47 protein-coding genes and 1 pseudogene (1 of these 48 cut by a window edge) are annotated in these 57,671 nt (G+C 52.9%); 16 read left to right on the top strand and 32 right to left on the bottom strand.

Annotation, left to right across the window (positions count from 1 at the left end):
* The 6 genes in view from AC23NW_RS21435 to rsmI are tightly spaced (at most 43 nt apart) and all read right to left on the bottom strand, a layout consistent with a single transcriptional unit that may run on beyond the window.
* Window positions 1–453, bottom strand: the 5' portion of a protein-coding gene (locus tag AC23NW_RS21435) for a DUF4403 family protein (RefSeq protein WP_487451903.1). Its footprint begins 945 nt before the window's first position; only the first 453 of its 1,398 coding nucleotides appear in the window; it begins with the start codon at window positions 451–453; its stop codon lies beyond the left edge, outside the window.
* A 43-nt stretch (window positions 454–496) separates the two neighbouring features.
* Entirely contained in the window at window positions 497–652 is a 156-nt protein-coding gene (locus tag AC23NW_RS21430) for a FeoB-associated Cys-rich membrane protein (RefSeq protein WP_487451902.1), read from the bottom strand.
* 21 nt (window positions 653–673) lie between these two features.
* A complete protein-coding gene (locus tag AC23NW_RS21425) occupies window positions 674–1,198 on the bottom strand; it encodes a YfiT family bacillithiol transferase (RefSeq protein ID WP_487451901.1) in 525 nt (174 codons plus the stop codon).
* Window positions 1,199–1,221: 23 nt separating this feature from the next.
* A complete protein-coding gene (locus tag AC23NW_RS21420) occupies window positions 1,222–2,040 on the bottom strand; it encodes an inositol monophosphatase family protein (RefSeq protein WP_487451900.1) in 819 nt (272 codons plus the stop codon).
* 17 nt (window positions 2,041–2,057) lie between these two features.
* Complete coding sequence (locus AC23NW_RS21415; RefSeq protein ID WP_487451898.1) at window positions 2,058–3,275, bottom strand: Lnb N-terminal periplasmic domain-containing protein; 1,218 nt, start codon at window positions 3,273–3,275, stop codon at window positions 2,058–2,060.
* Window positions 3,268–3,996 carry a 16S rRNA (cytidine(1402)-2'-O)-methyltransferase gene (rsmI, locus tag AC23NW_RS21410; RefSeq protein ID WP_487451897.1) on the bottom strand — a complete coding sequence of 243 codons (729 nt, stop codon included), beginning with the start codon at window positions 3,994–3,996 and terminating at the stop codon, window positions 3,268–3,270. The genes AC23NW_RS21415 and rsmI overlap by 8 nt, the downstream gene beginning before the upstream one ends.
* A gap of 315 nt (window positions 3,997–4,311) precedes the next feature.
* Between rsmI and AC23NW_RS21405 the strand changes: the two genes are divergently transcribed.
* A complete protein-coding gene (locus AC23NW_RS21405) occupies window positions 4,312–4,935 on the top strand; it encodes a hypothetical protein (RefSeq protein ID WP_487451895.1) in 624 nt (207 codons plus the stop codon).
* Between the two features lie 87 nt (window positions 4,936–5,022).
* On the opposite strand, the gene AC23NW_RS21400 is transcribed toward AC23NW_RS21405, so the two are convergent.
* The 7 genes from AC23NW_RS21400 to AC23NW_RS21370 all read right to left on the bottom strand — a co-directional run bounded on the left by AC23NW_RS21400 (window position 5,023) and on the right by AC23NW_RS21370 (window position 10,705).
* Window positions 5,023–5,259 (bottom strand): 4a-hydroxytetrahydrobiopterin dehydratase, encoded by a 237-nt coding sequence (locus AC23NW_RS21400; RefSeq protein WP_487451893.1) that lies wholly within the window; start codon window positions 5,257–5,259, stop codon window positions 5,023–5,025.
* A gap of 12 nt (window positions 5,260–5,271) precedes the next feature.
* Window positions 5,272–5,478, bottom strand: coding sequence for a DUF6965 family protein (locus AC23NW_RS21395; RefSeq protein WP_487451891.1), 207 nt, complete (start codon window positions 5,476–5,478; stop codon window positions 5,272–5,274).
* A gap of 162 nt (window positions 5,479–5,640) precedes the next feature.
* Window positions 5,641–6,930 carry a citrate synthase gene (locus tag AC23NW_RS21390; protein ID WP_293833098.1) on the bottom strand — a complete coding sequence of 430 codons (1,290 nt, stop codon included), beginning with the start codon at window positions 6,928–6,930 and terminating at the stop codon, window positions 5,641–5,643.
* 306 nt (window positions 6,931–7,236) lie between these two features.
* Window positions 7,237–8,328: a recombinase RecA gene (gene recA / locus AC23NW_RS21385; protein WP_487451889.1), complete on the bottom strand. Its 1,092-nt coding sequence runs from the start codon at window positions 8,326–8,328 to the stop codon at window positions 7,237–7,239.
* A gap of 149 nt (window positions 8,329–8,477) precedes the next feature.
* Window positions 8,478–8,933, bottom strand: a complete 456-nt coding sequence (locus tag AC23NW_RS21380; RefSeq protein ID WP_487451888.1) for a hypothetical protein — start codon at window positions 8,931–8,933, stop codon at window positions 8,478–8,480.
* Window positions 8,934–9,025: 92 nt separating this feature from the next.
* Complete coding sequence (locus tag AC23NW_RS21375; protein ID WP_487451887.1) at window positions 9,026–10,267, bottom strand: ABC transporter permease; 1,242 nt, start codon at window positions 10,265–10,267, stop codon at window positions 9,026–9,028.
* 120 nt (window positions 10,268–10,387) lie between these two features.
* Window positions 10,388–10,705 carry a heavy metal-binding domain-containing protein gene (locus tag AC23NW_RS21370; protein WP_293833091.1) on the bottom strand — a complete coding sequence of 106 codons (318 nt, stop codon included), beginning with the start codon at window positions 10,703–10,705 and terminating at the stop codon, window positions 10,388–10,390.
* 325 nt (window positions 10,706–11,030) lie between these two features.
* On the opposite strand from AC23NW_RS21370, the gene AC23NW_RS21365 reads away from it, so the two are divergent.
* Window positions 11,031–11,555, top strand: coding sequence for a lipocalin-like domain-containing protein (locus AC23NW_RS21365; protein ID WP_293833089.1), 525 nt, complete (start codon window positions 11,031–11,033; stop codon window positions 11,553–11,555).
* A gap of 60 nt (window positions 11,556–11,615) precedes the next feature.
* On the opposite strand, the gene AC23NW_RS21360 is transcribed toward AC23NW_RS21365, so the two are convergent.
* Together AC23NW_RS21360 and AC23NW_RS21355 are read right to left on the bottom strand one after the other, a co-directional pair.
* Window positions 11,616–12,419, bottom strand: a complete 804-nt coding sequence (locus tag AC23NW_RS21360) for a serine hydrolase (RefSeq protein WP_487451885.1) — start codon at window positions 12,417–12,419, stop codon at window positions 11,616–11,618.
* A gap of 104 nt (window positions 12,420–12,523) precedes the next feature.
* A complete protein-coding gene (locus AC23NW_RS21355; RefSeq protein ID WP_487451915.1) occupies window positions 12,524–13,483 on the bottom strand; it encodes a 2-hydroxyacid dehydrogenase in 960 nt (319 codons plus the stop codon).
* Between the two features lie 167 nt (window positions 13,484–13,650).
* Between AC23NW_RS21355 and pdxA the strand changes: the two genes are divergently transcribed.
* Genes pdxA through AC23NW_RS21340 form a run of 3 tightly spaced genes read left to right on the top strand, consistent with a single transcriptional unit; the run spans window position 13,651 to window position 17,055 of the window.
* Window positions 13,651–15,459, top strand: coding sequence for a 4-hydroxythreonine-4-phosphate dehydrogenase PdxA (gene pdxA / locus AC23NW_RS21350; protein WP_487451884.1), 1,809 nt, complete (start codon window positions 13,651–13,653; stop codon window positions 15,457–15,459).
* A 55-nt stretch (window positions 15,460–15,514) separates the two neighbouring features.
* Complete coding sequence (locus tag AC23NW_RS21345; protein ID WP_487451883.1) at window positions 15,515–16,405, top strand: YicC/YloC family endoribonuclease; 891 nt, start codon at window positions 15,515–15,517, stop codon at window positions 16,403–16,405.
* An 8-nt stretch (window positions 16,406–16,413) separates the two neighbouring features.
* A complete protein-coding gene (locus AC23NW_RS21340) occupies window positions 16,414–17,055 on the top strand; it encodes a DNA-3-methyladenine glycosylase (protein WP_487451881.1) in 642 nt (213 codons plus the stop codon).
* 33 nt (window positions 17,056–17,088) lie between these two features.
* Here AC23NW_RS21340 and AC23NW_RS21335 read toward each other — a convergent pair whose 3' ends face one another.
* The 5 genes from AC23NW_RS21335 to ispF all read right to left on the bottom strand — a co-directional run bounded on the left by AC23NW_RS21335 (window position 17,089) and on the right by ispF (window position 20,842).
* A complete protein-coding gene (locus AC23NW_RS21335; RefSeq protein WP_293833081.1) occupies window positions 17,089–17,646 on the bottom strand; it encodes a GNAT family N-acetyltransferase in 558 nt (185 codons plus the stop codon).
* A 108-nt stretch (window positions 17,647–17,754) separates the two neighbouring features.
* Complete coding sequence (locus AC23NW_RS21330) at window positions 17,755–18,855, bottom strand: mandelate racemase/muconate lactonizing enzyme family protein (protein ID WP_487451879.1); 1,101 nt, start codon at window positions 18,853–18,855, stop codon at window positions 17,755–17,757.
* Window positions 18,852–19,034 carry a hypothetical protein gene (locus AC23NW_RS21325; RefSeq protein WP_487451878.1) on the bottom strand — a complete coding sequence of 61 codons (183 nt, stop codon included), beginning with the start codon at window positions 19,032–19,034 and terminating at the stop codon, window positions 18,852–18,854. The genes AC23NW_RS21330 and AC23NW_RS21325 overlap by 4 nt, the downstream gene beginning before the upstream one ends.
* Before the next feature lie 11 nt (window positions 19,035–19,045).
* Window positions 19,046–20,164 carry an amidohydrolase family protein gene (locus AC23NW_RS21320; RefSeq protein WP_487451913.1) on the bottom strand — a complete coding sequence of 373 codons (1,119 nt, stop codon included), beginning with the start codon at window positions 20,162–20,164 and terminating at the stop codon, window positions 19,046–19,048.
* 198 nt (window positions 20,165–20,362) lie between these two features.
* Window positions 20,363–20,842, bottom strand: coding sequence for a 2-C-methyl-D-erythritol 2,4-cyclodiphosphate synthase (gene ispF / locus AC23NW_RS21315; protein WP_487451877.1), 480 nt, complete (start codon window positions 20,840–20,842; stop codon window positions 20,363–20,365).
* Window positions 20,843–20,956: 114 nt separating this feature from the next.
* Here ispF and AC23NW_RS21310 point away from each other — a divergent pair, with 114 nt between their 5' ends.
* Window positions 20,957–22,834: a DNA polymerase III subunit gamma/tau gene (locus AC23NW_RS21310; RefSeq protein ID WP_487451876.1), complete on the top strand. Its 1,878-nt coding sequence runs from the start codon at window positions 20,957–20,959 to the stop codon at window positions 22,832–22,834.
* Between the two features lie 94 nt (window positions 22,835–22,928).
* Here the strand turns inward: AC23NW_RS21310 and AC23NW_RS21305 are convergent, their stop codons facing one another.
* Window positions 22,929–23,978 carry a tetratricopeptide repeat protein gene (locus AC23NW_RS21305; protein WP_487451874.1) on the bottom strand — a complete coding sequence of 350 codons (1,050 nt, stop codon included), beginning with the start codon at window positions 23,976–23,978 and terminating at the stop codon, window positions 22,929–22,931.
* A gap of 130 nt (window positions 23,979–24,108) precedes the next feature.
* On the opposite strand from AC23NW_RS21305, the gene AC23NW_RS21300 reads away from it, so the two are divergent.
* From AC23NW_RS21300 to AC23NW_RS21265, 8 genes are all read left to right on the top strand, one after another.
* Entirely contained in the window at window positions 24,109–25,353 is a 1,245-nt protein-coding gene (locus AC23NW_RS21300; protein WP_293833074.1) for a M16 family metallopeptidase, read from the top strand.
* 84 nt (window positions 25,354–25,437) lie between these two features.
* Window positions 25,438–25,818 (top strand): RidA family protein, encoded by a 381-nt coding sequence (locus AC23NW_RS21295; RefSeq protein ID WP_293833072.1) that lies wholly within the window; start codon window positions 25,438–25,440, stop codon window positions 25,816–25,818.
* A 155-nt stretch (window positions 25,819–25,973) separates the two neighbouring features.
* On the top strand, window positions 25,974–28,430 hold the full coding sequence (gene thrA, locus AC23NW_RS21290) for a bifunctional aspartate kinase/homoserine dehydrogenase I (protein WP_293833070.1): 2,457 nt from the start codon (window positions 25,974–25,976) through the stop codon (window positions 28,428–28,430).
* Between the two features lie 123 nt (window positions 28,431–28,553).
* On the top strand, window positions 28,554–29,714 hold the full coding sequence (locus AC23NW_RS21285) for an alpha/beta hydrolase family protein (protein ID WP_487451872.1): 1,161 nt from the start codon (window positions 28,554–28,556) through the stop codon (window positions 29,712–29,714).
* Between the two features lie 713 nt (window positions 29,715–30,427).
* A complete protein-coding gene (locus AC23NW_RS21280; RefSeq protein ID WP_487451870.1) occupies window positions 30,428–31,855 on the top strand; it encodes a Gfo/Idh/MocA family oxidoreductase in 1,428 nt (475 codons plus the stop codon).
* A 15-nt stretch (window positions 31,856–31,870) separates the two neighbouring features.
* On the top strand, window positions 31,871–33,256 hold the full coding sequence (locus tag AC23NW_RS21275) for a putative oxidoreductase C-terminal domain-containing protein (RefSeq protein ID WP_487451869.1): 1,386 nt from the start codon (window positions 31,871–31,873) through the stop codon (window positions 33,254–33,256).
* Window positions 33,257–33,350: 94 nt separating this feature from the next.
* Window positions 33,351–34,511 (top strand): Gfo/Idh/MocA family protein, encoded by a 1,161-nt coding sequence (locus AC23NW_RS21270; RefSeq protein ID WP_293833064.1) that lies wholly within the window; start codon window positions 33,351–33,353, stop codon window positions 34,509–34,511.
* Between the two features lie 138 nt (window positions 34,512–34,649).
* The gene (locus AC23NW_RS21265) at window positions 34,650–35,465 is read left to right on the top strand and encodes a ThuA domain-containing protein (RefSeq protein ID WP_487451867.1); all 816 of its coding nucleotides are present in this window, start codon (window positions 34,650–34,652) and stop codon (window positions 35,463–35,465) included.
* A 70-nt stretch (window positions 35,466–35,535) separates the two neighbouring features.
* Here the strand turns inward: AC23NW_RS21265 and AC23NW_RS21260 are convergent, their stop codons facing one another.
* The 3 genes from AC23NW_RS21260 to AC23NW_RS21250 form a co-directional block, all read right to left on the bottom strand.
* Window positions 35,536–37,314, bottom strand: coding sequence for a RagB/SusD family nutrient uptake outer membrane protein (locus tag AC23NW_RS21260; protein ID WP_487451865.1), 1,779 nt, complete (start codon window positions 37,312–37,314; stop codon window positions 35,536–35,538).
* Between the two features lie 32 nt (window positions 37,315–37,346).
* Complete coding sequence (locus AC23NW_RS21255; protein WP_487451863.1) at window positions 37,347–40,604, bottom strand: SusC/RagA family TonB-linked outer membrane protein; 3,258 nt, start codon at window positions 40,602–40,604, stop codon at window positions 37,347–37,349.
* Between the two features lie 72 nt (window positions 40,605–40,676).
* On the bottom strand, window positions 40,677–41,351 hold the full coding sequence (locus AC23NW_RS21250) for a DUF3826 domain-containing protein (protein ID WP_487451862.1): 675 nt from the start codon (window positions 41,349–41,351) through the stop codon (window positions 40,677–40,679).
* A gap of 371 nt (window positions 41,352–41,722) precedes the next feature.
* On the opposite strand from AC23NW_RS21250, the gene AC23NW_RS21245 reads away from it, so the two are divergent.
* Window positions 41,723–42,601, top strand: coding sequence for an AraC family transcriptional regulator (locus AC23NW_RS21245; RefSeq protein WP_487451860.1), 879 nt, complete (start codon window positions 41,723–41,725; stop codon window positions 42,599–42,601).
* Here the strand turns inward: AC23NW_RS21245 and AC23NW_RS21240 are convergent.
* The 8 genes and pseudogenes from AC23NW_RS21240 to AC23NW_RS21205 form a co-directional block, all read right to left on the bottom strand.
* Complete coding sequence (locus tag AC23NW_RS21240; RefSeq protein ID WP_487451859.1) at window positions 42,594–43,523, bottom strand: dihydrodipicolinate synthase family protein; 930 nt, start codon at window positions 43,521–43,523, stop codon at window positions 42,594–42,596. The genes AC23NW_RS21245 and AC23NW_RS21240 overlap by 8 nt on opposite strands.
* Window positions 43,524–43,549: 26 nt before the next feature.
* Window positions 43,550–45,589, bottom strand: a complete 2,040-nt coding sequence (locus tag AC23NW_RS21235) for an aceric acid hydrolase (protein ID WP_487451857.1) — start codon at window positions 45,587–45,589, stop codon at window positions 43,550–43,552.
* Window positions 45,590–45,744: 155 nt separating this feature from the next.
* Window positions 45,745–46,821 carry a winged helix DNA-binding domain-containing protein gene (locus AC23NW_RS21230; protein WP_487451855.1) on the bottom strand — a complete coding sequence of 359 codons (1,077 nt, stop codon included), beginning with the start codon at window positions 46,819–46,821 and terminating at the stop codon, window positions 45,745–45,747.
* 58 nt (window positions 46,822–46,879) lie between these two features.
* The gene (locus AC23NW_RS21225; RefSeq protein ID WP_487451853.1) at window positions 46,880–48,910 is read right to left on the bottom strand and encodes a heavy metal translocating P-type ATPase; all 2,031 of its coding nucleotides are present in this window, start codon (window positions 48,908–48,910) and stop codon (window positions 46,880–46,882) included.
* Window positions 48,911–48,953: 43 nt separating this feature from the next.
* Entirely contained in the window at window positions 48,954–50,213 is a 1,260-nt protein-coding gene (locus AC23NW_RS21220) for an efflux RND transporter periplasmic adaptor subunit (protein ID WP_487451852.1), read from the bottom strand.
* A gap of 59 nt (window positions 50,214–50,272) precedes the next feature.
* Window positions 50,273–53,431 (bottom strand): annotated as a pseudogene (locus AC23NW_RS21215) (efflux RND transporter permease subunit); the annotation flags it as partial.
* Between the two features lie 93 nt (window positions 53,432–53,524).
* Window positions 53,525–53,857: a DUF6660 family protein gene (locus AC23NW_RS21210; protein ID WP_487451850.1), complete on the bottom strand. Its 333-nt coding sequence runs from the start codon at window positions 53,855–53,857 to the stop codon at window positions 53,525–53,527.
* Between the two features lie 60 nt (window positions 53,858–53,917).
* Complete coding sequence (locus tag AC23NW_RS21205; protein WP_487451848.1) at window positions 53,918–54,865, bottom strand: ADP-ribosylglycohydrolase family protein; 948 nt, start codon at window positions 54,863–54,865, stop codon at window positions 53,918–53,920.
* Between the two features lie 184 nt (window positions 54,866–55,049).
* On the opposite strand from AC23NW_RS21205, the gene AC23NW_RS21200 reads away from it, so the two are divergent.
* Complete coding sequence (locus tag AC23NW_RS21200) at window positions 55,050–57,119, top strand: glycoside hydrolase family 97 protein (protein WP_487451846.1); 2,070 nt, start codon at window positions 55,050–55,052, stop codon at window positions 57,117–57,119.
* Window positions 57,120–57,671 lie beyond the last annotated feature (552 nt).

The following is a 57,671-nucleotide window of genomic DNA, read 5'->3' as shown; positions in this document are numbered from 1 at the left end:
GGTCGATAACCGCCAGCCGGTATTTACCTCAACGGGGCTTTTGAAGCGGACAAACAGCACGCCAAGCGGCCGTTTGGCCTCTGCATTTTTCTTACGCAATGCCAGCGGATTACCTACCCAGATACGCAACGGCGCCGAGAAAAAGACCTGCTGACGCACGTACCGCAATTTTACCGGTCCGATACGTTCAACCTTAAGGTGAAACTTTTCACTTTTGGTGCCTTTCAGCTGGTCTTCATCAACCAGCACTACACCAAGTTTATCGTTTATTTTCTTTTCCAGATCGGCTAATTCAAATGTAACCCGGCCTACCAGATACGATCTGGGAGTAGGGATCGGCTGGTCAAATCCAACCGCAGCCGGGGGGTCAGGATTCACGCGGTTACAACTGGTAATCAGCAGTGTAATCAGTATACTATTGACCCATAAAAAAAAGGTTCGTTCAGCACTCATGGCTATACGAACCTGTCTCCCGGCAAAATGTTCTCAGGGGGTTTTATTTATTATCATGTGACGGCACTGCGGACTGATTAACAGCACAACCACACCCTTTGCCACAGCCTTGTTTCTGCGATAACGACCGGTATACCCGTTGTCCAAGATAACCCAAAGCACCCAAAAACAACAATAGAATAAGCAGTTCCTGTCCCATAGTATCAGGGTAACAGCAAATTCAAATCCACTGTTCCCGCTTTGCCAGCTGATAAATATGCTGGTAATGATGTTCGGAGTGCCAGGCATACAGCGCCATTACTTCACTAAGGGCAAAGCTCCGCTGATAACCGGGGTGATAGTACGTCCGGGCAACATCTTTTTCGGTCAAACTTTCCAGAACCGTTACCCAACGCAGATGTAGGTTACTGATAATGACCAGCGAAGGGGCAACCGTTAAGGTTGAATCGGGTAGCTTTGCCCATTCCGCTTCTTCATAGCCTTTGATGGTCGGGTTTTCTTCTGTCAGTGCCAGCTTCGTACGCACATAGGCATTCATGTGGCTGTCGGCAATGTGATGGATCAGTTGCCGCACCGTCCAGCCATCCGGGCGGTATGGCGTATCAAGGCGGTCGTCTCCCCATTTACCAACCAGCTCGGTCAGATTAAACGGCAGTACAGCGATGGCAGCAATGGCCGCCTTACTATCGTCGAATGAATACGATTTTCCGTATTCAAAATTACCAATCGGATAACGCAGGTCCATCGTTGTTGTATTTAGTACGTTGATTAATTACGCCAGTGTTCGTCAATGACCTTCAGCAATTGGGGTTGCATGCCGCACCCGGCAATGATATCGCCCCGGAAGAGATACTCGTTCCCGCCTTCAAAGTCGGTTACAATCCCGCCGGCTTCCTGAACAAGCAGCACCCCGGCTGCCATATCCCACGAATTCAGATTAAACTCATAAAACGCCTCAAAACGACCGCAGGCAACCGACGCTAAATCGATAGCCGCCGACCCCATTCGCCGCATACCGTGCGTGTTTTGCATCAATAACTGAAGAATATTGAGGTATTTCTGTATCTGATCAAAAAAACGGTACGGAAAACCGGTCGCAATCATGCTCTCCTGCAACGACCGCGCCGGCGAAACCTGAATTTTTTCGTCTGTGCCGCCGCTTGTGCTGCACCATGCACCGCCGCCCTGCCAGGCCGTAAACGACTCGTCGCGGTTAATATCGAATACAACGCCGGCCAGCGGTGTACTACCCTGCGCCAGACCAACGCTCACCGAATAAACCGGCACTTTATGAATGAAATTAGCCGTTCCGTCCAGCGGGTCGATAATCCAGTTCAGCCCTGACTGATCTGCCTCCTGCCCCGTAGTCCCTTCTTCGGTAATAAAACCGGCTTCGGGCAGTAACCGGTGCAGGCGGTCAACCAGTAGCTTCTCGGCTTCCTTATCGACATACGAAACGAGGTTATTAAAGTCTTTGTATTCGATAGCCTCCCGGCTGAATGAACGGGCTTCCTGCGCAATAAAGGCACCGGCTTCACGGGCAATCTGACTCATCTCACGGGTCAGCAGGCGAAGGTCGTTTGTCATGGGAAAGATGCGTTAGCTTACGTGGTTGACATCAAATCATCAGCGGAACCGGACGTTGGCATCAGCGAACGGTTCCGGCTTAGCCGCATGTTTACAAAGCAACGGATCAGTAAGGTGAGGCCCAGCAGTACATGGGCGCCGCCAGGCACTTTTGCCAGCAACAGCCCGATAATAATCAATATAGCCGTGATACCGAAATACGCATTGGCAAACCGCAGGTTCTGTGGCTTAGTTACCCAGAAAATCAAGGGTAAGTGAAATGGCATCAGGTACAGGATTGTCGGGTTCCAGGCTGTAACGCCGTGGTTTGTCGCTACCCAAAGCAGCAGCAACACCCAGCCGCAGAGTCCGATGAATGAAAACAGTACCCGGTCAATCCGGCGGCTCACCTTACCGGCTTTGTATTGCCGGATCGTTACGGCTGCCAGTAACAGGCCCAGAATGGCAAATACTACGTTCGGATCCAGCAAAAACGGCAGCTCCTGCGGTAATGTCTGCGCGGCCTGGAACAAGACCTGCTCCCGCTGCACAAGCGGCATCACCTGTCCGTTCGGCATCCGGATGGTTGCTTTGGCCAGCTGCGCGAACACGTTATTGGGCAGATACATCACCTGCCAGGCATTGGCCGTTTCATCCGACGGATAGCCCAGGGCCAGGTTCATACCCAGCTGCGCCCATGGCTGACGGCCTAAATAATCGTTCATCCACTGCCGGAACGAGCGGGTCGTATCCACGGCGTTGTTAAACCGCAGGCTGTCGCCACAGGCTTTCACCAGCATCTCAACCGGACGGGTTGCGCAGTTGTCGTAATAGAATTTATACTGATATTCCCGGTTTTCGGGGCGGTAGTTCGTTTCCAGCGCGTCAAACAGGCGCTGTTTCTGGGCGGGTGACAGGTTCAGGACCTGTTCGCGGGCGCTCCGGTTTTCGTATTGCCAGTATGCCATCTCACGGTATAAATCACCCACGCTCAGCGTATAAGGCAATGTACCGCGCAGGAATTTGACGTAGAAATTGTCAGTGCGGAAGTCAAAGGTACCGTAGTTGTAGGGACGGTCCAGCCCGGTCATCGGATCATAAATCCGCAGGATAATATGCCCGAAGCTGGAATACAGGGCTTCGCCAGGGGCCACCGTGATAATGCTGGCCTGTGCTGACGGCGAAAGCGGCTGTGCCCGCAGCGTCATCGCCAGTAACATAATACCCAGTATACTAATCCAGCTACGCTTATTCATCGTCGTCGTCCTCATCTGCCTGCTGGTACTTGTTTCCTGATCGTCGCGCCGGTTTTTCGGCCCCCTGAATACAAATAACAATTTCACCTTTTACCGTTTTTTCGGCAAAATACGCAATTATTTCCGGCAACGTGCCCCGCACGGTTTCTTCGTAAACTTTTGTTAATTCACGCGATACACTTCCTTGCCGCTCAGCGCCGAAAACCTCCAGAAACTGTTGCAGCGTTTTCAGCAGGCGATGCGGCGACTCATAAAAGATCATCGTGCGCTCCTCAGCCGCCAGCTCCTGTAACCGTGTTTGACGGCCTTTTTTATGCGGCAGAAAACCTTCGAACGTAAAGCGGTCGGTCGGGAAGCCGGAATTTACCAGAGCAGGGACAAACGCCGTCGGCCCGGGCAGACACTCAACCTGAATGCCGTTTTTAAGGCACTCGCGTACCAGCAGAAACCCAGGATCAGAAATTCCCGGCGTTCCCGCATCGGATACCAGTGCCAGTTGTTTGCCGCTCTTCAACTGAGCAATGACCCGTTGTACCGTCTGATGCTCGTTGAAAATATGGTAGCTATGCAGCGGCTTACTGATACCAAGATGTTTCAGTAATATGCCGGATGTCCGCGTGTCTTCTGCCAGGATTGCATCCACAGCCTTCAATACATTTATTGCACGCAGGGTTATGTCTTCTAAATTTCCGATCGGTGTCGGAACAAGGTATAGCTTCAAGGTATTGGCTGATTTTATACTTTTTCTGGTTTGCACTGAAAGCGGCACAATCGTCACTAAGCCGTTACCTATGCCCCTTATTGCTTCAGCGCACCAAACTTCCTAAAGATTCGGCTTTCCTGCAATTAAAAACCTGACAGCTTTGACTGGGTCACTATCAAATTATGAACTATTCAATAAAATACTGCCCTTTTCTTTGAACAATATCGGTTTAAGACAATTATTTAATGTAATGTTGCCATAATTATTCAATACGATTTTTTAGCGCTTATTACAGTGACGCGAATAGTTGTACTTTTCATAGCCCTGGTCTCCATGCTTAACGTTGTGCCGACCCGCGTACAAGCTGAACGGTTTCAGACAAAATACTGGAAACCAGGCAAAGTTATTTTACAGGATGGTACAGTGCTGAAGGGTGGTATTCATTACGACTGGCGTACTGAAGTAGTCAGATTCAAGGGAGTAGATCAGCCGCAGTGGGCAGGCTCAATCAGGCAGATTCAGGAATTCAGTTATTTTGATCAGGAAGAAGCACGGATACGCCGGTTTGTGGCCATGAGCTTTCCGGTAAACCCAGTGATGAGCCGGCCGCTTTTCATGGAAGCTATTCTCGATGGAACCTTATCCGTGTACCGCCGGCCACCCGGACATTTGTCGCCCCAACCGTTTCGTACTTTCGCCAGATACCTCCTTACAGGCTGGCTAGCGAACGATTACCGGAATTTTGACTATTATGTCTATAGAAACGCATCTTTTACCCGCTTAGATGTGTTTAGCCGGGAGTTTTGGCCTAAATTGCATCAAGAAATGACTGAAGAGTCCTGGATGTTTCTGACCGTAAATAATCTGATCGCACCAAAAACGATTCCAGGTCAGCTTCGGCTCATTGCCAGATATAATGACATTCCCCGTTTGGCAGAACCTGTTCATGCCGAATAAAGCATAAAAAACGGCTCAGGGCCGGTTTAACGCATTTTCTAAACAGTGGTTTTTAATTCCTGCTCCAGGTTGAGGGCAGGAATTTTTTTATGCTCCTGTCAAACGGTCAACCGCACGGGCAAACTGACGGTCTTTTTCTGTCACTGTATTACCCGCATCGTGGGTTGTCAGTTCAATCGTTACTTTATTATACACATTTGTCCAGAACGGATGATGATCCGCTTTTTCTGCAATCAGTGCTACCCGTGTCATAAAGGCAAACGCCTCGCTGAAGTCGGTAAAGCTGAAGGTGCGGGTTAGTTTATTGTCTTCTTCCTGCCACATATACGTATCGGTTTATTGTTCCTGAAGTTTAGCCCGTAATTCCGTCAGACTACGCACGGCGTCTTTCCGGATACTTGTATTGGCTGATTGTATCCGGTTCAGGCACCCCTCGACAAACAGCTTAACATTAGTAGCTGTTTCGTAATGGTTAATAACCAGTGAGGTTTCCGGCAAGTCAGCCTGTTTAAAGTAGTTAATCAGTTCTTCGTGTTCACCCATTCTTTTTAACTGTATACTGTAAAATGATTATTGGATAATGATCAGCTGCGCTGTACTATTCTTCATTTTACATTGCTCATTATTCATTTTCTCCCAAAGTTAAGGCAAAAAAAGAGGCCCGGCACCTCTTTGGTGCGGGCCTCATCAAAATGACCGGAAATCTTATTTACGATCAGCCATCGGCACAAAATCACGCAGGGTTGCACCAACGTAAATCTGACGCGGCCGGCCGATTGGTTCTTTCGTTTCACGCATTTCTTTCCACTGTGCGATCCAGCCCGGCAGACGGCCAATCGCAAACATGACGGTAAACATGTTCGTCGGAATACCCAGCGCACGGTAAATGATACCTGAGTAGAAATCAACGTTCGGATACAGTTTACGCTGCACGAAATACGGATCGTTCAGCGCCAGTTCTTCCAGTTGTTTCGCAATGTCGAGAACAGGGTCATTCACGCCCAGCTTGCTCAACACATCATCAGCGGCTTTCTTAATGATTTTCGCGCGCGGGTCGAAATTTTTGTACACACGGTGACCGAAACCGAACAACCGGAAGCCGGTTGTTTTGGCATTTTTAGCCATGTCAACATATTTCGCTACATCGCCGCCATCTGCTTTGATTGCCTCCAGCATTTCGATTACTTCCTGATTGGCACCACCGTGCAGCGGACCCCACAGCGCACTGATACCGGCCGAGATCGACGAGTACAGGTTTGCCTGCGATGAGCCAACCAGACGAACAGTTGAAGTCGAGCAGTTTTGCTCGTGATCAGCGTGCAGAATCAGCAACACGTTCAGTGCTTCTGCTACCACCGGATCAATCTTGTATTCCTCAACCGGCAATGCAAACATCATGTGCAGGAAGTTTGAGCAGTAGTCGAGGTTATTTTTCGGATAATTTACCGGGTGACCCTGTGATTTTTTGTACGACCACGTGGCAATCGTCGGTAGTTTAGCCAGCAGACGCAGAATGTGCAATTCTGTTTTATCTTCACCTTTACCGTCATACGAATCCGGATAAAACGCGCTCATGGCACTTACCAGCGACGACAGAACGCCCATCGGGTGTGCATTCACCGGAAAGCCTTCAAAGATTTTCCGCATGTCTTCGTTGACGATGGTGTGCCGGCGGATCGCGTTTTCAAATTTCGAATATTGCTCCTGCGTTGGCAATTCTCCATAGATCAGCAAATAAGCTACTTCCAGAAAAGTCGCCTTTGCTGCTAATTCTTCAATTGAGTACCCCCGATAACGCAAAATGCCTTCTTCACCATCCAGAAAGGTGATAGCACTCTTTGTAGCACCGGTGTTTTTGTAACCTTTATCTAAGGTAACATAACCTGTTTGATCACGGAGGTTCGAAATATCGATTGCTGGTTCGTTTTCACTTCCAACCAGGGTTGGGAACTGATAGGTTTTGCCATCGACAGATAATTCAGCAATGTTTGCCATAGAGCTATATCGGGTAGAGTATTCAAATAATAAAAATCACAATACTAAGAATATACTTAGTGACGTGTATCAAACTAACGGGGCGAAATTAGCCAAAAAGCTAAAACGGCGAATGATATTTTTGCAAAATTGCCATAGATGGCAGAGAATCTACGCTAATTTCGTAATGGCTTCTCATAAAGTATGGCGCATAAGTCATAAGAACTTAACAGAAAAGCGGTATTGAGAGTTCTCAATACCGCTTTCATATAAATTAAATCGTTGTTAATCCTGACAAGCAGAGGACAATATACTATCCGAAATTTATTAATCTTCCAATAATACGTCGTCTTCTTCTTTCAGATCATTTTCCGGATCAAGCAATGCATCCTGATCATCTTTGATTTTAGTCCGGATTTTATTTTCCAGTTCGGCCATCAACTCCGGATTATCAAGCAACAGTTCTTTAACGGCATCGCGGCCCTGAGCCAGACGGTTCCCGTCGTATGAGAACCACGAACCGGATTTCTTAACGATTTCCATCTCAACCGCCAGGTCAAGAATTTCACCGACTTTAGAAATACCCTGTCCGTACATAATGTCAAACTCAACCACTTTAAACGGTGCGGCCAGTTTGTTTTTCACCACTTTAACTTTCGTCCGGTTACCAAGTACCTGATCGGCACCTTCCTTAATCTGGCCGGTACGGCGGATGTCCAGACGAACAGATGCGTAGAACTTAAGGGCATTACCACCCGTTGTTGTTTCCGGGTTACCAAACATTACCCCGATTTTTTCGCGCAGCTGGTTAATGAAGATACAGCAGCACTGGGTTTTGTTAATGATACCTGTCATTTTCCGTAGCGCCTGCGACATCAGACGAGCCTGGAGACCCATTTTACTCTCGCCCATCTCGCCTTCGATTTCGGCTTTCGGTACAAGAGCAGCAACGGAGTCAATAACCAGAATATCAATAGCGCCCGAGCTGATCAGGTGTTCGGCGATTTCAAGCGCCTGTTCACCATTGTCCGGCTGGGCAATCAGCAGGTTCTTCGTATCGATCCCTAACTTTTCGGCATAAATCCGGTCAAAAGCGTGTTCCGCATCAATAAATGCGGCCAAACCACCTGCCTTCTGTGCTTCAGCGATGGCATGCATGGTCAGGGTTGTTTTACCCGACGATTCAGGACCGTATATTTCAACAATCCGGCCACGGGGAACACCACCAATACCCAGCGCCAGATCAAGGCCCAACGAACCGGTCGAAATCACCGGAACATCCATCACCTTCGTATCACTTAAGCGCATAACGGTACCTTTACCAAAGGTCTTATCCAGCTTCTCAATGGTGGTTTGCAGGGCTTTCAGCTTCTTTTCTGCTTCACTTGCAGGGGCTTGTGCCGTGTCAGTTTTTGCCATGTTTTACAGTTTGTTTTACTCTATAAATTTACAACAATCCGGCCAGTTTACCAAACCTTTTCCTGAAAAGAAAAAGGCCTGGTAAACGGTATTTACCAGGCCTTTTCGCTCAACGAAACATATTTAGCTATTCACTGATTTACAGTTAATTACAAAGCAGAATCAGGAACAGCCTGCGGCTGTGCCGGAGCTTGTTGACCATAGGGTTGCTGCCCCGGAAAACCATACCCCTGAGGATAGACAGGCCCAATAAATTCTACGTCAGTTATGTAGTATTTTGTGTCGCCATTCCAGGGCAGACGAAGGATTCTTTCTTCATAATGCAAGGTTACACGCTGACCCGTTTTTACGGCTTCGGTAATCTTTTTGGCCACGTCGTCATCCTTTACCGAAAAATCAAAAAACTGAGGTGTCAGCGAGCCGGTTTCGCCCGAAAATCCGCCTACATTCAGTACGCCTTCGTACGTTTTAAAAATATAGCCACGGCGGCTGAATTTCGACAGCGTACCGGCCCGTTCGCCGTCGCTGTAGCTCCAGCCCGTCAGGATATACATGATACCGGTTACGACGAGCAGAAAAATAAGTATATACAAAATGACTCTCATGATTGACAAGATGGTTAGTTTGCTTGTTACGTCCACAAATGAACAAAAACAATAGGATATCCTACAAGGTTTTCCGGTACCGTTCAGAAGCTTTATTTTGAACGGATCGCAATCACCGGATCCATCCGGGCGGCCGAAATAGCCGGTAGTATCCCCGAAACAACCCCGATAATACTGGAAACCCCTAACCCCAGAATAATGTTGGCGACCGACAGAATAATGTCAAGGCTGCCCAGAGATATAAACGACAGCAGATAGACCAGCAGTACGCCAACTCCTCCCCCGACCAGGCTAAGCATAATGGCTTCGAACAGAAACTGAAACAGGATGACGTAATTTTTAGCCCCCAGCGATTTCTGAATGCCGATAATATTGGTCCGTTCCTTAACCGATACAAACATGATATTGGCAATGCCGAATCCGCCGACCAGAATGGAAAAGCTGCCGATAACCCAGCCTGCCAGGGTCAGCACGGCAAACAGACTGCTGATGGCCTGAGCGGCAGCATCAAGCCGGTTTATTGCAAAATTATCGTCCTGCGCCGGTTTCAGGCTCCGGCGTGCCCGCATCAGCCCTCGGATTTCGCCTTCCAGATTCTGTAGCCCCTCATCTTCGGGATAGGCCTTGATGGCAATATCAATGCTCGGGTTGATAGCGTGGTACATGCGGGAAAAGGCCCCGATCGGGATCAGGCATTTCGTATCCGGATTACCGCCGAAGCTCACCAGACTGGCCCCTTTCTTTTCCTGAACGCCGATTACAGTGAATTTGGAACCGCCGATTTTCATGGTTTTACCGACCGGCGACACCACGCCAAACACTTTCTCAGCTACTTCCGCCCCAATGATGACAATGTTGCGTGAAGCGTCCATTTCCTGCTGGGAGAAATACCGGCCGTCTTCCACGGGCACGTCTGAGATTTTATTGTAATCAATCGAAACGCCCTGGACCAGCCCTTTCATGCTATTGCTGCCCTGTTCGATCGTGACGTTGCCTTTAAAGTCCATCGCCACGACAGCTTCGGCGGTTTCCATCCGTTCTGACAGAAACTTAAATTCGGCCATAGACGGTTCGGGCCGCTGGAAGTATTTCCACCACTGGTATTCACCCCCGAAAATCCACGGCCATTTCTGAACATAGACAACCCGGTCACCAATGCCCGACAAGCTGTCCTTAATGTTTTTTTCCAGCGAGTCGACAATGGTAAAAACGGCAATGATTGAGAAAATCCCGACGGTTACGCCCAGCAGCGAGAGCGTCGTACGGAGCAGGTTTGAACGCAGTGCCTGCCAGGCAAAGCGGAAACTTTCCAGTGTCTGACGAAGAAATTTCATTCCAAGGGAGATGAGCAGCCGGCAGACCACCGGCGCAATGAATGAATAAACTTACGTGATTCAGCTGGTTCGGGGCAACCCGTTTCGGATAGAGCCCGTCTTTCGGCGGATGGGCGGTTTTTACTCCACAACAACCGCCGTACCGTTGGCCGACACCATCAGCATGGCACCACTACCAATTGTTTCGTAATCGAGGTCAACGCCAATGATGGCATTGCCACCCAGCCGGTGCGCCTGGTCGATCATTTCCTTGATCGCAATGCTTTTGGCTTCCCGCAGCCCCTGTTCATAAGCGCCTGAGCGACTGCTCACCACATCGCGGATGTTGGAGAAAAAATCCTTAACCACATTAGACCCGATAATGGCCTCACCATTAACCAGTCCAATGTATTTTGTGATGCGTTTACCTTCAATGTTAGATGTAGTAGTTACCAGCATTTGTTGATTCGAAACTTGTTATTCATGTGTTAGAAAGCCCGTAAAGTTCAGAAGATTTTAGCGAACTCAATATGGCTCAATGACTAAAGCTGAATTAAAATTAATGAAAATACAGTAAACCGGATAAAAGTAAGCTGATATGAACTCCGATTGATGTTGTACAAAACAGCTATTTATCTTCTGATTCCCGAATTAATACCTCTTGCGGTTCAGGCTCTGAAAACACCATTTTATAAGCCTAAATCCGCAGATGAGACACGTTCAGGCTGGAATCCCGCCGCCCATCGGCCAATTTTGAGCTGTCAAACAACAAAAAATAACAGCTATGAACACATTATTCTCATTCAATCGTCTGCGTTCTCTTGTCCTGATGGCATTGGTTATGACCGTTTTTGCCGTTGGCTGTAAGCAGTCTGCGCCGGAAATTAACCCCGGCAGCTCACCGGTCGAAGGCAACTGGCACATGACAGCCATGAAGGTAAATCCGGCCATCAATCTGGGTGAGCCGTTCGGAACGATATCAGATATGCTGCCGTTGCTGGTTGAGCTTTCCGGCAGCACCTGCTTAACTGACCTGACTGTTAAATTCAAAGGCGACGGCACCATATCAGCCGACAACCCTACGTCGTGCAGAGACCTCGATCCGGAAGAAGCAACAGGTCTGGATACCAGCGGCCGGTGGGCACTCAACGGCGATCAGATAACCCTGACCGACAGCGACGGCGCCAAAACAATTTATAAGGCAACCTTTAGCGGCAATACCATGAACTGGTCATACCAGGAGCAAATGGAAGACGGATCGGGTAAAACCAGTACCTATACCATCACGATTGCCTTCAAAAAAGCCTGATTACATCCACGCAATAACTGAGTTGATCCGATTCCGGAAGCAGCCTGCTTCCGGAATTTTTTATGGCCGGTCGAAATGCGTAAAGCAGTGCAGGGCCAGTTCGCCGATGATCTGCTCCGCTTTTTCCGTGGTTGTTCCCCGCACCAGCACCGACATCACAAACGGGCGGCGGGCATACACAATACCGGCATCTCCCCGCACATAAGCCAGTGTTCCGGTTTTGTGCGCGATGGCCACAGGGCCTGCCGAACCGTTTTCAGGAATCAGGCGCGGAATCGTCAACGTATCGGTGTTCTGTTTCAGAATGTCGAGCATCTGCCCGCACAAAGCCGGTGTAGCTACCTGCTGCCGGTAAACTGCCGTCAGCAACGTATTCATCTCGCGGGCAGTTACGTAGTTTTCGATGCCCCGCCGGACAGCTGCGGTGTCCATCATGATCCGGTTCAGCTGTGTCTGTCGCAGACCCATAGCCTTGATCCGTCGGTTGATGGCATCACGGCCCAGTGTATGAATGAGGATATTAGTTGCCGTGTTATCGCTGTGCGTCATCATCAGCGTTACCAGCTCCAGATTAGTTACAGGGCTGCCGGCCGCGTAGGTTTGCAAAACGCCTGAGCCACCGGCCTTCTCTGCTTCCGTCAGCAGATGCTTTTCTGTCATGACAAAAGTTCCGGCTTTCACCTGTTCCATGGCCTCCACCATCACCGGTAGCTTGATAATGCTTGCCGAAGGGCTGCGGTCGTCGGCGTTATGGTAAAATGACGTTTGATCAGCCAGCGACTCCACCGCCAGTCCAACCGTCACCGACGAAGGCAGCGTGTTCAGGTAAGCCGTTAGTTTAGCCGGCAATGACTGTGCTTGCATCCATGCAGGCATAAGCAACAAAAGCAAGTATTTGACCATGAGAAGAACGTATACAGGTTAGCAACGACGGCAATCGCACTTTCACCGCACGGCGGACCACTCTTTCACTCTTTCACTCTTTCGTCTTTGACTGCTACCAACTGCCGCACCAGCACCTCATTAATCCGGACGTAGCTTTCGTGGGTCCAGCCGGCGATATGCGGCGTCAGAATGGTTTTCGGCGATTGGCGCAGGTAATCAAAGGCGGTTTGCTGCTCAGGCGTCAGTTTGCTCAGTTTTTCATTTTCCAGCACATCCAGACAGGCTCCGCGCAGTTTCCCGCTTTCGAGCCCCTGAACAATGGCCGATAAGGACGCTACCTCGCCGCGCGAGGCATTGATCAGGTAAAACGGTTTGGCAAAGCGGCCTATGAATTCGTCGTTTATGAGATTCTTCGTTTCGGCAGTCAGCGGAATATGCAGGCTCAATACATCGGCTTCGGCCATAATCTGCTCCATAGTTGCTTCCTGTGCCCAAGCGTCGCTGTAGTCAGTCCGGTATTTGTCATAAGCCAGTACCTTACAGCCAAACCCGCTCAGACGGCGGGCCGTTGCCTGGCCGTTGTTGCCGTATCCGATCAGGCCGACAGTCATACTACCCAGTTCATAGCCACGGTTACCTTCGCGGTCCCAGATGCCCTGACGCACCTCCTGATCTGCTTTCAGAATATTTGCCAGCAGACACAGCAGCATTCCGACTACCTGCTCCCCAACGGCATCGCGGTTTCCCTCACCGGCATGAAATACCAGAATATTCCGTTTTCCGGTTGCCGCTAAATCAATTAAGTCCAGCCCAGCCCCCGCACGCCCGATGAATTGCAGCGCCGGCGCCTTTTCGAGCACCTCTTCATCAATACGGGTTTTACTCCGGATAAATAGTCCGTCATAAGCCGCAAGGGCATTCAGTAGCTCAGCACGAGTGATTTGAGGTTGATAATCATACGCAAACCCCGCGCCATCGAGCATGGCAAAAACAGAAGGGTGCATGTCATCAGCAATGAGAATGGTACGCTTACTCTGGGACATCCGTTCGCTTTTCGTAACTTGCAATGGATTTTATGAATGATGTATACTTTATTGGAACGGTACACCGGAATGAATAATTCCCGCAAGGCGTATTGAGGTCAGGCAAAGCCGATACTTTATTTATTCCCGACTGAGCTTGCAGTCCTGTATTGCTTCTGAATTTATGTATGGAACAGCGTCAAAACAATAAAGATAACCGGGGAGAACGGCCTGCTGATGCCGGACAACGGAACGAAACACCCCGTCAGGGCAATCCCCGTGGCGATGAGCAACGGCATTCGCGGGAAGGCAATCCACGCAATGAAGGACAGCGGCAGCATGGGCAGCGCGAGAACGGCAACCGTGAAAACAGCAACCGTGAGGGCGGCAACCGCGAGCATAACCAGCGTGAAGGCGGTCAGCGTGAGAACGGCCAGCGCGAAGGCGGTCACAATAACCGGCACGACCGGCACCGTAACCACAACGACCAGCGTCAGCATGGCAATAAGGACGGTCAGGCGCGGGAAGACCGTCAGCAACGTCAGCCACGGGAAGACCGTCAGCCTGCCGACGAACGCCTGCCGCAGGAACGTCAGCAGCAAAAGCAGCCCCGCGAAGAACGGGTAGTGGCTGAAGAGCGGACCGAAAAACCGGTTCAGCAGGAGCGCTTGCCGCAGGATCGCCTGCCGCAGGATCGCCAACAGCAAAAACAGGCCCGCGAAGAACGCCAGCCTGCCGATGACCGGCAACCACGCGAAGAACGCCAGCAACGTCAGCCACGGGAAGACCGTCAGCCTGCCAACGATCGCCAGCCACGGGAAGACCGGCACCAGGAGCGTGAAGAAGGGCTGCAATCGCTGCGCGACATGCCAAACGTGGAGTCGCAGCGTCAGGCCAGTGTACTGGCAAAAGACCAGCCTGCCAATCAGGAGCGGCTGGTTATCGGCATTTCCCTCGGCGATTACAACGGCATCGGCCCGGAAGTTATCCTGAAAGCCTTACAGCACAACCGGATGCAGCGGCTGTGTACACCGGTTATTTATGGCTCCATGCGGGTACTGAACCGGTACCGCAACGTGCTGAATCTGAAAGACTGGAACCTGAACGGCATCCAGCACATCGGGCAGGCCAGCCACAAACTGACTAACGTCATCACCTGCTGGAGCGATCAGGCGGGCACACAGCCGGGCCAGCCTCCGCAGGAGATTCAGCCGGGTAAAGTGACACCGGAAGCCGGACAGGCCGCCTTTGCCTGTTTGCAGCGCGGTGTTGAAGACCTGAAAGCCGGTAAGCTTGACGCGCTGATTACGGCGCCGATTAACAAATACAATATTCAGTCTGACGACTTTAAGTTTCCGGGCCATACCGAATACCTCGCCGAAGCAGCCGGTGCGGCAGACAGCCTGATGTTCCTCGTGAGCGATTACCTGCGCGTTGGCGTCGTGACGGGGCATATCCCGCTGGGCGAGGTTAAGCAGGCCGTTACGCGGGAGAAAATCCAGCAGAAACTCAGCCTGATGATGCAGTCACTCAAGCTTGATTTCGGCATTGCCAAACCCAAAATTGCGGTGCTCGGCCTCAACCCGCACGCCGGCGAAGAAGGGTTGCTGGGCAACGAAGAAAATGAGATTATCAGGCCGCTGATCAATGACCTGCGCCAGAAAGGGCAGCTGGTATACGGCCCGTTTGCTGCCGACGGGTTCTTTGGCACCCGTTCTTACAAGAAATTCGACGCCGTGCTGGCTATGTACCACGACCAGGGGCTGATTCCGTTTAAAACCATTGCTTTCGACGAAGGCGTGAATTTTACAGCCGGTCTGCCGTTTATCCGTACATCGCCCGATCATGGCACTGCCTACGACATTGCCGGTAAAGGTATTGCCGACGAAACGTCGATGGTCCAGGCGATTTATCTGGCCTGCGATGTGGCCCGTAAACGGAAAGAGTATCAGGAGCTTGAGGCCAATAAACTCCAGAAACAAACCATTGAAAAATAGATTTACGATTCGCGGCTGAACCCCGCACGTTGTAAATCGTAAATCGAAACTACGTATGTTAAAATCAATGACGGGCTTTGGCAGCGCCACTGTCGAAGCCAACGGGCTGACGGTTACCATCGAGATCAAAACCCTGAACTCGAAGTTTCTCGACATTTTCTGCCGGATACCGAAAAGCTTTTCTGATAAGGAAATTGAGATCCGCAACCGGGTAACCCAGCAGCTCGAGCGCGGTAAGGTAGAGCTGAATCTGAACATTGCCCGTACCGTTGATGTGCGCCCGGGCCTGACGATTAACCGGCCGCTGGTGTCTGCCTACGTTGCCGACATCAAGGAAACGGCCAATCTGATGCTGATGAGTGTGAATGACACCGATGTGCTGAAAATGGCCCTGCAACAGCCAAATGCCTACGTTACCGAAGCCACGACCGATCCGGAAGCGAACGCCAGCGACTGGCAGGTGATTCAGGAGTCGCTCACACTGGCCCTGCAGCGCTGCAATGAATTCCGGCAGCAGGAAGGCGCCACCCTGGAGATTGCCCTGCGCGAATACATTCAGACCATCAGCAACCGGCTGGTCGACATTGAGCAGCAGGATGTCCTGCGGATCCCGGCCGTGCGGGAACGGATGCGGGCTGCCGTAACCGAACTGCTGGGCAACGAAGAATTTGATCAAAACCGTTTCGAGCAGGAACTGGTTTACTATATCGAGAAGTTCGACATCTCGGAAGAGAAAGTCCGCTTACGCAATCACCTGGTTTACTTCCTTGAAGTACTGGAGTCAACAGACGCCAACGGTAAAAAGCTGAATTTCATTTCGCAGGAAATCGGCCGCGAGATCAACACCATCGGTTCGAAAGCCAATGATGCCGTGATTCAGCGGTTTGTGGTGCAGATGAAAGATGAGCTCGAAAAAATCAAGGAACAGACCATGAATGTTATTTAACTTCATTCATGACAGAACAGATAACAGGTGGTGGCACGCAGCAACGTGCCACCATTTCTTTTTACGAACAACACGACACGCTCACCCTGGCGCAGCGATTACTGGGGTATGAGCTTGTCCACGAAAGTCCGGAAGGAACAACGGCCGGTATTATTGTTGAGACGGAAGGCTATCTGACCGGTGATCCGGCCTGCCATGCCTATCGCCGGAAAACGCAGCGGAATGCGGCCATGTTCGGCTCGGCCGGTACGGTTTATGTCTACCAGATTTATGGCATGTATTACTGCCTGAACGTTGTAACCGGTCCTGAAGAAGTTGGCGAGGCGGTTCTGATCAGGGCCTTACAACCAACCGAAGGCATTGACCTGATGGCCATGCGCCGGAGCGAAGCCGCCGGCCGCCCGTTCGACCCGGCCACGCGGAATGGGCTGCGTGATTTGTGTAACGGCCCCGGTAAGCTGGTCATCGCCATGGGTATTACGCAGCCGGCCCACAACTTTTCGTCGCTGGAAACCGGTACGCTGGCCATCCGTGGCCCCGTCCTGACCGGTTTTGACAGGATTACGACCACCCGCATCGGCATCACCCAGGGTGCTGACCTGCCTTATCGCTATTACGTTAAAGGCAACCGGTTTGTGAGTAAACTGTAAAACGGATTGGTCACCGCGCGATGATATTCCGTTTTACAACGTCCAGTCCCATACCACGATAATCCAGGTTTCGTTCAGGTTGCTGTCGTAGAAACGGCTGATGGGCCTGAACCCGACCCGCTCGTGCGCACGCTGGCTGCGGGTATTCCGCTCTGAAATATCAGTGACAAACACATCAAACCGGTCGCTGTACGTTTCACGGTGAAACTGATACAGCTTATCAAAAATGCCCTGCCCCCGATAGCCCTCACCGACACAAATCTGGCCCATGACATAATACCGCTGACTACCCAGCGACCGTCCATTGTATTCCAGCGAGTCCAGGCGTTCAAACAACGGCACCAGTTCAGGTACGGATTCACCGAACTGCGGCAGCATCGTAATGGCATAGCCCACCACCGTATCGCCGTCTTTGGCGATCACGTGGGGAGCGGCTTCGTTCATTTTCCGGAGCACATCGGGATCGTGCTCCACCGTTACAAAGCCTTGCTGACTCTGAATATCGGCCGGTAAATTTTTGGTCAGGTTTTTCTGCTGCAACGCCAGAATACCCTGTAAGTCAGTTTCGGTTTGGGCAAGTGTAATCTCCATGATGGGTACAAAGAATGTATAATGAACAATGGCAAATGAATAATGCGCCTGCGGCTTTTCAGCTCGTCACCCGGCAACATTATCCATTTCCCATGTTATATTATTCATTTAAACAAACATTTCTTTTTCGCAATTGGCAAGGAAAGCGGCATCAACGGTAGCACCAAGTCCCGGCACGTCGGGTAGAGTAATATGGTAGCCGGCGTAGGTCGCCCCGCCAACGACGGGGTCAATGGCATGTTCGAAATGGGCGTCCAGATCATAGAATGTCACATTCCGGCGCGCAGACGCAAGGTGAGCCTTAGCCGTAATGCCCAGCCGCGACTCCGACATACAGCCGATCATGCAGCGGGTTGCGGCGGCTTCGGCAATGCCGATGATCCGCAGCGCATCCAGAATACCGCCGCTTTTCGACAGCTTGATGTTGAAGTAATCAACGGCTTCTTCGCGGACCAGCCGGATAGCATCGACCGCGTCGAAAAGCGATTCGTCGGCCATGATCGGGACGGGCGAAGCCTGCCGCACCTGCCGCAGGCCCCGAATATCATGCCGGCGGACGGGCTGCTCGCAGTATTCGACGTTCAGGTCGCCGATGGCTTTAAGCACCGCCGAGGCAGTGACCACATCCCACCCCTGATTAGCATCGGTCCGGACCGGAATGTCGTCGCCGATGGCTTTCCGGATCGCTTCGACCCGCCGGATATCATCGCGGCGGTTGGTGCCCAGCTTTATTTTAACGGCTTCTCCCCCGTTTGCCTTGATCCGCAGTGCGTCGTCGGCCATGCGTTCGGGCGTATTGATGTAAATCGTTTCGTCGGTCACCAGTTCACGTTTGCTCCCGCCCAGAAACCGGTATAACGGCATGCCGGCCGCCTGTGACGCTACGTCATACAGCGCCATGTCGAAAGCCGAGCGGGTTGTCGGATGGCCGGGCAGGTAGCGGATCAGGGCATCCAGACAGCCTTCGATGTCGAGCGGGTCACGGCCGACGAGCAGTTTCGCCATGTCGCGGGCAGCGGCCAGCCCCGACGCCTGTGTTTCGCCGACAATCATCCAGAACGGCGAGCCTTCACCCCAGCCGGTTATGCCTTCGTCGGTTTGTATCGCTACCAGCATATTGCGGGCCGAGTCAATGGTCCCCAGCGAAATGGTGATCGGTGCTTTCAGCGGTATATCGTACCGATAAAGCGAAATCGCGGTAATTTTCATACAGCTAATAAAGCATCCAGTCGTCTTTTAACTTCATCCATCGTTATTGTTTTAGCTTCGGCAAACTGTAGACGACCATTTTGCACCTTTTCTATAATCAACAAATAGTCAACAAGCTCATCCACCGAAAACTCTTCTGGTAAATGAGGCAATGCATCAATTAGTGTAATCTTGCGCATATTACGTAATATCAGTCAGGGAACTGGCTTTTGTCGATATTCGGGATGATCCGCAGTGCGTTTTTGTAATACACCTTTTTCAGGATACTGTCCGGCAGCCCCATGCCGTACATGCGCCAGAACGCATGGTATTTCTTGTGGTACGGGAAATATTCATCTTCCGTCTCCAGCACGCGGAAATACGTGGCGTACTCCGACGGAACCCATGAGTCTTTTCCGAACAGAATCCGGTCCTGATATTTCTCGAAGAACTTCTTTGCGGCCCGTGGCTGACGGCCCAGTTCGGCAATTACCGCCCCGATTTCGACCAGCGTATTCGGGTATACTTTCATCACGCTGTCCAGTTTTGCCAGATCGTTCGGATACCAGCCCATGTGCGCGTTGATAAACGTTGTTTTCGGGTGTTTACGGAACACACTGTGCTGCTCTGTCAGCAGCTTCTCCCAGGCAACAGGATCATTCGCGCCACGGCGGCGGCCCGGATGCAGTTTCAGCTCCAGCCAACGCTCGTTATAGCGGTCCATCGGATCCCAGAACGACTTAGGATCGGCCGTGTGAATCAGCACCGGAATGCCGAGTTCACCGCATTTGGCCCAGATCGGGTCCAGCCGCGGGTCATCAACGGCCACCCGCTTACCATTGCTGTCTTTTACATTCAGCCCCAGGCTCTTATAGATTTTCAGACCCTGTGCACCGTTTTTTACATCCGCTTCCAGTTGTTTTACCGCCTCTTCTGTCCAGCCCGGCTTCCCGATACCCCCGAACAGAATGTTGGTGAACAGAATAAACCGTTTCGGGCTGTTCGCCCGAATGCTGCTTACCGCATCATTAAAGAATTTGGTACTTGCTTCTTCAGCGCCCCATCCCCGGCCGCTGAGGTTCACCATCACCTGTAAGTTCAGCTTATCCATGTCCTGAAGCAGGTTTTTCAGGCTCGCGGCATCCATATTCCCCTGATGATTGTGCACATCAATGAACGGAAATTTAGCCTTTGTCAGCTTGTGCTCAGGGACTTTCAGGGTTGAGACGGGATCGTATTCCTCGAAACCAAGGGGTTGTTCAATCGGCTGTTGGGTTGTCTGAGCCGAGCAGGCTGCCGACAGTAAGCAAAGCAGCAATAGACGGTACATCATGTTTTGAGCAGTTAACAAGGAGCAAAATACTATTTTTTTCGTTTTGAAGGGCGGTATCTGCCAGAGGTATATTAGTCTCTACGTGTGGGGTTAGTGGTGGCACGACTGGTCCGTGGCTGGCATTTGGCCAATAAAATACCAGTCGTGCCACCACTCCCTCAGTATCCAGTATCAGCCATCCAGATCATCCATCCGCTATTCCTTCACAATCAGCGCCACGCAGTGGGCGGCAATGCCTTCTTTGCGGCCGACGAACCCCAGGTGCTCCGAGGTGGTCGCCTTAATTGAAATATCTTCCTCCGGAATCTGCATCACCCCCGACAGACAGGCTTTCATCGCCGGAATGTGCGGGTTCAGCTTCGGCTCCTGCAAGACCACCGTTACATCAACGTTGGACACTTCGTAGCCTGCTTCGCGGATCATCCGCAAGACTTCGGCCAGCAGTACCTTGCTGTCGACGCCTTTCCAGCGCGGGTCTTTATCCGAAAAATGGTAGCCGATATTCCGCATGTTGGCCGCGCCGAGCAGCGCATCGCAGAGTACATGACAAACCACATCGGCGTCTGAGTGGCCGTAAGCGCCGTGTGTGTGCTCAATCTGTATGCCGCCCAGCCAGAATGGATGGCCTTCTACCAGTTTATGGACATCGTATCCTTGTCCGACCCGTATTTTCATAGTAAATCAGTTGCAATGAATAAGCCGCAAAAATACACATTTCCGTACCCCTCCGTTCGTCACTGCGGCTCAATCTGATTTGAAAAGCCGCCCCCAAAGTATTAATTTTGGTGTATGGAAAATTTCGTGGTCTCCGCCCGCAAGTACCGCCCTGCCACCTTCGATACCGTAGTCGGGCAGGAGCATATTACAACAACGCTTCGTAATGCTATCCGTACCAATCACTTAGCTCAGGCGTTCTTGTTTTGCGGTCCACGGGGTGTTGGTAAAACCACCTGTGCCCGGATTCTGGCCAAAACCATCAACTGCCAGAACCTTACTCCCGACATTGAAGCCTGCGACGAATGCGATTCCTGCGTGAGTTTCAAGCAGAATGCATCGTTTAACATCCACGAACTGGATGCTGCCTCCAACAACTCGGTCGAAGATATCCGGAACCTGATTGATCAGGTCCGCTATCCGCCCCAGTCGGGACAATACAAGATTTATATCATTGATGAGGTGCACATGCTGTCGCAGGCGGCCTTTAACGCCTTCCTGAAAACGCTGGAAGAACCTCCCTCCTACGCGATTTTTATTCTGGCCACTACGGAAAAGCACAAAATCCTGCCGACGATCCTGTCGCGCTGCCAGATTTTTGACTTTAACCGGATTCAGCCGAAAGACATTGCCGACCACCTTGGCCGCATTGCGCAGAAAGAAGACATTTCGGTAGAATACGACGCCCTTGAGCTCATTGCCCAGAAAGCCGACGGCGGGCTCCGGGATGCGCTGTCGATGTTCGACCTGAACGTTACGTTCTCGACCGACCGGACGCTGCGCTACAAGGAAGTGCTCGATAACCTGCACATTCTCGATTACGACTACTATTTCCGGCTCACCGATGCGCTCCTCGAAGGCAACCTGACCCAGACGCTGCTGACCCTCGACGAGATTCTGCGGAAAGGCTTCGATGCCCATCAGTTTGTGGTTGGCCTCAGCCGGCACTTCCGCGATTTACTGGTCTGCAAGGATTCGGCAACCGTACAGCTGTTGCAGGTGACCGAAACGGTCAAGGCCAAATACCTGGCACAGTCGGCTAATGCCCCGATGTCGTTTCTGCTGTCGGCGCTGAGCATCGGCGGGCAGTGTGACATGAACTACAAACAGGCGAAAGATCAGCGTCTGCACGTTGAACTGTGCCTGATGAAACTGGCCAACCTGCGCCATGTGCTTAACTGGGACGCCATGCCTGAGCTACCGCTCAACGGATCTTCGGGCGGGGCAACCATCGCCGCAGCCGATCTGTCGACGGTAGCTGTTCCGGCAGCCGCCGAAAAAAAAAATGACAATGGTCACGCCGTAGCCTCGCCGACACCCGCTCCGGCCCCGCCAACCGGCTACACCAGCGAGCCCGTCAACGGGTATGCAGCCGGTAAACCGGCAGTAGTGGTAGCTGACCAGGTCGTCGCCAGCAATGTGGTCTCCGCTACGGTTGCCGTAGCAGAGAGGCCAGTCATGGAGAAACCCGTTATTCAGCGGCCGGCCAGCAGCCGGCTCCGGTCAACAGTAAGCCTGAGCAGTAAACCACAGGTTGCGGAGCACCAACAGGTTGAACAGCAGAGCCTCTCGAACAGCCGCCCCGACAAACCGTTCGGCTTCGAACAGCTTCAACAAACGTGGCACGCCTTTGCCCGGCTGCGCAAGCAGCAGTTCGACTCTATGTCGGAAGCGCTGATTTTTAACCGGGAGATCACGCTGGATGGGACAACGGTACATATTGCGCTGGACAACAACATCCAGGCAAACCTGATGGTCGATCTGAAACCGGAGCTGCTTGCTTACCTGCGCGATCAGTTGCAGAACAAGCAAATCCAGGTTGAACACCGTGTGGTTGTGCCCGACACGAAAAAAATGATTTATACCCCGCAGGATCGGTTCAATTACCTGGCCACCAAAAATCCTGCCCTCCTCGATCTGCGCAACGCCCTGAATCTGGACGTGGACTTTTAATTAAAGAGCGAGAGAGATAAAGAGCGAAAGAGTGACTAGCAAAGCCAGCGTTAGCAACACCGCGAAGCGGCCACTCTTTCGCTCTTTCATTCTTTCACTCTTTAATAAAGCCTTTCGCTTCGCGGATGGTTGATTTGTACTCGGCGTAGTCGAGGGCTTTTTTGTAAAAGGCTTTGGCTTTGCTGCGGTCGTTGGCACGGATGGCAATACGGGCAAGGCCGGCGTTGGCAAAGGCGTAATATTCCTTCGTATAATTATCGTAGTACGGCATTTTCAGCGCAGCCTGATACAGAGCTGCCGCCTCAGCATCCTTCCGTTCGTTTTTTTCGAGCAACATCGCTTCGAACACTTTTGCCGGCATCGGCACAAATTTGTGGCGCAGGTCTTTTAAGCGGTCCAGCCATTCGGCGGCTTCATCATACCGGCCGGCCAGCAGCAGGCTTTCGGCATACCGAATGACAAAAAGTGCATTTTGCGGGTGTTTCTCAGCCAGCTGTTTTGCGTAAACGGCCGCCTTCGCAAACTGGCTTTCATGCTCCAGATAAATGTGCGACAGGTAAAAACAGGTCTCAATCCGCGTAAAAACAGCCCGTTTGCTGGCCACATCCATCTGCCGGAGCCCGAGCGCCATATCCCCGTCCTGAAAAAACAGCATGACCGGCTTCACAATCGGATGATCCATCGGAAACCGCTCCACATAGTAATTGTACAGTCCCGTTGTAAAGTAAAACTCAGGGTTCTTTTCCATCAGCTTAAAGCCCTGACGCATATAGTTATACGCCTTTTTCGCCTCATTAACAGCCTTCATGGTTTCCCCTTCATTATAGAGCTTCAGGGCCAGATAACTGTGCGCGGTCAGGGCAAAGAAGACACCTTCCGGAGCATCGCTGTCTTTTTCGATCATCTTCTGCGCACTGACCAGTGCCTGGTTGCAGGCCTGTATAAACTGGGCCGATGCCGCTGCATTATCTTTTATCGGTAAATACTGCCACTGTAGCCTTGTCGCCTGTAAAATCGAGCCGACCGGATGGTTAGGATACCGTGCCCGCAGCTGTTTCAACTGCACATCGGCCTCCGCAAAATCATAGCTGTATATATTGTCGAGCGTTTTCTGAATGGATTGCTGAAGAGCAGGATCAGTCATAATCTGTCCGTGAGACAGGACAGGGAAAATCAATGATAAGAACAGAAAAAATCGTTTCATTACTGGCAGGAAGGCTTTACATTTGCTGACTCCGGTCTTAGTAACGACACCTTTGTCTGAATAGTTTACAATGATCCACTACGAACACTTCGTTTTAGAGAACGGCTTGCAGGTCTACGTCCACGAAGACGCCAGTACCCCCATGGCCGCTGTCAATATTTTATATAATGTCGGGTCCCGTGATGAAGACCCTGCCCGTACGGGGTTTGCTCACCTGTTTGAACACCTGATGTTCGGCGGGTCGAAACACATCCAGAGCTACGATGAGCCGCTGCAGAAAGTAGGGGGCGAAAACAACGCCTTTACCAGTCCCGACATCACGAACTACTACATTACGCTTCCGGCGGCCAACCTCGAAACCGCTTTCTGGCTCGAGTCGGACCGGATGCTGAGTCTGTCGTTTGATCCGCAGGTGCTGGATGTGCAGCAGAAAGTAGTCATCGAAGAATTTAAGCAGCGGTACCTGAATCAGCCCTACGGCGATGTATGGCTCAAGCTCCGCCCGCTGGCGTATACCCACCACCCTTACCGGTGGGCAACGATCGGCAAAGACATCAGCCACATCGAAGAGGCGACGATGGACGATGTGAAGGCGTTCTTTTTCAAGTATTACCTCCCCAACAATGCCATTCTGGTGGTAGCGGGCAATGTTACCGTCGAGGAAGTAAAACAGCTCTGTAAAAAGTGGTTTGAACCCATTCCGGCCGGTACACCGTATGTACGCCGGCTGCCGCAGGAGCCCCGCCAGACACAGGCCCGTTTTCTGGAAACAACCGCCGACAACGTGCCGCTGAATGCCCTGTATAAGGTCTGGCACATGCCGGGCCGTTTCGATACCGGCTTTTACAACGCCGATTTGCTGAGCGATATACTCGGCCGCGGTAAGTCATCGCGCCTGTATCAGAAACTGCTGCGCGATACGCCGCTGTTCAACAACATTTCGGCCCACATCACGGCCTCCCTTGATCCGGGGCTGATGATTGTGCAAGGCACGCTCAATGACGGGGTTTCGCTGGAAGAAGCTAACGATGCCGTTGACAGCGCCATCCGGACCCTGGTCAGCGAAACCATTGCGGAAGAAGAAATAACGAAGGTGAAAAATCAGGCGGAAGCAACGCTGGTTTTCTCGGAAGTTGAGCTGCTCAACCGTGCTATGAATCTGGCCTATGCGGCCAATGCCGGCGACGCGAGTCTGGTCAACGAGGAAGCTGCCCGTATTCAGGCCATTACGCCGGATACACTCCGCAGTATGGCGCAGGACGTGCTCCGGCCCGACAACTGCTCAACCATGTTCTACCGCCGGTCGGCTAATTAAGGCTGAACCGTCAAAACTCTTTCTGACAGGATTACAGGCGTTAACATCAGGTAATCTCGTAATCCTGTCCATAAACAACCCTTTATGCAAGCCATTTACCTGCCCGATCAGCCCCGTCCGAAGGGCCATTATGCACCGGCGATGGTGCATAACAATACCGTGTATGTTTCCGGCCAGCTGCCTGTCGATAACCAGGGCGCTATTCAGTTAGGTACGCTGGAAGAACAAACCGAACTGTGTCTGCGCAACATGGAAGCCGTCCTGAAAGCCGGCGGCAGCGACTTGCAGCACGTCCTGAAAACAACCATTTACATCAGCGACATTGCCTTCTGGCCCGCTGTAAATGAGGTCTATGCCCGCATCATGGGCGACCACCGGCCTGCCCGTGCCATTGTGCCGGTGGGTCCGCTGCACTACGGCTGCCTGGTCGAAATTGAGTGCATTGCCGCTTTATCCGGAAACTAACCGCCGGTTGACGAACCTACCTCTCCTTTTTCCGCTATCTTTGCGCACCAAAGTTTTGAATGCCGGCGATTGCTAACCATCTGGTTTACCAACATTGATAGACCAACTTAACCCCGGCCATTCTATCATTCAGTCATTCTATTATTCCCCACTGCATGAACGTACTTAAATTTGGCGGAACATCGGTTGGCTCAGTAGAGAGCATTAAGCAGGTTATCAATATCATTGAAGAGCACCGCCGGAACGATTCGGACATTGCTGTAGTCTTCTCGGCCATGGGCGGGGTGACCAACCAGCTGATTGAGATCGGCCGGATGGCAACCAACGGCAACACCGACTATTCGGAACTGGTACGGCGGATCGAAGACCGCCACTTCAATGTCGTGAAGGCGCTTATTCCGGTCAAAGAGCAGAGCAAGGTATTTGCCGGTATCCGGGGCGTTATCAACGAACTCGAAGATTTGTTGCGGGGCGTTTCCCTGATCCGGGAACTGTCGGCACGGACACTTGACCTGATCACGAGCTTCGGCGAACGGCTGTCAACGGTTGTCATCACCGAATGCCTTAAAAGCCGCGGGGTATCTGCCCAGTTCTGCGACGCCCGGACAATCATCAAAACAGACGATCAGTTCGGTCACGCCGAAGTAAACTATACCCTGACGAATCAGCTGATTCAGGAGTATTTTGCCAAATCAACGGCGCTGCAACTGATTACGGGCTTTATTGCGTCAACAGAAAAAGGAGAAACGACCACGCTCGGACGCGGTGGTTCTGACTATACAGCCTCCATCATCGGGGCGGCTCTGAACGCAGACATCATCGATATCTGGACCGATGTGGACGGCATGATGACGGCTGACCCGCGCAAGGTGCCTAACGCCTTTAATATTCCGACCATCACCTACGCCGAGGCTATGGAACTGAGCCATTTCGGTGCCAAGGTGATTTATCCGCCCAGCCTGCAACCCGCATTTGCCCGGAATATTCCGGTACGGGTGCTGAATACCTTCAATCCGACGCACGAGGGCACGGTCGTCAGCCGCACCGCCGAGCGCCGGCAGTATACCATCACCGGTATCAGTTCGATCGATGACATTGCGCTGGTTAACGTGCAGGGCTCCGGTATGATCGGGGTAGCCGGGGTATCGGCCAAACTGTTTGGCGTACTGGCCCGCTACCGCATCAGCGTCATCCTGATTTCTCAGGCTTCGTCGGAGCACTCAATCTGTTTTGCCATTGACCCGAAATCGGCCGAGCGCGTTAAAGCGATTCTGGACGATGAATTTTCGGTTGAAGTCGCTCACGGCCACATCGACAACATCACCATCGAACGCGACCTGTCGGTGATTGCAACGGTTGGTGAAGGGATGAAAAAATCGTCGGGGATCGCCGGTAAGCTGTTCTCGGTACTGGGTAAAAACGGGGTCAACATCGTGGCCGTTGCTCAGGGATCGTCGGAGATCAATATCTCGGTGGTTATCAATAAAAATAACCTGTCGAAGGCCCTCAACGCCATTCACAACGTCTTTTTCCAGTCGGAAGCGCGGGTACTGAACCTGTATCTGGTTGGTACCGGCCTGATTGGCAGCACCTTACTCCGTCAGATTCGTGACCAGTTTGAGTACCTCCGTACCGAACGCCTGCTGAAAGTGTGTCTGGTGGGGGTTTCCAATACAAAGAAAATGCTGCTGGCTCCGAAAGGCATTGAACTGGACGACTGGCGCGAGCGGGTACTCACCGAAGGGGTAACCACGTCGCTGCCTGCTTTTGTGGAGCAAATCAAATATTACAACCTGCCGAACTCGGTATTCATCGACTGTACGTCGGACAAAGACATTGTGCAGTTTTACGAATCGCTGCTCGACGGCAATATTTCGGTTGTTACGCCGAATAAGGTCGCCAACTCCGGCCCGTTCAGCGAATACCGCCGGTTACAGCGCACGGCCCTGAACCGTGGCGTAAAATTCCTGTACGAAACCAACGTGGGTGCCGGTCTGCCGATCATCAACACGCTACAGGGCCTGATGACCGCCGGTGACCGCTTCCTGAAAATCGAAGCGATCCTGTCGGGTACGCTGTCCTACATCTTCAACACCTTTAAATCGGGCAGTAAGTTTGTTGATGTAGTGCGTGAGGCCAAGGAAAAAGGGTATACCGAACCCGATCCGCGCGAAGACCTGAGCGGCATGGATGTGGCCCGTAAAATCCTGATTCTGGCCCGTGAAGCCGGATTCGCCCTGGAACCGGAAGACGTCACCATCAAAAACCTGTTGCCACAGGCCTGCATCGATGCGCCGTCGATTCCGGCGTTTTTCGATGAGCTGGAAAATAATAACGCCTACTTCGAAAGCCTGCTGACCGAAGCCGAAGCCCACAACGAGAAGCTGCGGTATGTGGCTACCTTCGAAAACGGCAAGGTTGAAATCGCGCTGAAAACCGTCGGTGCAGACCATCCGTTCTACAGCCTGTCGGGAGCCGATAACATTGTTTCGTTCACCACGGAGCGGTATAAAGAGCGGCCGCTGGTCGTAAAAGGCCCGGGCGCCGGTGCAGAGGTAACCGCTGCCGGTGTCTTCGCCGATGTCGTGAGTATCGGTAGCTACCTGGCGTAAACAGATCCGTTTTTTCTATAGAAGCAGTCATTCCGCATGGCTGCTTTTTTTATGGCCTGCAATCAGGATTATCAGTATTACGTAAAAGCCCCGGACTTTTCACATACAGACAATTTGCCCTTTATGAAACGACTCCTGACCCTCCTCTGCCTGCTGCCGCTGGCGGCGTTTTGCCAGACAACTCCCGCCCGGACTGATTTGTGCCAGGGTGCCTATTTTACGGAAGCACAGGGTGACAGCGCCCTGAAGGCATTTGCCACAACCTATCACGATAAAAAAAGCTGGGAGAAGCGGGCAGCCTTGATCCGGCAAGGCATCCGCGAAGGCATGGGGTTGCCCGATAAGCCCAAATTTGCGCCGCTGAAGCCCATCCGCCACAGCGTCAGGCAAATGAATGGCTATACGGTTGAAAACGTGGCGTTTGAAAGTGTGCCTGGCTTTTATGTGACCGGCAACCTGTACCGCCCAACCAGCAGTACCGGCAAAACCGCCGGGATTCTGTGTACGCATGGCCACCTGGGCACCATGGACAGCCGTTTCCGCGAATATGTCCAGCAACGCTGTGCCACGCTCGCCCGCATGGGAGCGGTCGTGTTTACGTATGACATGTTAGGCTACAGTGATTCCAGGCAGGCTGAGCACAAAATTCCGAATGCGCTGAAATTACAGACACTGAACAGCCTCCGCGCCGTTGATTTTCTGTTGAGCTTACCGGATGTGGATCCGAAACGTATAGCCGTAACGGGTGAATCAGGCGGCGGTACTCAATCCTTTATTCTGACAGCCCTCGAGCCCCGCATTGCCGTATCGGTCCCGGTGGTGATGGTATCCGCTCATTTCTTCGGCGGCTGCACCTGCGAGAGCGGCATGCCGATTCATAAACGGCCGACACACCAGACCAGTAACACCGAGATCGCGGCCCTGGCGGCTCCCCGACCTATGCTGTTGGTTTCTGATGGTAAAGACTGGACGAAAAACACGCCTAATGTTGAATATCCATACATCAAAAACATCTATGGTTATTACAACGCCGGAGACCGGATCGAAAACGTACACCTGCCAACGGAAGGACATGATTACGGACCCAACAAGCGCGAAGCGGCGTATCGCTTTCTGGCCAGACACCTCGGGCTTGACCTGAACCGTGTTTTGACCAATGGGCGGATCGATGAGTCTCCAAATACGCTGCTTACGGCAACTGATCTTCAGGTCTTTGACAGCAATCACCCCAGACCAGCCAATGCCATCATTGGCAATAACACCTTGAACGATATACTTAATTAAGTGTTTTGTGTATTTTATTTACAATTAGGATACAAAATACTTACATATCACACAGTTAGCAAACAGATTAGCTATTTTTCAAGGAGCATTTTCGTAAGACAAAGTGCTCCTTTGCTCATGTTGGGGAGTGCGATAAATAAATTTTGGAAAAATACGCCAAAATAGAATTAACTAACAATCAATCATTTACTGATAAATAAAAAAAAGTACGCTATTTCCCTATAGCTTTTTAGGGAAATATGTACTTTCTTAGAAGTGCAATCCGGCTGTAACCGGCCGGGTAGTCATAAACGTTATAGTTGGGAAACAACCATCAATCTTTAGGTGGTTGTTTTTTTTATAAAACTATATGATTTGAAATAGGGTGCAAATATTTTTTTCAACCCTGAAAAAATAGACCGTTTTCTGGTTTATAGTTCACTCATAACCAGTATCTGACAAAAATCAGGCCATTTTATTTGCGCGATAAATTTATCTCACCAATCGCATGGCATTAATTTTGCTAAATGCCCATTTCTCACTGGCAGGTATACGTATATCGTCTGCGCTAACACACTTCTGATACTTTGTTACTATACGCATTTATAATATCTCTGGATTTTACGCTCTTGTCTTTTTTTAACAAATAATGGCAGATAGTAAATCCGGTCATTTTTCGTCTTTTCGGAGCAAATAGAGTCTGCAACGGTAAATCCCTCTATTTTCCCTTACCGATGAGTCTGAATGAACAACCAACCTCTATAAACCGGCGGAAATTTCTGGATCTGAGCGCAAAAGGTGCGCTTGTGTCAGCAGCAGCCCTTACCGGTTTTCCAACAATTGTACCTTCTTCCGTTTTCGGGAAAAATGCTCCCAGTAACCGGATTAATGTCGGGGCTATCGGTACGGGACGGATTTCCCGCGGTCATGACATTCCCGGCGTATGGCAATACGATAACGCCCTGATCATGGCGGTCTGTGACGTTGACAGCCGGCGCGCCGACGATGCCAAAAAGCTGGTCAACGGCTATTATGGTAAAAAGACCGGCAAAGACTCGTATGACGGGGTAACGGCTTACACCGACTACCGCGAATTGCTCAATAATAAAGACATTGACGCTGTGCTGGTCAGCACACCCGATCACTGGCACGCTCCGATTGTGATTCATGCCGTCGGCGCCGGTAAGGATGTATACATGCAGAAACCGGCATCCCTGACCATTTCGGAAGGCCGGATGATGGCCGATGCCGTAAAACGCAGCGGCCGGATTGTGCAGGTGGGTAGTCAGCAGCGGTCTTCACACCAGTTCCGGTATGCCGCCGAGCTCGTCCGGAACGGCCGCATCGGTCAGTTAAAGACGGTGTATGTCGGGCTGCCGGGCGATCCTTCCGGCGATGTGGAAGCCGAAATGCCCGTTCCGAAAAACCTGAATTACGATATGTGGCTCGGTACCACGCCCGAGGTTTACTATACCGAGAAGCGTGTGCATCCGCAGGTTGGCTACGACCGGCCGGGCTGGTTGCGCTGCGAGCAATTCGGTGCCGGGATGATCACCGGCTGGGGATCACACCACATCGACTGCGCCCACTGGGCCATGAATACCGAACATACCGGACCGGTTGAAATCTGGGGCAAAGCGGACTTCCCGAAAAGCGGCCTGTGGGACGTTCACGGCATTTTCCGGACCGAAGCACTCTACGAAAACGGTGTTCGGATGGTAGTCAGCAATGAATTGCCGAACGGTATCAAATTTGAAGGAACCGACGGCTGGATCTTTGTTTCACGGGGCGATGCACCGGTAACGGCCAGTGACCCGATTGCCAAACAGCAGGCGGCCAAAGCGCTGGACGCCAGCGACCCGAAACTGCTCACGTCGGTAATCGGTCCGAACGAAACGCACCTGACTGTCAGCAAGGAACACCACGGCAACTGGCTCGAAAGTGTGGTGAGCCGCAAAGAACCGATTGCACCGGCCGAGATCGGCCACCGCTCCTGCTCAGCCTGTCTGCTGCACCATGCAGCCATGAAGCTGAACCGGAAACTGTACTGGGATCCGAAAAAAGAGCAATTCAAAAACGATCCGGAAGCGAATGCGCTGCTATCCCGTCCGCAACGGAAAGCCTATGCCATTCAACCGCTTGCCTCTGCCAAAAAACGATAATTTAATACAACCAAAATGAAGTTTTCCCACGTAATGGGCGGCATGGTACTGGCCGCTCTCTTTGCTGCCTGCCAATCGTCGAAACCTGCCGATGACATGACGCATTTAATCACGCTGGACCCCGGCCATTTCCATGCGGCGCTGGTACAGAAAACCATGTTCGACGGCGTCGATTCGGTCGTCCATGTCTATGCACCGGATGGTCCGGACCTGCAGATGCACCTCGACCGCATCAACGGCTATAACACCCGTGCCGAAAACCCGACGCACTGGAAAGAAGAAGTCTACCGCGGTACTGACTACCTCGAAAAAATGATCGCCGACCAGGCATCGGCCAATAAGGCGAAAACGGTAGTCGTGATGGCGGGCAATAACCGGCTCAAGACTGATTATATTCAGAAAACCATCGACGCGGGCTTTAACGTACTGGCCGACAAGCCAATGGTCATCAACGCCGAGAATTTCGACAAGCTGAAAAGTACCTTTACGGCCGCAGAAAAGAATAAGGTGTTGTTGTACGACATCATGACCGAGCGCTACGAAATCACGACGATGTTGCAGCGCGCCTTTTCGATGCAGGAGCCCGTTTTCGGGACACTGGAAAAAGGTACGCCCGAGAATCCGGCTGTTACGAAGGAAAGCGTACACCACTTCTACAAAAACGTCTCGGGCAGTATCCTGACGCGGCCGGCGTGGTTTATGGACGTGGCACAGCAAGGCGAAGGCATCGTTGACGTAACCACCCACCTGGTCGATCTTGTGCAGTGGGAATGCTTTCCTGAGCAAACGCTCGATTACACCAAAGACATCAGCCTGACCACAGCCCGCCGCTGGACAACCGACATGACACGGAGCCAGTTTTCGGCCATTACAAAGCTGAATACATTTCCGGATTACCTGAAAAAAGACGTCGTGAAAGACAGCGTATTACAGGTATTCTGCAACGGCGAGATCAATTATCAGATCAAAGGTGTACACGCCAAAGTATCGGTAATCTGGGCCTACAAGGCTCCGGAAGGTACCGGCGACACCCACTACTCCATCATGCGCGGTACAAAAGCGAACCTGATTATCCGCCAGGGAGCTGAGGAAAAGTATAAACCAACGCTGTATATCGAACCGGCCAACGGCAACAAAGACCTGGATGCATCTCTGAAAGCAACGATTGCCGCTATTCAGAAGGAGTTTCCGGGCGTGGATGTAAAGAAAAACGCCAAAGGGTTTGAGGTTATCGTTCCTGAAAAATACAAGGAAGGCCACGAAGCCCACTTTGGCCGCGTAGCAGAGAAATACCTGCAGTACCTGAAAGAAGGCAAACTCCCTGCCTGGGAAGTACCCAACATGCTCGCGAAATATTACACAACTACGCAGGCGTTAACCTTAGCAAAAAGCAAAAAATAATTGAATGCCGAATGATTGAATGATTGAATCTGCCTGCCTGTGCCTTTTATTCAATCACTCAATCACTCAATCATTTAATCACTCAATCACTGTAATGGATAACCGTCGGAAGTTTTTAAAGGAATCAATGGCTACGGCAGCGAGTCTGGCCATGTACGGGGCGTTGCCGCAGCAGGCACTGAGTGCTCCGAAAATCAGTATTGAGCGGCCGGACGCCGGTTCGCTGGTGGCTCCGAAAGCCGGGCGCATTAAGTTTGCCGCCGTCGGACTGAATCACGGCCACATCTACGGCCAGGTTGAAGCCGTGATCCGGGGTGGCGGCGAGCTGGTTTCGTTTTATGCGAAGGAAGCCGACCTGGCCGACGCCTTTGCCAAACGCTACCCGAAAGCCAAACGCGCGGCCAGCGAAGACGAAGTACTCAATGATTCGTCGCTGCAACTGATCGTCAGCGCCGGTATTCCCGACGAGCGTGCGCCGCTGGGCATCCGTGTTATGAAAGCCGGTAAGGATTACCTGGTCGACAAACCCGGCATTACGACGCTGGACCAGCTGGCCGAGGTGCGCAAGGTGCAGAAAGCGACAAAGCGCATTTACTCGATCATGTACAGCGAACGGCTTGAAAATAAGGCTACCGTGAAGGCGGTCGAACTGGTCAAGGCCGGTGCCATTGGCAAGGTAATCCAGACGATCGGGCTGGGGCCCCACCGCATGAATCCGAAAACGCGGCCGGAGTGGTTTTTCGACAAAAAACGGTTTGGCGGCATCATCTGCGATATCGCCTCACACCAGTTTGACCAGTATCTGATGTTTACCGGCTCTACACAGGCCGAAGTGGTAGCCTCGCAGGTCGGTAATACGCACTATCCGCAGTACCCGAACTTCGAGGATTTCGGTGATGTGATGCTGCGCGGCAACGGCGGTATGGGTTATATCCGCGTCGACTGGTTTACCCCGGACGGACTTAAGACCTGGGGCGATGGCCGGTTGACGGTACTGGGCACCGACGGGTTTATCGAAATCCGGAAAAACATCGACATCGGCGGCCGTGAAGGTGGTAATCACCTGTTTATCACGGACCAAAAAGAAACGCGCTACATCGATTGTAAAGACGTTGACCTGCCGTTTGGCCGGTTGCTGGTCGATGACGTGCTGAACCGGACCGAAACCGCGATGTCGCAGGAACACTGCCTGCTGGCCACCGAACTGGCGCTGAAAGCCCAGAAAAACGCGCAGAAAATTCAGTTAAAAGCATAATTGCATTGCCACAAAGACGGGAAGACGCAAAGAGACACGAAGTCTTAAGCCCTTTTGTCTTTGTGGCTTTTTATTAGTCATACAGGCTTCGTGCTTCTTCTTTTCGTTGTGTCTTCGTGGCATAAACTCCTGATTCCCATGACCCGATTAACGCTCCTGCTCCTTACCCTCCTGTTGTTTCAACCCGCTTTCGCTCAGGTAAACTGGAAGAAAGTGCGGGTGCTGGTGTATACCAAAAACGGCAAAGGCTATGTCCATGACAATATCCCGTCGGCCGTTAAGGCGCTTCAGAAACTGGGCACTGACCACGGGTTTTCGGTCGATGTGTCGGACCAGCCCGCTGTGTTCACCGAAAGCAACCTGAAGCAATATACCCTGCTGGTTTTTCCCAGTACAAACAACGATGTCTTTGACACCGATACCCAGCGGCTAGCGTTCCGGCGGTATATCGAAGCAGGCGGCGGCTTCGTGGGTATCCACTCCGTAATGGGTACCGAACGGAACTGGACGTGGTTTAAACGCATGATTGGCGGCACATTTGTCTGGCACCCGAAGTTTCAGAAAATCCGGATTGAAGTACTCGACACGAAGCACCCGTCAACGCAGGGCATTCCGCAGTCGTGGGAAAAAGAAGATGAGTTTTACTTCACCAAAGAAATGTACCCGGGCCCGACCGTCATCATGGCCAACGACCTGACCTCACTAAACGGTGATGAGCCGGAGAAAGTTAAAGCGTTCGGCGGCACCTTTACGCATTTGTATCCGTCAGTCTGGTATTACAATTACGACGGCGGCTATACGTGGTGTACGACATTGGGACATGCCAAAACGGATTACGAAAACCCGATGTTTATGAAGCACATCTTCCAGGGCATTCAGTATGTGGCTGCGCAGGTAAAGAAAATTGATTTCAATAAGGCTTATGCCGACTCCCGCGATACGCCGCTCCGGTAAATACGCACAAAAAAGACCCCTGCTGCGAGCGCTGCAGGGGTCTAACGTTATGAATATACCAGAATCAAACTTATTTCAATGGGTCAAATGCACCGCCCCAGACACTGTTCTGCACCAGTTTAGGGTTGTTATCAATCGCCTGTAACGGAATCGGGAAGTAATAATATTCCGGCTTCCAGTTGATGGCGTATTTCGTATCCATCTGTTTCACAGTAATGGTAAAGTAGTTGGCGTACACATCGTCCAGCTTCAACCCGTCGCGGGTGGTGGCGAAGTCGGCAGGCACACCGGTTGTTTTCAGGTTGATCGTTACCCCCGACCGACGCTTGCCGTTCAGCACGCTTTCGATTTGTTTCCAGCGGCGCAGATCCCAGAAACGCTTCCCTTCAAACGCAAACTCAATCTGACGCTCGTACATGATGGCGTCGAACATTTCAGCGCGGGTCATGTTGGCTTTCAGGCCATACATACCGTCGGTACCGGCCTCGATACCAGCCCGTTTCCGGATGGCTTTCAGCTGCGTGTAGGCATCGTCCAGTTTACCGATACCGGTCGCCGATTCGGCAAGGTTCAGCAATACTTCGGCAAAACGAATCTCAATCCAGTCCGTACCCGAGTACTGCACCTGGCTGGCTTCCACGGTCGGATTAATGGCTTTACGGGTATAGAAACCGGTGTTGCTGGCGGTTGCCTCCACGGTTTTACCACCGGCATAGTATGTCCACAGCTTAAAGTTTGCATTACCATTCAGTGGCCATGTAGCACCGTTGTAGGCAATCGTTTTGTCGAAACGCGGATCACGGTTTTTATAGAACTGCTGATCGGCATAGGTGTATTTCGTAGATTCGCCCGGCTTCTTGCCATCCAGCATCGGATAGGCTTTTACCATTTCCCACGATGGCTGGTTTGATCCGCCACCCGTTCCGGTATACTTAGGCCGTGTTGCGTTATCATAGCCGTTATTTTTCTTTGCCTGATCACCGGTCGATGTGTTGAAACCCGTCACCATCACAGCCTCCGGATTGTTTTGCTCCTGGAACCACAACTGGTCGTATGAGCTGTGCAGGGCCGCACCGTTGGCCACCAGAATATCGTAGGCCTGTTTGTTGGCATCATAGGCTGCCTGCCACTTATCGGTTGCATCGCCGGGATTAAACTGTGGACTGGCGGCATACAGCAGTGCACGCCCTTTGAACGCCGCCGCCGCACCTTTGGTCAGCCGGCCCCAGTCAGTTGCCGGATTCGGCCACTTACCGGGCAGGTATTTGATCGCTGAATCCAGATCGGCCACCACCTGTTTGTAGTTCTCAGATGTCAGGTTACGCGGGATATAAGCGGCGTTACGTGCTTCGACACCAACCGCGTCCAGCGGGGTCAACACCAGCGGAACACCGCCATACAGTTTTACCAGTTCGAAATACCGCCAGGCGCGGAAGAAATACGCCTGTGCCAGCAAGCGGTTACGGGCCCCCGTCTGTATCGATCCGTTTTTCATGTCCTGAATAAACGAGTTGATGGTCCGGATCTTCCCGTAGCTGTTCGACGGACTCAGCGCCGTTCCGAAGTCGGTTACGTCGGCCGTTGTCAGCGTTCCTTCCAGATATTTGCTTTCGCCGTAGGATTCATCAGTAAAGCTGCTGCCGCCAATCCCGGAGATCATCGTTACCCCGCCCCAGGTTGGCAGGTTCTGGTCGTAGATATAGCTTAAGCTTAAAGAAGCCAGCGTTGAGTCCCGGAAAATCAGATCCGGGTCAGCTGAGGCAAGGTCTGTCTTATCGAGTATGTCCTGACAACCCGACAGCGCCAGCATTGAGCAAACCGCCGACAGAACGATATATTTCTTTTTCATGGTTTCTGAATTAATAACGTTTTACGGTGATCTTATAAACCAATGTTCAGACCGGCTGAGAATGACCGCAGTACAGGATATGCATCGTAACTGCCCGAATACGTTTTGTAGTCGTACGGATTATACAGGTTCAATGGGTTCGTAGCCACCAGGAATATCCGTGCATTGGTCAGGCCGAGGCGCTTGATCAGATTCGGCGACAGGTCATACGACAGGTTCGCGTTCCGGATAGACAACTGCGTTGAACTACGGAACCAGAAATCAGAATCCAGTTGGTTCTGGCCACGGTAGTACGGGCTGCCATACAGTGCATTCGGGTTTTCCGGTGTCCAGTGATCCGTCAGGAAAACAGGCAGGTTCGTAATTGCGTTTACCTGAGCACTATTGTTCCAGCCCCGGGCCACACTTTCAACCGAAGCCTGTCCGCCAAACGAACCACCCATCGTGAATGAGAAGCTCAGGCGCTTGTAGGTCGTTGAGAAGCTCAGACCAATACCATAGTGGTTGTCTTTCTTCTTCGTCAGCCACTCTTTATCTTCTTCGGTAATCTTGCCGTCCGGCGCACCGTAGGTAATTGATCCGTCAGGGTTAATTACTTTCAGACCGCGCACATCCTGGTAGTAGAGCATACCCAGTTTCGGAGCCGTACCTTCAATGGTATAGTTCGGATATTTGGCCAGGAGCGCGTCCAGGTCAGCCTGTGTCCGCAGCATACCGGCATACCGGTAGCCTAAAAAGCCCTGATCCGTTGAGTTTCCGTTTGGATCACGGTAAGTGCCGATCAAGCCTTTATCGGTATCGACTTTCAGCTGCTTGTTATCACTCCACGACAGGAAGCCATTGATCCGGTACGACCAGTCTTTTGTAATCCGGTTGCTCCAGCCCAGCGACAATTCTGTCCCGAATCCGTCTACCGACGCAAAGTTTTCGGACGGCAGGGTTGCGCCGATTACCAGTGGTACTGACGACGTTAGTGCGGTCAGCATGTTGTACCGGTGATCGTAGAAGGCATCCAGTCCTACCGACAGTCGATTATTAAGCAACTGGGCATCCAGCCCTACGTTGAACTTTGTATTATCATCCCAGCGGGCATTCGGGTTAGCCATGGCATTTTTCGTAGCAAAAACGATCGTACGATCCATATTACCACCAAATACAGCACCCTTACCCGTCTGCGCTACAGAGTAGCTCGACAGCCAGTTGTAGGCTTTTGTCGCATCACCACCCAGCATACCGATCGACGCCCGGATTTTTAACAGGTCAATAAACCGGACACGGCTGCGGAAGAACGGTTCTTCTGAAATTACCCAGCCGGCAGAAAGCGACGGGAAAGTGCCCCAGCGCTTATCCGGCGCAAAGTTGGTCGATGCATCGCGGCGGATTGAGAACTCAACCAGGTATTTGTTCGCATAGTTGTAGTTAACACGCCCTGCATAAGACAATGTCCCTGCCTCCGACTGTGTTTCACTTACCGTGTTCGTGCCCGTACCGAATCCCATGTTATCCAGACCACCGGCAATGATGCCTTCAATCATGGCCGCCGTACCGTCCGATGAGGTCTCTAACTGCTCGAAGAAGGCAATGGCCGAGATGGTATGCCGGCCGAACTGACGGTCGTAGTTCAGGTAGCCGTTCAACTGATACGAATCGGTATAGGACGGCGTAATCCGGATCCGATCACCGTTGTTCAGCGTTACGATACTTTTCACCCCGCCGCCATAGATATGCTTGTTGGTACCCGTCATGTTCATTTGGTACACATTGTATTTAGTACCATACTGCTTACCGAAGCTGTTATCCATTGTCTTATTGTACAACAACCGCGCCCGTAATCCTTTCACAAACGGCACTTCATAGTCCAGATTCAGGTTTACGTTCAGGCCGGTGTTACGGGTAGTCGTGTAATTACCTGACCGCTGAACCTCGAAGAAGTGGAAGTTTTCGTTGGATGAACCCGTTGATGCGGTTGTCAGTACCGGCAGTCCATCAACGTAGGCAGGTTTAAACTGAGCTGTATACAGCAAACTCTGCATATCTTTTTCCACATTTTCCGTCCCCTGCTTCAGAAAATACATCTGCTTGTTATACAAGTCGCCGGCAATGGTCATACCGGCTTTCAGGCCTTTTGCTACCCGCACATCCGCGCTGGCCCGGAACGTCCATTTGTTCGCATCGATATTATCAAAGTTCGCATCCTGCTTGTTATAGGAGATACCGGCGAAATAGGTCGCACGCTCTGTACCACCGCTTACGTTTAACGCATGACGGGTCACAGATGAGGGCTTCCACGCCGTTTTCAGCCAGTCGGTATTATTGGCCTTAAAGTAATCCAGCTCGTCCTGCGTATAGATCGACGCATCCGTAGGCGTTTTACCACCGGCAAAGTTGTAATCGTTTGTATAGGTGGCCAGTTGGTAGCCGTTCATCATTTTCGGCAGCATGGCCGCATCCGATGTACCGTATGAGGCGCTGTAGCTGATTTTCGGCGCCCCTATCTTACCGCGCTTCGTCTGCACGACAACCACGCCCTGGTTAGACCGCGCTCCGTAAATGGCCGCCGCCGCATCTTTCAATACCGAGATGGCTTCAACTTCCGACACGTCGAGGAGGTTAAAATCTTCTTCTGTCCGGACAACGTTGTCGATTACGTACAACGGCCGCAGCGTACCGCCGTCTTTCGACAGAATGATCGGGTTACGGACCGTAATCTGGGCATTATCGCCGGGACGGCTTGTTCCGCCCGACACCCCGACGCCCGGCAGCTGCGACACCAGCGCGGCCGACAAGCTACCGACCGGCAGGTCCTGAATATTTTTCATATCAACCGTTGCCACGGCACCGGTCAGGCTGATTTTTTTCTGAGTACCATAGCCGACCACGACAACTTCGTTGATCGATGCTACGTCGTCGTCCAGCTGGATAACCAGTACAGACTGTCCCCCAACAGGAACTTCTTTGGATTTAAACCCTACCGAGCTGATGACCAGAATTTCGTTACCCGTCGGCACGTCCAGTTTGAAAGTCCCTTTTGCGTCGGTTACCGTACCGGACTTCGTACCTTTCACGAGGATATTGGCTCCCGGTACGGGTACACCCTGTGCATCCCTGATGGTACCCGTTATCGAAACGGCGGCTGCGCTTGTCCGGGATTTCACCCGCAGGGAAGCCGCAGGCTGTTCCTTTTTCTCTGCATACGCTCCGCCCACCACAAACAGGGATAGTACGAGCGAAGTGCAGGCCATCCGGGCTCTCATGACTGAGCCTACATGAGCAGGTAAAGAAAACTTCATAGTTGTCGGCAGTTTGTGTTTCCCGGCGGGAAACAAGGTTGGTTGATACTATTAGAAAGGCTGGCGGGCCTGTTAGTCGTGTTTCGTTGCCGTTTCGGCGGCTTTGATGCGGGCTTCCCACTCCTGACCGGCCTTTTTCATGTCGATACCGGCGGCCGAGAGGTAGTTATTGATCTTACCTTTATACTTCCCGAACCAGGCATGCTTTTTATCCGACGATCCGGCGTCCATGGCATGCTCGCGGGCTTCGGTTAATAAAGCCAGAATATGGCTTTTCTGTGCGTCGGTCAGGTCGGGCAGCATGTCCTGATAGCCCTTATAGGTAAGGGGCAATACGCCGTAGGTCATTCCGTCTTTGACCTGCTCAATCTGAACCGGCGATAAACGCGCACCAAGTTGGGTGAGGTAGCTGCTGTGCTGCCGGCTCAACTGCTGATCCAGCGTTTCGTCCAGCCGCTTCAGGTTACTGTCCAGCTGCTCCTTGTCTGATGCATACGTTTCCTTCACGTTTTTCTGCGCGGCTTTGTGTGCATCATGCAGGGTGTTCAGCGCACGGTACTGACCGACGATGACTTGTTTAACTGCCTTGTACGTCGCAGAATCACCGATTCCTAAGGTGGCGACAATTTTATTCGAGCGGGAATCAAGCACTTTTGCGTAGGCCGCTTCCTTCTCAGCATCGGTTGTCTGAGCCGAAACGGTAAGGGCCAACAGGCAAAAAATAAGCAACAGACAGGATTTCTTCACCGTTAAACACTATTTTTCTACAATACAGTACAAATTTCAACTTATTAGAACCGAGATTAATACAAGTTTTTATCAATTTATTATAGGAAATTACCATAGCCGTCATTTAGATTATTATATTTGTACTACTCCGGGCCTTTAGATTCATATTTAATGTCTTCCGGTAATCATAACGGTCCAGACCCGCAAGACACCGACAATACTTACTGAAAATCAACAACTTGCCAATATTCACTCTTTATTGCCACTGTAAATCCGCATTAAAAGTGAGTATATTTCAGGTAAAATGTATGAATTTTGACAGCCGGAATTGATTTTACACACTTGTACAAGATAATAGAATCGAGTCTGTCTTTTACCCCTAAGCCAGTATGAAGCCCTTATTCCGTAAATTAACCGTTAAGCATGAAAGCTCATTTACGGTGCGACACGATGCGTTGCCGCACTTTAAAAACATCTGGCATTACCACCCCGAGCTGGAGCTGCATTACATTCTGAAGGGAGAAGGCGTCCGGTTTATCGGTGATAAGATCAGCAACTTTTCACACGGGGAAATTGTGCTGGTCGGCGAGAATCTACCGCATACCTGGCGAAGTGCCGATGCGTATTTTCAGGGGAATCCGGACCTGAATGTGGAGGTGATTGTGATTCAGTTTCTGCCCAACTGTCTGGGCGAGGACATGCTGAAACTACCCGAAGCCTACCTGATTCCGAAATTATTTGAGAAGGCCAAAAGCGGTATGGTCATTACCGGTGAAACACGGGACAAACTGGCCGCACTCATGAGCGCCTCCCTAACGGCAACCAACCTCGACCGCATCATTCTGCTGCTGTCGATCCTGAAAACGCTGGCCGAAACCGATGACTACAGCACAATCGTTACGGGACAGCACGTTTTTTACCAATCCAACGAAGCCGATACTATCCGGCTCAACAAGGTGTGCAACTACACACTGTCGAACTACAAAAAAGACATTACGCTCGAAGAAATTTCGTCGATCAGCAACCTGAGTGTCACCTCGTTCTGCCGGTATTTTAAACTCATGACCAACAAGTCGTATTATGACTTTCTGATTGAGATCCGGATCAGCCACGCGTGCCGGGCGCTCGTGGAAACAAAAACCCCAACGGAGGTCATTTGCTTCGAGTGCGGGTTTAACAACGTCTCGAACTTTTACCGGCACTTTAAAAAAGTTACCGGTCTGACCCCGTTGGAGTATAAACGGAAATACCTCAATAAAATTAAATAGCCAGTTCCAGCTGAATGCTTTCCTTCAGGGCGTTGAAATCAAGCAGCAGCTGATCAACACGGGCCTGAACAGCAGGCGTAAACGTACCCACGTCGCGGCGGGTATAGGTCGATAACGCAAAACCGCGCTGTTGCAGGAAATACTTTGATACGGTCGGATACACGTCGTGAATCACGTCCATGCTGTCGATCATAAACTGCTGCACACGGGCCACTTCCCCGCTCAGCCCTTCCTGATCGTAATGGTCGCATAGCCACACAATCAGCTCCGGAAAGAAATTGCCCTGAATGCACGATAAACCGGCGGCCCCTGCTTTCAGCGACTCCACGGCATGCACCATATAGGCATCATACAACCCGAATGCCGGATTCTTCGCCAGCGCCAGTTTCTCACGGATCAGACTGATATCCAGACAGGTATCCTTATGGTAAATCACCCGCCCTGTATCCACAAACTGACCCAGCTGGCGCGGGGTAATCAGGCGTTTATACGGTACGGGACATTCATAGAAGCCAACCGGCACATCCCCGGTCTGATCGAGTAACTGAAAAACGTTGTCTTCAAAAACGGCATCCGTATCCTGCTGCGCGGCCAGTAAGCCCGTTATCAGGATCACGGCATCGACACCCAGATCAGCCACTTTGCGGACAAATTCAGCCTGTTGGGCAATGGGGCCGCCAAAGGTTCCCGTGGCCACCACCGGTACCTGCCCGCCCGACACCGACAACACATGCCGGATGATCTGCAGCCGCTCCGCTTCGGTCAGTTCGAACATCTCACTCGACAAACAATTGGCAAACAAGCCGGCCGAGCCCGACTCCAGATAGAATTCGGTCAGGGCGGTCAGCGCCTTATAGTCGATGGCCCCGTCCTCGTGGAAGGGTGTAAGCATTACCGGAATAAATCCTTTCGTTGCATTCATAACAGTTCTTGGTTAGGCCGGAGCGATCAGCGTACGAGCGGAATCCAGACTTCCATTTCCGATTTACCACGGTTCGCCCACGCAAAGTACGGGATCAGGCGAACCTGCGTTTGGGCAGGTGCACCGGCAGCTACTTCACGGTACAATTGGTTACTCCAGTCCGTTTTAGTCAATACGGCAGCAGTGCCCGTTAAGGCCATCAGCGGTGTTTGATTGATCGTCATTGGCTGCGGTTTTAATCCGGATTTCAGCGATAAAGCCAGATCACGGACTTTTACCGCCGGATTATCGACCGATTCGAGGCAGTAGACCACAGGGCCACGCTTTACCGCTACCTGATTGCGGGTTTCTTCCACAAGCGGATTCGATTCGAGCAGGGCCACCGGCATCGGCAGGTCCAGGTCTACCCGGTCGCCTGCCTTCCAGCTCCGGTGGATGGCAAAATATTCGCCCGCTTTTATCGCACCAGCCACCGCTGTACCATTGACTTTGACCGCCGCGCCCCTGCACCATCCCGGAATCCGGACAAATACGCCGAACTGACCGGCCGGAACCTTATCAATCCGTATCGTGATTTGTCCATCCCACGGGTAATTGGTTTCCTGCCGCAAGCTCAGCGATTCGCCGTTGGCCAGCGTCGTATTCAGTGTATTGGCTCCGTAGAGATTCAGCCAGACGCCCTGGTCGGACAGGCTGTACGCGTAATTGCTTACCTCGGCAATGGTCCGCACGGTATTCGGCGGGCAACAGTTCGAGAGCCGGATGTAGGGCTGACGCCCGCCCATCCAGCGCAGAGTATACGGATAATTGTCGGAAGCGCTCAGCGGATTGGTATAGAAATAACGGGTTCCGTCCAGACTGACGCCCGATAAAATGCTGTTGTACAAGGCCAGTTCCATCACATCGGCGTAGCGGGCCTGTCCCGTAATCTGGAGCATGCGGTAGTTCCAGAGCAGGCTGCCGATGTTGGCGCAGGTTTCGTTATGGGCCGAATGGTTCGGCAGCTGATAGGCCTTGCCGTAGGCCTGATGCACTTTCTGCACCGTATCGGGCTTATACGACGTGCCCTCCGGCGACACCCCATCGTACAGGGCACCACATCCGCCGGTTACGTACATTTTGCGGTTCACAACGTCGTCCCACATCAGGTCGAGGGTGGACAACAACGTGCTGTCGCCCGTTTCGGCAAAGACATCGGCCGCCCCCGCAAACAGGTAGTTGGCCCGTACGGCGTGGCCGATCACCTTTTTCATCTGCCGGAACGGAACGCGGTCGGAGTTATCGTCAGTGCCGTCGGTCAGGCCCCGGATGTCAATCAGCTTCTGCGCCAACGCAAGATATTTCGGGTCGCGGGTGGTCCGGTACATTTCGGTAATACCCATGTAGTGCGACGGGCAGATGGCATTCCGCGCCTGCTCCGGCGACGCCGTGTTGTAAAAACCAATCAGGAAATCGGTGGCCTTGCGGGCAATCTCGAGCAGGGTCGTTTTTCCGGTTGCCCGGTAATGGACGCAGGCAGCCGTCATCAGGTGTCCGAAGTTATACGCCTCAAAGCTGAGCTTATCATCGAACATCTTCTTATCTCCCGTTTTCTTTTGCTGGATAATGGCTTTGGTGTAGATATAGCCATCCGGGGCCTGCGCCTTACCGATTACGGCAATGGCCCGATCCATTTCTTTCTCAATGTTCGGGTCTTTGGTGAGCGCATACATACCCGCCATCGACTCCAGGGTTTTGTAGAAATCGCCGTCGTGGAACGAAGGGCCCTTAAAGTTACCGCTTTCCAGACCGGCAGCTATCTCAAAATTCCGGAACGAATGGCTGATTGTCGGGCTGGTGTAGGTATTCCAGAGTTGCGGCACCATCGAGTCGCGGCATACGCGGAAACGATCGGCCCAGAAGCCGGTTGTCCAGCTAACCTGCTGCATATCAACGCCCCGCAGCCGGACATATTTACTCTGTGATGCATTAACCAGCGCTTTGGTCTGTGCACCGGCCGGCAGCACTACCAGCGCTGAAACGCACCCTTGTGCCAGGAAACGAAAAAAACGGGATCCGAAAGACATGGGAATACAAATAGCATAAAACCCAAAATTAATGGTAATAAACCCCTACCACGTATGCTATTTTCCCCGAAGATTATAGGATGTTATCTTAAAATTAGTTTCAGGCTTTAACCTTCCAGGAAGTTAAAAACTTCCTGGAAGGTTAAAGCCGTCTGTTATTTAAACCGGACCGGCAACTGCCAGTACGCACTGTAAGGCGTACTATGCTCCTGAATCTGACGGATCAGGTCTTCTGATTGTGCAGTAAAAAATGAATGCTCCAGCTGAACATGCTCAGGCTTAACCGCCCGCTTCCAGACACCAATTACTTGGCCGTCAACGACGATGATGGGCCAGAAAATGCCGTTGCCGGTCATTGCCTGTCTGGCATGGTTCAGGTCTATGGACGCCGAACGGTCGGTGTAGCTGACCATGAACTCGTCAAAGGCGGGCAGAAAATGAACAAGCTGACCGGCTAATGACTGTTTATCAAGGCCTTCGGGACTCATCCAGTAAACGATATCCCCGATAGTCCGTGACGCCAGGGCGGCTCCTGCCAGCTGTATGGCTTTGCGGGCATCGGTCACGCCCAGCCCTGACCACCACACGAAATCACGGAGCGAAGCCGGTCCGTGGCTGGTAAAATACCGCGCCGCCAGTTCGCCGAGGGCTTCGTCACGGTCCAGCCGCTTCACTACCGGTACGCGCTCCCGCAACAGCCCGTATGTCTGGACTTTACCACGGCGCGGCCCGTTGCAGACCAGCCCGTTCAGCTCAGCCCAGAACATGATGTTTGCCGACCGGAGATCGTTGGTCGGAACACCCGCCTGTTGCAGCAGCGTCCTGATTTCCTCGCGCGTCAGGTACTGTTGCCCGTCGAGGGCGTGCTCAATGATGCTGCCGCTTTTCTGTAGAACGGGTTCATCCAGTTCCTGCCTGCGCAGGTACCCGGCCAGCGCCCGTTTGACATGCGGCGCCGTCAGGTCGAGCATCCAGTAAATATCTTCGGCCGCGACAAAATGCCAGGTTGGCCGCAGGATGTGCGTCCGGACAATGTCGCCCCGGTTGAGCGCGGCCTCAATCTGTGCCTCGGTGCTGCCGGGTAGCCGAACTCCGATGCCCCATTTAGCCATGTCATAATCCTGCGCCTGCATGGCTCCCATCCAGCGTACTACATCAGAAGCGGATGTCCGGCCGGACGCTGTCAGTTGCTGGCTGTGCAGCCGCTGTATGGCAATGGGGTTTGGGTTCATGTCTGAAAATCAGCGAACTCCCCGGAAGTTTTGAACTTCCGGGGAGTTTAGAAAGCCTTTATTTTTTATACGCCAGCAGCCGCAGCGCATTGAACACCACGACCAGCGTTGAGCCCTCATGAGCAATGACCGCCGGACCAATCCGCGCAATGCCCAGAATCGTCAGCGGAATCAGGATCACCACCATGCCCAGACTGATAATCAGATTTTGCTTAATAATCTGACGCGCCGACCGGCTCAGGCCAATGGCAAACGGCAGTTTGTCTAATTGATCCCCCATCAGCGCAATGTCGGCGGTTTCCAGGGCCACATCCGATCCGGCGGCCCCCATCGCTATGCCGACGGTACTTTTCGCCATCGCAGGCGCATCGTTTACACCATCGCCGATCATGGCGACCTTCCCTTCCTGCTGCCGCAGTTCGGTTACCGCCTGTACCTTGGCTTCGGGCAGCAAATCACCGAAAGCGTCCGTCAACCCGACTTCGGTGGCAATGGCAGTGGCAACCCGCTGGTTATCGCCCGTGAGCATCACCATCCGGCGGATACCGGCCTGTTTCAGGGCCGTCAGCGTTGCTTTTGCTTCGGGGCGGGGCGTATCCATCACTCCCAGCATACCCACAAATACATCGCCTTTCCGGACGATCATGGCGGTATACCCGTCTGCTTCCAGTGCATCAGCCTTTTGGCGTACCTCACCGGTCAGTGTCTGCTGCTCGTCAAACAGGGCTTTATTTCCGATAAAAACGGGTTCATTGTTTACCTCGGCCTGTACGCCACGGCCGGTCAGTGCCTTCAGGTTCACGGCTTCCGGCAAGGGATGAGTACCCAATCGCTCCATACTTCCCTTCACAATGGCCGCCGCCAGCGGGTGATCGCTCAGCCCCTCGACCGCCGCCGCCAGCGCCAGCAGCGTAATTTCATCGCCGGACAAGGGGACCACTTTCTGCAACGTCGGTTTGCCCTGCGTGAGGGTGCCGGTTTTATCGAAGGCCAGAGCAGTAAGCTCCCCCAGGTCTTCCAGCGGGCGGCCACCCTTGATGAGCACACCGTCGCGGGCAGCACGGGCCACGCCGCTCAGCACGGCTGAGGGTGTCGCAATGGCCAGCGCACACGGACTGGCAGCCACCAGCACCGACATGGCCCGGTAAAAACTGACCGAAAACGGTTCGTCAATCACCAGAAAAGCGAAACAAAGGGCAACCACCAGAATGAGCACGGCCGGCACAAACCACTTTTCGAAGCGATCCGTAAACTGCTGCGTCGGTGACTGCTGCGATTCGGCTTCATTTACCAGCTTAATCAGCCGCGACAAGGTTGAGTCGCCGGCGGCTTTTGTGACATATACCTCAAGTACCGACGTGCCGTTGATGGTCCCGGCAAAAACGCGGTTTTCGGGCTTTGCCTTGTTCCAGTCCATTTGTCCCTCCGGAACCGGCTGCTTATCGACCGGCACGCTTTCGCCGGTAATCGGCGCCTGATTAACGGAACCGGTCCCGTTGATAACCACCCCGTCAGCGGCAATTTTGCTGTTTGGTTTCACCACGATCACATCGCCCGCCTGCAAGGTACCGGCATCCACCTCGGTTGTCGTGCCGTTGCGCCGGACCGTGGCCGTTTTAGCGCTCAGATCGGCAAGGGCCGCAATCGACTTACGGGCCCGGTTCATGGCATAATGTTCCAGCGCGTGGCCAATGCTGAACAAGGCCAGCAGCAACGCTCCTTCGGCCCACTCACCCAGCGCTCCGGCCCCTGCTGCGGCCACCAGCATCAGAAAATCAATCTCAAATTTGCCCTGCCGGATGGCTTCAACCGCTTCCTTCGCTGTGAAAAACCCGCCGAAAAAGTAGGCCAGTCCATACAGTGCCAGACTGACCCAGGCCGGTATGCCGCCGGCAACTGAAAGGCCGAAACCAATAGCCAGACTTAGCGCACATAAACCGGCAAAAATCAATTCGGTATTGGGTCCGAAAATACCGCCGTGCTCATGGGTATGGCCATGATCGTGGTTGTGGTCATGATCGTACTCTTCGTGATCATGGTCTGTCGGCGTATCTTTTTCACCGGATTTATTCGTTCTATTACTATTCATAAACCGTTGTTATTAAATCATGTATGGTACCACCCGGTACGGATTAATGCGCGTGGCCCTCTTCTTCGCCGCCTGCGGCTTTGAGCATTGACAGGAGTGTATAGGCGCCTTTGAGGACCACCCGCGTTTTGCGCACGTCAATGGCGGCGGGCAGAATAACCTGCGAAAAACCGCTTTCGGTAACGCCCCGGCGAACGGGTACGCGCCGGAACGTCTGATGCGCTTCGTCGTGTTCGTCGTGTTCCTCATGCTTTCCGGCCGATTCCTCATGTTCATGCGCATGGGCCTCCGGCATTTTCTCATCCGTGGCGATAAAAATGTACTCTTTGCCTTCCAGCGACACAATCGCTTCTTCGGGCAAGGCCGTTACGCGGCTGTTGCCAAGATCAAGCGTTGCTTTCAGGAACGTATTGGGCATTAACCGGCCATCCTGCTGATCAAGCCGGGCCACGATGCGGGCTGCCCGATGCTCGTCTACCACCGGATTAATGTACGTTATCTGCCCTGTCCGCTCACGGCCGTTTTCGTTTGCCAGTTGCATACGAATCCGCTGCCCTTCGCGCAGTGCCGGCACATCTTTTTCGAAAACCGTCAGTTCGGCATACAGCCCGTCACGGCTCAGTACCTGTGCTATAACATCGGCAGGCTGAACGTGTTGGCCAGCTGTGACTAAAACTGACGTAACCGCCCCCGAAGCCGGCGCTACCACTGCATAGACCGCGCTGAACTTCCCCTGCAACACCTGCTGCACCGATAAGCCAACCAGCTGAATCCGCTGGCCAAGCCCCGTTACCGTTGCTTTGGTTGCCTGCAAATCGGCCCGTGTCTGCTGCAACACCTTCATGGCGCTCACATTTTCCCTGCTGAGCTCCTGCTGACGGGCATATTCGGCCTCCAGATAGGTCAGGCGGCTGTGGTTTTCGGCGTACTCCTGCTGTAACTGAATCAGGTCCGGGTTTTCAATCAAGGCCAGCACCTGTCCTTTGCGTACAGGCTGCCCCGGCAGCAGGGCTATCCGGCGCACAAAACCACCCTGAAGCGCAGAAATCGTCAGCTGACTCTGGGGCGGCACAGCCAGCCGGCCGTTGACCTGTAGCAGCTGCCCCAGGCTACGGTAGCTGACAGCCCCCAGTTCGACCCCGCCGATATGCTGCTGATCGGCTGTCATCGCCACCAGATCGGCGGGAGCCTGTTTGTGTTCCGCCGGTTCTCCGGCAGTGTGCCCTTGTTCTGTTTTCTGGTCAGACTGGCAACCCGGGCAGATCAGCAGCCCGGCCAGCATTACATACAGTATATATTTCATGATTGGATAGTCGTTTCAGAGGTTGGGGATTCGGATGTTCCGGTTGATTGCTCCCACCAGTACAGGCAGGGTAATACCAGCAGTGTCAGGAGCGTAGCCGAGATCAGGCCGCCGATGACGACGGTCGCCAGCGGACGCTGTACTTCGGCACCGGCGGTTGTTGCCAGCGCCATGGGCAGAAAACCCAGCGAGGCGACGAGTGCCGTCATCAGAACGGGGCGCAGCCGGTTGGCCGTCCCTTGCAGGATCCGTTCGGTAAGGGTCAGATCCGTATTGGCTTTCAGGTGGTTGAATTCCCCCATCAGCACAATACCATTCAGTACAGCGACCCCGAACAAGGCAATAAAGCCGACCCCTGCTGAAATACTGAAGGGCATGTCCCGGACCCACAAGGCCGCCACACCACCGATGGCCGCCAGCGGAATCGACGTAAAAATCAGCAGGCTTTGCCGCACCGAGCGGAATGTCAGAAAGAGCAGCAGAAAGATCAGCCCGAGCGCTACCGGTACGGCTACACTCAGCCGGTCTTTGGCTTCCTGTAAATTCTGAAACTGCCCTCCGTAGGTCACGTAATACCCGGCAGGTAACGTCAGCTGACCGGCGATTTTCTGCTGTAGTTCGGTCACCACGCTTTCGACATCGCGCCCCCGCACGTTGAACGCTACCGTAATCCGCCGTTTGGCATCGTCGCGCTGTACCTGATTGATGCTGTTCTGAAACGACACCTGTGCAATCTGACTCAACGGAATTGCCTGTCCGTCAACGGTTGTGATCAGCAGATTCTGAACATCTTCCAGACGTTGCCTGTTTTTTTCCTGCAACCGCACCACCAGATCAAACCGGCGTTCGCCCTCATATACCTGCCCCGCCGGAGCGCCCGCAAAAGCCGCCTGCAAATACCGGTTGGCTTCCTCAATCGACAGGTCGAACCGGGCCAGTGCATCACGGTCGAACCTGACAACAATCTGCGGCAGGCCCGACACCTGTTCAACGTAGAGGTCAGTAGCTCCCTCAACGGTTCCGGCAATCCGGCCGATGCGGGCGGCATAGTCGGCCAGCGTAGTCAGGTCTTCGCCGTAGAGTTTAACGGCAATATCCTGCTTCACGCCCGAAATCAGCTCGCTGAACCGCATCTGAATGGGTTGCAGAAAGCCAAAGCTCACACCCGGCACCTGCTTTAATTTTGCCGCCATTTTTTCCATCAGCTCTTCGCGGCTACCGGCCGAGGTCCACTCGCTCCGGTCCTTCAGAATCACCATCAGGTCGGTGGCTTCAATCGGCATCGGATCGGTCGGGATTTCGCCTGCCCCGGTCTTGCCGATGGTTTCAATCACTTCCGGAAAGTGTTCGGTCAGCACGCGGCCCGCTTTCAGTGACGCATCACTCGACTGCGCCAGCGACGAACCGGTCATCACCCGCGTTTCGACGGCAAAATCGCCTTCGTCCAGTTGCGGGATAAACTCGCCTCCCAACCGGCTGAACACGAAGAGCGCGCCTGCCAGCAGTCCGGCGGCAAGCGTGGCCACCAGGTTCCGATGCCCGAGCGCCCACCGGATCACCGGTTCATACAGACGATGAAAAAAGTCCATTATCCGGTCAGAAACGGTCTTTTTATCCGGTTCCCGGCCCAGCAGCAGTGCAGAGAGCATGGGCACGTATGTCAGCGACAGCACAAATGCCCCGAAAATAGCAAAGGCCACCGTCTGGGCCATCGGGCGGAACATTTTTCCTTCAATGCCCACCAGCGCCAGCAACGGCAGATAGACAATCAGAATAATGATCTCACCAAACGCCGCCGACGACCGTATCCGGCTCGCCGCGTGATAGACGTCTTCGTCTATTTCAGAAGGACTCAATGAGTGATTGAGCGAATGAGTGATTGAGTGATCCCTGACCACGCCTTGCGTAGCCAGCTCTTTCACTCTTTCTTCCTTTCGCCGTACGACGGCCCGGTCTTTCAAGTGATGGAGTGTGGCTTCGACGATGATGACGGCGCCGTCGACGATGAGGCCGAAGTCGATGGCACCGAGGCTCATGAGGTTGCCGGAGACGCCGAAAACGTTCATCAGCGAGACGGCAAACAGCATGGCCAGCGGAATCACCGAAGCCACAATCAGACCCGCCCGCCAGTTGCCCAGCATCAGCACCAGCACAAAGACCACAATCAAAGCGCCTTCAATGAGGTTCCGCCCAACGGTACCGATGGCGCGGTTGACGAGTTTGGTACGATCCAGAAACGCATGAATCTCAACGCCTTCGGGCAGGGATTTACGGATCTGGGCAATCCGGGCCTTGACATTGCCGATCACCTCCGACGAGTTTTCGCCTTTGAGCATCATCACAATAGCCCCGACAACTTCGCCGTCGCCGTTCCGTGTCATAGCGCCGTACCGGATGGCGTGGCCGAACTGTACCTGCGCCACATCCCGGACATGGACCGGCATGCCGCCGGGGGTTCGTTTAACAACAATTTTGCCGATGTCATCCAGCGATTTAATCAACCCCTCCGACCGGATAAACCACGCATTCGGACGCCGGTCGATATAAGCCCCGCCCGCATTCTGATTGTTTTTTGAGAGGGCCGTAAAGAGTTCGTCCATCGATACACCCGCCGAGCGAAGCCGCTGCGGATCAACGGCCACCTCGTATTGTTTCAGCAGACCGCCAAAGCTGCTGACATCCGCCACGCCTTTGGTCCCCAGCAATTGCCGGCGGACAATCCAGTCCTGAATGGAACGGAGTTCCATGGGCGTGTACTGTTTTTCGTAGCCGGGTTTTGCCTTGAGGACATACTGGTAAATTTCACCAAGACCCGTCGTTACCGGCGATAATTCAGGCATACCGGCCTGCTCCGGAATCTGCGAACGCACCTGTTGTACCCGTTCAAACACCTGCTGACGGGCAAAATACACATCAACGTCATCGTCAAAAACAATGGTTACGACCGACAGCCCGAAGCGGGAAATCGACCGTACTTCGACTAGGTCCGGCAACGTCGCCATTGCCTGTTCGACCGGAAAACTAATCAGCCGTTCGACATCGAGTGCCGAAAGAGCCGGACTTTGGGTGATTACCTGCACCTGATTATTCGTAATATCAGGCAGGGCGTCAATCGGTAAGCGGGAAAGTGAATAACTCCCCCAGATCACCAGCGCCAGCGTAAGTACCCCGATAATGAGCTTATTCTGAATGGAATAGCGGATGACAGCATCCAGCATGATGGGAATGGGCTAAGATAACGAATGAGACACACGCCCGTTTGAGCCGTAACCGGTCTGGTTACGGATTTGTATGGGCACACTAATCCTGTCTTAGCTGATTTTGGGTGGTTGCCAGAGGGATAAGGCAACATCCGGGAGCGCCGCAGTGCCCGTAACCGGCACTTGATGAACCGGAGCAGCGGGCGGCATGCAGGTAAAGGCAAATAAGGTCAGCGGGAGAATGATTGTTCCGCAGCACGCACAGGTACACAGGGGCGAACAAAGGTCACCGGCCGCCTGATGCTGGTCATGGTCGTGCCCGTCGGGCATAATCTGCGCAGGCAGGCTGGCAGATACCTTTACATGCAATGCCCCGTCGGCGCAGGGGAGCACCGAAAGCATCAGCAAATAAAGTCCCATCAACAGGCAGCCTACCGGTTTCATGGCGCAAAGGTAACGTCTGCGGATGTGCAACCGGTAGTCAAAAAGGAAAACGTCATTGATTTAACCCAACCTTGCCTGCATGCGGTCCGCCAGCTCGTCGATGTCGTTTTTCCGGGCCAGCTGCGCAACCCATTCCGGCGGGATAGTAGCAAACCCATACAGTAGCCCGGCAAGTCCGCCCGTGACGGCTCCCGTAGTATCCGTATCGAAGCCCAGATTGACCGCCTTCAAGGTTGCCTCTCGATAGGAAGTTGTTGTCAACAAACACCAGATGCTGGCTTCAAGGGTATGAATCACATAACCGCTGCTAAAAATATCAGCCTCCGGTTGCTGCTCAATGTCGCCTTTCAACAACCGGTCGAGCATGGCGATTTCTTTGGGATTTATGGAAAGGGACTGAAAAAAGGGCGGCAATGCTGTTTGCAGCGTCCGGTAAGCCGTAAACCTGTCGTTGCCTTTCAGCAGTAAGCGGGCGTGTTCGAGGTAGTAAAAGCAGGCAATCACCGACCGGATATGCGCATGGGTGATGGAAGACACCTGCTTTGTAAGCCGGAAACGCGCTTCGGCCGGCATTTCGGCAATGTAGAAGAGCAGCGGCAAAATCCGCATCAGCGACCCGTTACCGTTTGAGTCTACGCTCATGCCACCCGCCAGCTCAGGCTGCACCCCATTGGCCAGCCGGTCAATTGCCTGACGGGTAGCAATCCCGATGTCGAACACCTCGTTGTGGGCAGTCCAGTAATTGCGCTGCACCCAATCGACAAAATACTGCGCGACGCGGTCAAGGGTAAAGTCGCCGGTCAAGGCCTCTGCCAGACAGAAGGTCATGGTGCTGTCGTCCGAAAATGTGCCGGGCGGCTGGTTATAAGTGCCATATCCCATCATGTCGAGCACGGGTGTCCGCCAGATAGCGTCGCGGCTTTTAAACTCGACCGGAACACCTAACGCATCGCCGATGGCGACGCCGAATAGTACATCTTTGTATGGATTTCGTGGTTCAGTCTGCATGTGCGGCTTCGTTGGATTAGCGGCAAGTTAGGCAAGACAGAACGATCCTCAAGTAGCTGCCTCCGTCAATCCTATCGTACCGGCCCCTTTTACACGAAAAAAGAGAACCGGTTTCCTGTCAGCCGGTTCTCCATTCTCCGCAAATCCGTTATCTTTCAGCCGATTCTCTTAACCTATCTTATCGATGAAACGAATTTTATGGATAGCCTGCCTGCTGCTCAGCCTGCAGAGCCACGCACAGCGTACGGCCGTGATCTCATCGCCCGACCGCACATTCCGCCTTACCGTAGCGGCCAGCGCGCAGGGCCAGCTCACGTATCAGCTTACGTACAAAAATAAACCCGTCATTCAGCCATCAACACTTGGCTTTACGTTCAGTAAACCGGCCATGACACTGTCCCGGTTTTCGGTTGTCAGCATCGATTCGTCCCGCCACGATGAAACCTGGAAACCCGTCTGGGGCGAAGTCAGTCAGATCAGGGACCACCACCACGAGCTGGCCGTTACGGTCCGGACGCAGACTGCCACACCGGTTGACGTGCTGGTGCGGTTCCGCCTGTTCAACGACGGCCTTGGTTTCCGGTATGAATTCCCGAAACAGGCCAACCTGAGCCACTTTGTCGTGGCCGATGAACTAACGCAGTTTTCCCTCACCGGCGATCACAAAACGTTCTGGATTCCGGGCGATTACGATACCAATGAATACCTGTACAACACAACGCCTATCAGCCGGATTGACGCGCTGACGGCAGCGCGGAAAGAAAAAGACATTGCCTTGCAGTCGCTCGCGGGACCGGATGTTATCCAGACACCGTTACTGATGCAAACGGCGCAGGGTGTCTGGATCAGCCTCCACGAAGCCGCTTTACTGAATTATCCGGTGATGCAGTTGAAAGTCGACAAGAAAAATTACCGCCTGCAATCCACGCTGGTGCCGGATGTAATCGGGAATAAGGCATATCTACAGACACCCGCCCAAACGCCGTGGCGGACTCTGGTCATCAGCGACAAGGCGGCCGACCTGCTGGCCTCGAAACTGATCCTGAACCTGAATGCGCCGCCCGCGTTCAGCGATGTTTCCTGGATCAAACCCCAGAAGTTTATCGGTGTCTGGTGGGAGATGCATACCGGCAAGGGTACGTGGGAGAAGGCAGGCGGCAAACACGCGGCAAACACCCAGAACGTAAAAAAATACATTGATTTTGCGGCGAAAAACGGCTTCGACGGGCTATTGGTCGAAGGCTGGAATCAGGGCTGGGAAGACTGGTTCGGTAACTGGAAGGAAAACGTCTTCGACTTTGTCTCGCCCTACGATGACTACAACATGGACGAGCTGACGGCCTATGCACAGCGGCAGGGCATCCGGCTGATTATGCACCACGAAACGTCGGGGTCAGTCACCAACTACGAACGGCGCATGGACCGGGCCTATCAGTACATGGTCGACAAAGGCATCAAAACGGTCAAAACGGGCTATGTCGGGCGCATCATTCCGCGCGGCGAGCACCACGACGGGCAGTGGATGGTCAATCATTACCAGTGGGTAGCGGCCAAAACGGCGGAGTATAAACTGATGGTTTCCAGCCACGAATCAGCCCGGCCAACGGGCCTGCACCGGACATACCCCAACTGGCTGGCCAGTGAAGCGGCCCGCGGGAATGAGTTCAATAATGCGCCTACCCTCGGGCTGGTGCCGGAGCACGAAACGATTCTGCCGTTTACGCGCCTGATGGGTGGGCCGATGGATTACACCCCGGGCTTTTTCCGGTTCAAACTCAATCAGTTTGAGCCGACGCGTAAACAGGAAATCCGGACAACCCTCGCTAAGCAGCTAGCCGATTACGTAACGATGTACAGTCCGCTGCAAATGGCCGGCGATCTGCCCGAGAACTACGAACCACACCTGGATGCGCTTCAGTTTATCCGCGATGTGCCGGTTGACTGGGACGATACGCGTATTCTGGCCGCTGAGCCAGGCGATTATGTCACGATTGCGCGGAAGGCCAAAGGCAAGCCCAACTGGTTTATCGGCGCCGTCACCGACGAAAACAGCCGGACGCAAACGGTAGCCCTCAGCTTTCTGGAGCCGGACCAGTCCTACGACGCCACGATTTACCGCGACGCCGACAATGCCGACTGGAAGACGAATCCGGCGGCTTATGTAGTAGAGAAGATGACGGTCACCAGCCAGACAACGCTCACCCTCAAGCTAGCCAAAGGCGGCGGCTGCGCCATCAGCATCATGAAGCGCTAAAGGGCGCCGGTTTCGTACCTACGGCACGAACGGGATACCGCCCCATGCGGTCATACGGTTTCTACCGACACCGACACCGACATCTACCGACGCTGCGCTGTTTGGTCCCTGACGGGACGAAAAAACGCAGAGGCCCAAACCAACAGCTCCGTAGGAGCGCAACAGCGCAGCGTCGGTAGATGTCGGCAGATGTCAGAAGAAACCCCAAACCAACAGCTCCGTAGGAGCGCAACAGCGTAGCGTCGGTAGATATCGGCAGATGTCAGATGTCAGCAGAAACCCCGAACGACCACCCTGAACCAACAGCTCCGTAGGAGCGTATACCAAATCGTAGCCGGTTTCGTACCTACGGCACGAACGGGATCCCCCCCATACGGTCATACGGTTTCTACCGACACCGACATCTACCGACGCTGCGCTGTTTGGTCCCTGACGGGACAGGAAAGGATAGTTAACCGGTGCGGCCCAAAACAGTGGTGGCGCGCCTTTGAGTCGGGCCCCCCCAACCCCCAATCCACAACACCCCCAACCCGACCCCCAAGAAACCCCCCC

Source organism: Arsenicibacter sp. R0_47, from assembly GCF_057652235.1.
The sequence above is the reverse complement of the archived record's forward strand: the minus strand, read 5'-3'. Positions and strand labels throughout refer to the sequence as shown.

Excerpts from the sequence above, each read along its gene's own strand:
- AC23NW_RS21425 (WP_487451901.1), bottom strand. The coding sequence starts at position 1,198 with ATGGACCTGCGTTATCCGATTGGTAATTTTGAATACGGAAAATCGTAT.
- AC23NW_RS21365 (WP_293833089.1), top strand. The coding sequence starts at position 11,031 with ATGAACACATTATTCTCATTCAATCGTCTGCGTTCTCTTGTCCTGATG.
- AC23NW_RS21420 (WP_487451900.1), bottom strand. The coding sequence starts at position 2,040 with ATGACAAACGACCTTCGCCTGCTGACCCGTGAGATGAGTCAGATTGCC.
- pdxA (WP_487451884.1), top strand. The coding sequence starts at position 13,651 with ATGGAACAGCGTCAAAACAATAAAGATAACCGGGGAGAACGGCCTGCT.
- AC23NW_RS21360 (WP_487451885.1), bottom strand. The coding sequence starts at position 12,419 with ATGCAAGCACAGTCATTGCCGGCTAAACTAACGGCTTACCTGAACACG.
- AC23NW_RS21240 (WP_487451859.1), bottom strand. The coding sequence starts at position 43,523 with ATGAATGCAACGAAAGGATTTATTCCGGTAATGCTTACACCCTTCCAC.
- thrA (WP_293833070.1), top strand. The coding sequence starts at position 25,974 with ATGAACGTACTTAAATTTGGCGGAACATCGGTTGGCTCAGTAGAGAGC.
- AC23NW_RS21275 (WP_487451869.1), top strand. The coding sequence starts at position 31,871 with ATGAAGTTTTCCCACGTAATGGGCGGCATGGTACTGGCCGCTCTCTTT.
- AC23NW_RS21335 (WP_293833081.1), bottom strand. The coding sequence starts at position 17,646 with ATGGAGATTACACTTGCCCAAACCGAAACTGACTTACAGGGTATTCTG.
- AC23NW_RS21245 (WP_487451860.1), top strand. The coding sequence starts at position 41,723 with ATGAAGCCCTTATTCCGTAAATTAACCGTTAAGCATGAAAGCTCATTT.
- ispF (WP_487451877.1), bottom strand. The coding sequence starts at position 20,842 with ATGAAAATACGGGTCGGACAAGGATACGATGTCCATAAACTGGTAGAA.
- AC23NW_RS21375 (WP_487451887.1), bottom strand. The coding sequence starts at position 10,267 with ATGAAATTTCTTCGTCAGACACTGGAAAGTTTCCGCTTTGCCTGGCAG.
- AC23NW_RS21260 (WP_487451865.1), bottom strand. The coding sequence starts at position 37,314 with ATGAAAAAGAAATATATCGTTCTGTCGGCGGTTTGCTCAATGCTGGCG.
- AC23NW_RS21345 (WP_487451883.1), top strand. The coding sequence starts at position 15,515 with ATGTTAAAATCAATGACGGGCTTTGGCAGCGCCACTGTCGAAGCCAAC.
- AC23NW_RS21320 (WP_487451913.1), bottom strand. The coding sequence starts at position 20,164 with ATGTACCGTCTATTGCTGCTTTGCTTACTGTCGGCAGCCTGCTCGGCT.
- recA (WP_487451889.1), bottom strand. The coding sequence starts at position 8,328 with ATGGCAAAAACTGACACGGCACAAGCCCCTGCAAGTGAAGCAGAAAAG.
- AC23NW_RS21390 (WP_293833098.1), bottom strand. The coding sequence starts at position 6,930 with ATGGCAAACATTGCTGAATTATCTGTCGATGGCAAAACCTATCAGTTC.
- AC23NW_RS21400 (WP_487451893.1), bottom strand. The coding sequence starts at position 5,259 with ATGTGGCAGGAAGAAGACAATAAACTAACCCGCACCTTCAGCTTTACC.
- AC23NW_RS21295 (WP_293833072.1), top strand. The coding sequence starts at position 25,438 with ATGCAAGCCATTTACCTGCCCGATCAGCCCCGTCCGAAGGGCCATTAT.
- AC23NW_RS21325 (WP_487451878.1), bottom strand. The coding sequence starts at position 19,034 with ATGCGCAAGATTACACTAATTGATGCATTGCCTCATTTACCAGAAGAG.
- AC23NW_RS21370 (WP_293833091.1), bottom strand. The coding sequence starts at position 10,705 with ATGCTGGTAACTACTACATCTAACATTGAAGGTAAACGCATCACAAAA.
- AC23NW_RS21220 (WP_487451852.1), bottom strand. The coding sequence starts at position 50,213 with ATGAAATATATACTGTATGTAATGCTGGCCGGGCTGCTGATCTGCCCG.
- AC23NW_RS21395 (WP_487451891.1), bottom strand. The coding sequence starts at position 5,478 with ATGGGTGAACACGAAGAACTGATTAACTACTTTAAACAGGCTGACTTG.
- AC23NW_RS21230 (WP_487451855.1), bottom strand. The coding sequence starts at position 46,821 with ATGAACCCAAACCCCATTGCCATACAGCGGCTGCACAGCCAGCAACTG.
- AC23NW_RS21430 (WP_487451902.1), bottom strand. The coding sequence starts at position 652 with ATGGGACAGGAACTGCTTATTCTATTGTTGTTTTTGGGTGCTTTGGGT.
- AC23NW_RS21200 (WP_487451846.1), top strand. The coding sequence starts at position 55,050 with ATGAAACGAATTTTATGGATAGCCTGCCTGCTGCTCAGCCTGCAGAGC.
- AC23NW_RS21340 (WP_487451881.1), top strand. The coding sequence starts at position 16,414 with ATGACAGAACAGATAACAGGTGGTGGCACGCAGCAACGTGCCACCATT.
- AC23NW_RS21255 (WP_487451863.1), bottom strand. The coding sequence starts at position 40,604 with ATGAAGTTTTCTTTACCTGCTCATGTAGGCTCAGTCATGAGAGCCCGG.
- AC23NW_RS21305 (WP_487451874.1), bottom strand. The coding sequence starts at position 23,978 with ATGACTGATCCTGCTCTTCAGCAATCCATTCAGAAAACGCTCGACAAT.
- AC23NW_RS21225 (WP_487451853.1), bottom strand. The coding sequence starts at position 48,910 with ATGAATAGTAATAGAACGAATAAATCCGGTGAAAAAGATACGCCGACA.
- AC23NW_RS21210 (WP_487451850.1), bottom strand. The coding sequence starts at position 53,857 with ATGAAACCGGTAGGCTGCCTGTTGATGGGACTTTATTTGCTGATGCTT.
- AC23NW_RS21280 (WP_487451870.1), top strand. The coding sequence starts at position 30,428 with ATGAGTCTGAATGAACAACCAACCTCTATAAACCGGCGGAAATTTCTG.
- AC23NW_RS21265 (WP_487451867.1), top strand. The coding sequence starts at position 34,650 with ATGACCCGATTAACGCTCCTGCTCCTTACCCTCCTGTTGTTTCAACCC.
- AC23NW_RS21355 (WP_487451915.1), bottom strand. The coding sequence starts at position 13,483 with ATGTCCCAGAGTAAGCGTACCATTCTCATTGCTGATGACATGCACCCT.
- AC23NW_RS21285 (WP_487451872.1), top strand. The coding sequence starts at position 28,554 with ATGAAACGACTCCTGACCCTCCTCTGCCTGCTGCCGCTGGCGGCGTTT.
- AC23NW_RS21330 (WP_487451879.1), bottom strand. The coding sequence starts at position 18,855 with ATGAAAATTACCGCGATTTCGCTTTATCGGTACGATATACCGCTGAAA.
- AC23NW_RS21205 (WP_487451848.1), bottom strand. The coding sequence starts at position 54,865 with ATGCAGACTGAACCACGAAATCCATACAAAGATGTACTATTCGGCGTC.
- AC23NW_RS21235 (WP_487451857.1), bottom strand. The coding sequence starts at position 45,589 with ATGTCTTTCGGATCCCGTTTTTTTCGTTTCCTGGCACAAGGGTGCGTT.
- AC23NW_RS21380 (WP_487451888.1), bottom strand. The coding sequence starts at position 8,933 with ATGAGAGTCATTTTGTATATACTTATTTTTCTGCTCGTCGTAACCGGT.
- AC23NW_RS21405 (WP_487451895.1), top strand. The coding sequence starts at position 4,312 with ATGCTTAACGTTGTGCCGACCCGCGTACAAGCTGAACGGTTTCAGACA.
- AC23NW_RS21415 (WP_487451898.1), bottom strand. The coding sequence starts at position 3,275 with ATGAATAAGCGTAGCTGGATTAGTATACTGGGTATTATGTTACTGGCG.
- AC23NW_RS21270 (WP_293833064.1), top strand. The coding sequence starts at position 33,351 with ATGGATAACCGTCGGAAGTTTTTAAAGGAATCAATGGCTACGGCAGCG.
- AC23NW_RS21310 (WP_487451876.1), top strand. The coding sequence starts at position 20,957 with ATGGAAAATTTCGTGGTCTCCGCCCGCAAGTACCGCCCTGCCACCTTC.
- AC23NW_RS21300 (WP_293833074.1), top strand. The coding sequence starts at position 24,109 with ATGATCCACTACGAACACTTCGTTTTAGAGAACGGCTTGCAGGTCTAC.